The 57,671-nt window shown below is 70.4% G+C and carries 42 protein-coding genes (2 of these 42 only partly in view); 12 read left to right on the top strand and 30 right to left on the bottom strand.

Annotated elements, in window-relative coordinates:
- A protein-coding gene (locus tag KPL78_RS10500) for a hypothetical protein (RefSeq protein WP_219762891.1) crosses the window boundary here: on the bottom strand, positions 1 to 845 show its 5' portion. The gene continues 55 nt to the left of window position 1, outside the view; only the first 845 of its 900 coding nucleotides appear in the window; the start codon lies at positions 843 to 845; its stop codon lies off the left edge, out of view.
- Positions 845 to 2,935 carry a heparinase II/III domain-containing protein gene (locus tag KPL78_RS10495; protein WP_255568840.1) on the bottom strand — a complete coding sequence of 697 codons (2,091 nt, stop codon included), beginning with the start codon at positions 2,933 to 2,935 and terminating at the stop codon, positions 845 to 847. Before KPL78_RS10495 ends, KPL78_RS10500 begins: the two co-directional genes overlap by 1 nt.
- A 206-nt stretch (positions 2,936 to 3,141) precedes the next feature.
- On the opposite strand from KPL78_RS10495, the gene KPL78_RS10490 reads away from it, so the two are divergent.
- From KPL78_RS10490 to KPL78_RS10480, 3 genes are all read left to right on the top strand, one after another.
- On the top strand, positions 3,142 to 5,808 hold the full coding sequence (locus KPL78_RS10490) for an SLBB domain-containing protein (protein ID WP_369412728.1): 2,667 nt from the start codon (positions 3,142 to 3,144) through the stop codon (positions 5,806 to 5,808).
- Between the two features lie 196 nt (positions 5,809 to 6,004).
- Positions 6,005 to 8,152, top strand: a complete 2,148-nt coding sequence (locus tag KPL78_RS10485; RefSeq protein ID WP_219762889.1) for a YjbH domain-containing protein — start codon at positions 6,005 to 6,007, stop codon at positions 8,150 to 8,152.
- A 149-nt stretch (positions 8,153 to 8,301) separates the two neighbouring features.
- The gene (locus KPL78_RS10480) at positions 8,302 to 9,360 is read left to right on the top strand and encodes a glycosyltransferase family 4 protein (RefSeq protein WP_219762888.1); all 1,059 of its coding nucleotides are present in this window, start codon (positions 8,302 to 8,304) and stop codon (positions 9,358 to 9,360) included.
- On the opposite strand, the gene KPL78_RS10475 is transcribed toward KPL78_RS10480, so the two are convergent.
- On the bottom strand, positions 9,341 to 10,009 hold the full coding sequence (locus KPL78_RS10475) for a YjbF family lipoprotein (RefSeq protein ID WP_219762887.1): 669 nt from the start codon (positions 10,007 to 10,009) through the stop codon (positions 9,341 to 9,343). The genes KPL78_RS10480 and KPL78_RS10475 overlap by 20 nt on opposite strands.
- A gap of 168 nt (positions 10,010 to 10,177) precedes the next feature.
- Between KPL78_RS10475 and ahcY the strand changes: the two genes are divergently transcribed.
- A complete protein-coding gene (gene ahcY, locus KPL78_RS10470) occupies positions 10,178 to 11,581 on the top strand; it encodes an adenosylhomocysteinase (RefSeq protein ID WP_219762886.1) in 1,404 nt (467 codons plus the stop codon).
- A gap of 235 nt (positions 11,582 to 11,816) precedes the next feature.
- Here ahcY and KPL78_RS10465 read toward each other — a convergent pair whose 3' ends face one another.
- On the bottom strand, positions 11,817 to 13,019 hold the full coding sequence (locus KPL78_RS10465; RefSeq protein ID WP_219762885.1) for an acetyl-CoA C-acyltransferase: 1,203 nt from the start codon (positions 13,017 to 13,019) through the stop codon (positions 11,817 to 11,819).
- A 49-nt stretch (positions 13,020 to 13,068) separates the two neighbouring features.
- Positions 13,069 to 13,500, bottom strand: a complete 432-nt coding sequence (locus tag KPL78_RS10460) for a PaaI family thioesterase (protein WP_219762884.1) — start codon at positions 13,498 to 13,500, stop codon at positions 13,069 to 13,071.
- Between KPL78_RS10460 and KPL78_RS10455 the strand changes: the two genes are divergently transcribed.
- A complete protein-coding gene (locus KPL78_RS10455) occupies positions 13,499 to 14,188 on the top strand; it encodes a glutathione S-transferase family protein (RefSeq protein WP_219762883.1) in 690 nt (229 codons plus the stop codon). The two genes, KPL78_RS10460 and KPL78_RS10455, sit on opposite strands and share 2 nt — an antisense overlap.
- Positions 14,189 to 14,202: 14 nt before the next feature.
- Here the strand turns inward: KPL78_RS10455 and KPL78_RS10450 are convergent, their stop codons facing one another.
- On the bottom strand, positions 14,203 to 15,183 hold the full coding sequence (locus tag KPL78_RS10450) for a Bug family tripartite tricarboxylate transporter substrate binding protein (RefSeq protein WP_219762882.1): 981 nt from the start codon (positions 15,181 to 15,183) through the stop codon (positions 14,203 to 14,205).
- A gap of 164 nt (positions 15,184 to 15,347) precedes the next feature.
- Between KPL78_RS10450 and KPL78_RS10445 the strand changes: the two genes are divergently transcribed.
- Positions 15,348 to 16,691, top strand: a complete 1,344-nt coding sequence (locus tag KPL78_RS10445; protein ID WP_219762881.1) for an NAD(P)/FAD-dependent oxidoreductase — start codon at positions 15,348 to 15,350, stop codon at positions 16,689 to 16,691.
- Between the two features lie 13 nt (positions 16,692 to 16,704).
- Here KPL78_RS10445 and KPL78_RS10440 read toward each other — a convergent pair whose 3' ends face one another.
- The 9 genes from KPL78_RS10440 to KPL78_RS10400 form a co-directional block, all read right to left on the bottom strand.
- Positions 16,705 to 17,445 (bottom strand): GntR family transcriptional regulator, encoded by a 741-nt coding sequence (locus KPL78_RS10440; RefSeq protein WP_219762880.1) that lies wholly within the window; start codon positions 17,443 to 17,445, stop codon positions 16,705 to 16,707.
- A gap of 62 nt (positions 17,446 to 17,507) precedes the next feature.
- Positions 17,508 to 18,470, bottom strand: a complete 963-nt coding sequence (locus KPL78_RS10435) for a Bug family tripartite tricarboxylate transporter substrate binding protein (RefSeq protein WP_219762879.1) — start codon at positions 18,468 to 18,470, stop codon at positions 17,508 to 17,510.
- 82 nt (positions 18,471 to 18,552) lie between these two features.
- A complete protein-coding gene (locus tag KPL78_RS10430; RefSeq protein ID WP_219762878.1) occupies positions 18,553 to 19,524 on the bottom strand; it encodes a Bug family tripartite tricarboxylate transporter substrate binding protein in 972 nt (323 codons plus the stop codon).
- A 35-nt stretch (positions 19,525 to 19,559) separates the two neighbouring features.
- On the bottom strand, positions 19,560 to 20,153 hold the full coding sequence (locus tag KPL78_RS10425) for a carboxymuconolactone decarboxylase family protein (protein ID WP_219762877.1): 594 nt from the start codon (positions 20,151 to 20,153) through the stop codon (positions 19,560 to 19,562).
- On the bottom strand, positions 20,154 to 21,353 hold the full coding sequence (locus tag KPL78_RS10420; RefSeq protein WP_219762876.1) for a CaiB/BaiF CoA transferase family protein: 1,200 nt from the start codon (positions 21,351 to 21,353) through the stop codon (positions 20,154 to 20,156).
- A 2-nt stretch (positions 21,354 to 21,355) separates the two neighbouring features.
- The gene (locus tag KPL78_RS10415) at positions 21,356 to 21,967 is read right to left on the bottom strand and encodes a glutathione S-transferase family protein (protein WP_255568838.1); all 612 of its coding nucleotides are present in this window, start codon (positions 21,965 to 21,967) and stop codon (positions 21,356 to 21,358) included.
- 348 nt (positions 21,968 to 22,315) lie between these two features.
- On the bottom strand, positions 22,316 to 25,381 hold the full coding sequence (gene addB / locus KPL78_RS10410; protein ID WP_369412726.1) for a double-strand break repair protein AddB: 3,066 nt from the start codon (positions 25,379 to 25,381) through the stop codon (positions 22,316 to 22,318).
- Between the two features lie 64 nt (positions 25,382 to 25,445).
- Positions 25,446 to 27,653, bottom strand: a complete 2,208-nt coding sequence (locus KPL78_RS10405) for a DUF3141 domain-containing protein (protein ID WP_219762875.1) — start codon at positions 27,651 to 27,653, stop codon at positions 25,446 to 25,448.
- Between the two features lie 653 nt (positions 27,654 to 28,306).
- Entirely contained in the window at positions 28,307 to 29,284 is a 978-nt protein-coding gene (locus tag KPL78_RS10400; RefSeq protein ID WP_219762874.1) for a Bug family tripartite tricarboxylate transporter substrate binding protein, read from the bottom strand.
- Between the two features lie 190 nt (positions 29,285 to 29,474).
- On the opposite strand from KPL78_RS10400, the gene KPL78_RS10395 reads away from it, so the two are divergent.
- Entirely contained in the window at positions 29,475 to 30,173 is a 699-nt protein-coding gene (locus tag KPL78_RS10395) for a hypothetical protein (protein ID WP_219762873.1), read from the top strand.
- A gap of 10 nt (positions 30,174 to 30,183) precedes the next feature.
- Here KPL78_RS10395 and KPL78_RS10390 read toward each other — a convergent pair whose 3' ends face one another.
- On the bottom strand, positions 30,184 to 30,588 hold the full coding sequence (locus KPL78_RS10390; protein WP_219762872.1) for a VOC family protein: 405 nt from the start codon (positions 30,586 to 30,588) through the stop codon (positions 30,184 to 30,186).
- Positions 30,589 to 30,672: 84 nt separating this feature from the next.
- On the opposite strand from KPL78_RS10390, the gene mutS reads away from it, so the two are divergent.
- The 3 genes from mutS (at position 30,673) to KPL78_RS10375 (ending at position 37,636) form a co-directional block, all read left to right on the top strand.
- Positions 30,673 to 33,348 (top strand): DNA mismatch repair protein MutS, encoded by a 2,676-nt coding sequence (gene mutS, locus KPL78_RS10385; RefSeq protein ID WP_219762871.1) that lies wholly within the window; start codon positions 30,673 to 30,675, stop codon positions 33,346 to 33,348.
- A 15-nt stretch (positions 33,349 to 33,363) separates the two neighbouring features.
- Complete coding sequence (locus KPL78_RS10380; RefSeq protein WP_219762870.1) at positions 33,364 to 36,183, top strand: [protein-PII] uridylyltransferase; 2,820 nt, start codon at positions 33,364 to 33,366, stop codon at positions 36,181 to 36,183.
- A gap of 82 nt (positions 36,184 to 36,265) precedes the next feature.
- A complete protein-coding gene (locus tag KPL78_RS10375) occupies positions 36,266 to 37,636 on the top strand; it encodes a M20/M25/M40 family metallo-hydrolase (RefSeq protein ID WP_219762869.1) in 1,371 nt (456 codons plus the stop codon).
- An 18-nt stretch (positions 37,637 to 37,654) separates the two neighbouring features.
- Here the strand turns inward: KPL78_RS10375 and rdgB are convergent, their stop codons facing one another.
- On the bottom strand, positions 37,655 to 38,272 hold the full coding sequence (gene rdgB, locus KPL78_RS10370) for an RdgB/HAM1 family non-canonical purine NTP pyrophosphatase (protein ID WP_219762868.1): 618 nt from the start codon (positions 38,270 to 38,272) through the stop codon (positions 37,655 to 37,657).
- Between the two features lie 94 nt (positions 38,273 to 38,366).
- Entirely contained in the window at positions 38,367 to 39,083 is a 717-nt protein-coding gene (gene rph, locus KPL78_RS10365; RefSeq protein WP_219762867.1) for a ribonuclease PH, read from the bottom strand.
- 185 nt (positions 39,084 to 39,268) lie between these two features.
- On the opposite strand from rph, the gene hrcA reads away from it, so the two are divergent.
- Positions 39,269 to 40,342: a heat-inducible transcriptional repressor HrcA gene (hrcA, locus tag KPL78_RS10360; protein ID WP_219762866.1), complete on the top strand. Its 1,074-nt coding sequence runs from the start codon at positions 39,269 to 39,271 to the stop codon at positions 40,340 to 40,342.
- A 313-nt stretch (positions 40,343 to 40,655) separates the two neighbouring features.
- Here hrcA and KPL78_RS10355 read toward each other — a convergent pair whose 3' ends face one another.
- The 12 genes from KPL78_RS10355 to KPL78_RS10300 all read right to left on the bottom strand — a co-directional run bounded on the left by KPL78_RS10355 (position 40,656) and on the right by KPL78_RS10300 (position 57,043).
- Positions 40,656 to 42,110 carry a GntP family permease gene (locus KPL78_RS10355; protein WP_219762865.1) on the bottom strand — a complete coding sequence of 485 codons (1,455 nt, stop codon included), beginning with the start codon at positions 42,108 to 42,110 and terminating at the stop codon, positions 40,656 to 40,658.
- A gap of 4 nt (positions 42,111 to 42,114) precedes the next feature.
- Positions 42,115 to 43,131, bottom strand: a complete 1,017-nt coding sequence (locus KPL78_RS10350; RefSeq protein ID WP_369412725.1) for a patatin-like phospholipase family protein — start codon at positions 43,129 to 43,131, stop codon at positions 42,115 to 42,117.
- Between the two features lie 486 nt (positions 43,132 to 43,617).
- On the bottom strand, positions 43,618 to 44,574 hold the full coding sequence (locus tag KPL78_RS10345) for a tripartite tricarboxylate transporter substrate binding protein (protein WP_219762863.1): 957 nt from the start codon (positions 44,572 to 44,574) through the stop codon (positions 43,618 to 43,620).
- A 218-nt stretch (positions 44,575 to 44,792) separates the two neighbouring features.
- On the bottom strand, positions 44,793 to 45,758 hold the full coding sequence (locus KPL78_RS10340; RefSeq protein ID WP_219762862.1) for a 2-hydroxyacid dehydrogenase: 966 nt from the start codon (positions 45,756 to 45,758) through the stop codon (positions 44,793 to 44,795).
- A gap of 114 nt (positions 45,759 to 45,872) precedes the next feature.
- Positions 45,873 to 46,577 (bottom strand): GntR family transcriptional regulator, encoded by a 705-nt coding sequence (locus tag KPL78_RS10335; protein WP_219762861.1) that lies wholly within the window; start codon positions 46,575 to 46,577, stop codon positions 45,873 to 45,875.
- A gap of 106 nt (positions 46,578 to 46,683) precedes the next feature.
- Positions 46,684 to 48,207: an ABC transporter substrate-binding protein gene (locus KPL78_RS10330; RefSeq protein ID WP_219762860.1), complete on the bottom strand. Its 1,524-nt coding sequence runs from the start codon at positions 48,205 to 48,207 to the stop codon at positions 46,684 to 46,686.
- A complete protein-coding gene (locus tag KPL78_RS10325; RefSeq protein ID WP_219762859.1) occupies positions 48,204 to 49,538 on the bottom strand; it encodes an NAD(P)/FAD-dependent oxidoreductase in 1,335 nt (444 codons plus the stop codon). Before KPL78_RS10325 ends, KPL78_RS10330 begins: the two co-directional genes overlap by 4 nt.
- A complete protein-coding gene (locus tag KPL78_RS10320; protein ID WP_219762858.1) occupies positions 49,538 to 50,542 on the bottom strand; it encodes an ABC transporter ATP-binding protein in 1,005 nt (334 codons plus the stop codon). The genes KPL78_RS10325 and KPL78_RS10320 overlap by 1 nt, the downstream gene beginning before the upstream one ends.
- On the bottom strand, positions 50,539 to 52,389 hold the full coding sequence (locus KPL78_RS10315) for a dipeptide/oligopeptide/nickel ABC transporter permease/ATP-binding protein (RefSeq protein ID WP_219762857.1): 1,851 nt from the start codon (positions 52,387 to 52,389) through the stop codon (positions 50,539 to 50,541). Before KPL78_RS10315 ends, KPL78_RS10320 begins: the two co-directional genes overlap by 4 nt.
- Positions 52,386 to 53,333: an ABC transporter permease gene (locus KPL78_RS10310; protein WP_219762856.1), complete on the bottom strand. Its 948-nt coding sequence runs from the start codon at positions 53,331 to 53,333 to the stop codon at positions 52,386 to 52,388. Before KPL78_RS10310 ends, KPL78_RS10315 begins: the two co-directional genes overlap by 4 nt.
- Positions 53,334 to 53,339: 6 nt before the next feature.
- Positions 53,340 to 54,992: a hydantoinase B/oxoprolinase family protein gene (locus KPL78_RS10305; RefSeq protein WP_219762855.1), complete on the bottom strand. Its 1,653-nt coding sequence runs from the start codon at positions 54,990 to 54,992 to the stop codon at positions 53,340 to 53,342.
- Positions 54,989 to 57,043 carry a hydantoinase/oxoprolinase family protein gene (locus KPL78_RS10300; protein ID WP_219762854.1) on the bottom strand — a complete coding sequence of 685 codons (2,055 nt, stop codon included), beginning with the start codon at positions 57,041 to 57,043 and terminating at the stop codon, positions 54,989 to 54,991. Before KPL78_RS10300 ends, KPL78_RS10305 begins: the two co-directional genes overlap by 4 nt.
- Before the next feature lie 298 nt (positions 57,044 to 57,341).
- Between KPL78_RS10300 and KPL78_RS10295 the strand changes: the two genes are divergently transcribed.
- Positions 57,342 to 57,671, top strand: partial view of a metalloregulator ArsR/SmtB family transcription factor gene (locus KPL78_RS10295; RefSeq protein WP_219762853.1) — the 5' end (the start) only. It continues 531 nt past the right edge of the window; 330 of the gene's 861 nt are visible here — the first part of the coding sequence; the start codon lies at positions 57,342 to 57,344; the stop codon falls past the right edge of the window.

The following is a 57,671-nucleotide window of genomic DNA, read 5'->3' as shown; positions in this document are numbered from 1 at the left end:
GCGGTGGCCGCGGTCGGATCGAAGCGCAGCAGCAGAAGCGACGCGGCGCCGAGCAGCACGGCGATCGGCACCGCCACCGTCATCAGGGCGATCAGCAGGGGGCGATTGGGCAGGGAAGGCCGCGCCTCCACCATCGGCGCCGACACCAGGCGCGCGGCGACGACCTCGTCGGCTGCCACGACCAGTCCGGCGCGCTGCTGCTGGGCCAGCAATTCATACAGGCTGTTGCGCAGGAACAGGTCGTTCTCGCGCGCGATCCGGGCTTCGAGAGCGGCGACGCGGCGGCCCGCCTGCTCGGCGAGGTCGCCGCGCACCTTGGCCTCGGCGAAGGCGTGCAGGCGCCGCAGCATCGCAAGGGCGAGCGCCGGGTCGGCATGCGGCAGTTCCAGCGTCCAGGTCACCGAGGCGAGCGACTGGGTGACGGCGAGATTGCGCTCCAGCCAATCCTGTACGTCGTCGGCATCCACCGGGCGGTCCAGATCGAACAGCCCGCGGAACGCACCGCCGGCGCCAGTGCGGCGCCGTTCCGCGAGCGCTGCGCCGATGCCGGTGTCGCGGAGCAGGACGGCGGCGGCTTCCGGGCTACGCAGCGCGCCGAGATAGACGGCGAAATTGCCGTTCGGCCGCGTGTCGAGCAGGCCGGCGGGTGCGAACGGGGACGGCGAGAGCAGGGAGGAGACGGCGAAGGAAGTCGTCTCCGCCGGCGCGACCAGGGCCTGGGCGAGATAGGCGCGGGGCATGGCCAGCACCAGGGCGACGCCCGCGGTCCACAGCACCGCGGTCAGGCCCAGCAGTGGCCACCGCCGCCGCCACAGGCCGGAGAGCAGAAGCTGGACGGGCATCATCACGCCTCCACCCGCGTGACCAGGCGGGTGACGGGCGCGGCGGCGGTCATTTCGAGCACCGGCGCGGGTTCGACGCGGCCATAGGCCGGGCTGTGCCATCCCTGAGCGAGGCGGATGCCGTGGGGCACGTCGGCTGTCACGACAATGCGGGCGCGGGGTCCTGACACGCCTGTCGTGGTCAGGTCCCAAGCTCCCGGGGCGAGGCGCCACCGCAGCACCAAGCGGGCGAAGGGGCCGCCGACCTGCTCCTCGATGGTCACGGCGGTTGGCGACAGCCGAATGCGGCGCTGGTGGGCGCGGCCCCGGTGGTCGCGGAGGGCGCCGCCGTCCGGCAAGGCGCGGCAGGCCGGCCAGCGGGCGAACAGGAAACGCCCGATGCGCGGCATCTGCTCCTGGCTGTCGAACTCGATCGTGTTGTGCCCGGCAGTGCCGGCGAGGGCATCGGTCCACCAGGCGTCGTCCGGCGGCGGATTGTAGGCGCCGGTGCCGCCATCGATCAGCAGCGGCTGTCCATCCAGGGTGAGGTCGAGATGCAGCAGGTCGGCCTGGCTTGGCCGGAAACGCAACGGCGCGCCGGTGCGCAGGAGCAGGCGGAAGCGGGCGTTGTGCACGCCGAACCAGCCTTCGCTGTGCCAGGGGACGGGCTCCGCGGCGGCGAGGCCGTTCTGGGGCTTCTGCGGTGGAGTTGGAGGGGCTTGGCCCCTGCAAGCCTCCCCATCAGGGGAACCCATTGATGTTGCAGGCAACGTGGATGGGAGCCCATCGGCCACAGAGCCTTTGAAAGCCGAAATTTGGCGCGGTGCGCCGTAGCCAGGAAAGGCGCCGAAGCCTGCTCTTGCGCCCGTAGCCCACTTCAAGGGCAAGGGCGCGACCCCCGTGCCCGATACCAAGTAGCTGCGTTCCAAGTGCTCCAAGCACTTGGCGGGGTGGTTCGGAGGGGCAGAGCCCCTCCGATCTTCTTCGGCGGGCCTATCCCGGTCATCGGGAAGGCCTTGCCGGGGCGTTCCGGAGCGCGAAAGCCCCTCCAGTTCTTCCTCGCGGGCATGGGCTCCGGCCGAGATCAGTTCCGCGACCGACCCACCATCGTTCTGTTCCGCCGCGAACAGACTGATGGCGCGCCCGACGCTTCCCCGCGCGTCAGCGGCGCCATGGAGCGTCAGGTCGGCCAGGTGCGAATCATCCGTCGCGCCACAGCGCGGCAGGGCGCCGCTGCCCGGTTCCATCACGCGCGCGAGCCAAGCCGTCGCGGCGGCCGTGCGGGATGCGAACGGAGGATCGAAGGGCGGCGCGCCATGGCGGCGGCGGAACCACTCGGCGAGGGACAGCGTGTCCAGCAGCAGCCGGTGATAGCCGGGCGAGGCCTGGGCGAAGCTGCCATCGGGTGCGACCAGCCAGGCGACGGCGCGGACCAGGTCGCGCGCGGCATGCCGCGCCATCCGCCGGTCGTTCAGCACCAGGCCGAGGACGAAGAGGCCGGCGGGCTCGCTGATCGCGTGGTTGTTGTCCTGCGCGGCGGCGTAGGCGCGGGTGGCGGCGATGCGGCGGGCGTGCGCGGCGAGCAGGGCGCGCATCGCGGGGGGCGGAGCGCGGTCGACCTCCAGCAGCGCGAGCGCCAGGCAGAGATGCAGGGCGCGCAGCGCGGCTTCCTGCCCGCAGGCCCAGGCCGGGCCGCGGAAGGGCGGGTTCGCGGCGCGCCAATCGGCGAGCAGGACCTCGGCGCGTTCCAGATGGCCATCGGCGGGGGCGCAGCGCGCGGCAAGCGCCAGCAGCGGCAGGGCGAGAAGCCGATTCGCTTCCCAGACAGGCCGGATGTCGCCGGGGGTGAAGAGGTCGAGATCGGCGGCCAGCGTGTCGGCGGGAAACGGCCCATGCCAGCCGGTAGCGACTGCGGCTTCGGCAGCGGCGGCCAAGGCGGCGGCATCGCCGGCCAGGCGGTCGCCGGGCATGGCATCGGGCAGCAAGCGGCCGGATGGCAGCACGATATCGCCAAGGCTGCGCGCGATCACGCCCGCGCGCAGCCTCAGCCGGTGCCAGGCAAACAGGGCGCAGGCGCGGGGGCCGAGCCGCCAGGCCGCATCGGCGTGCAGCAAGGCCCGCGCCAGCCCGCCGCTTCCGCGCGGGGCGGGCGTTGCGGGCTCGGCGAGGAGGGCGCTCTCGGTCAGCGGGCTCTTTCCGGAGGTTAACAATCGCCTGTAGGTTGTATAACTTGTTTTCAAACTGTCGCTAGGCGTTTCTGATTCCCTTGCCACCGCGCCCGTTGCCAGGCCTGACCTCGACCCTCTGCCGGATCCTGCCGGTGGTGATCGCGACACTGCTTGGGCTGTCGGCGGCGGCGCTGGGGCAGACGGGGCCAGGCGGGTCGCCACTGCTGACGCCGCCGACCCTGCCATCCCTGGTCCCCAGCGGGACGCCGCTACCGAACCTGCCGCCCGGCGCGGCGCAGGAGGCATTGCAGCGCCTGCTGGATGGCGGGGCGACGCGCGGGCCGCCCGCCGGGATGCCGCGCGCGGCGTCGATCCTGCCCTTGCCGGCCATCGCCGCGCAGCCGCTGCCGGCGCCGGTGGTGCCGGATGATCCACTCTCCTCGGCCGAATCCTTCTTCGCCGCGCGGCTCGACGGTCCGCCGCTGCGGCAATTCGGCTACGAGACCTTCCGCGGCGGCGGCGGTGGCGCGGCACTTGGCTTCGGGGCGCTGCCGGAGGACTACATCCTCGGTCCGGATGACGAGGTGATCGTCGCCTTCCGCGGCCGCGCCCGGCAGACGCTGACTCTGCGAATCGGGCGCGACGGCAATCTGCTGCTGCCGGACCTCGCGCCCATTCCGGCCACCGGGCGCAGCCTGAAGGACCTGCGGGCGCATCTGGAAGGGCTGGCGACACGGGACCTCGGCGGGTCCGAGGTCTTCCTGTCGATCGGCCAGGTCCGGCAGATGAACATCTTCGTCGCCGGGGAGGTGGTGCGGCCCGGTTTCCAGGCGCTGAACGCTCTGTCCACCGTGCTGGACGCGCTGTCGGCGACGGGCGGCGTGCGCAAGACCGGGTCGCTGCGCGCCATCCGCATCGAGGGGCCACGCGGCCGCCGCGTCGTGGACCTCTACAGCGTCATCGCCGATGCGCCCGGCGATGCGGATCTGTCGCTGCGCGAGGGCGATCGCATCATCGTCCCGCCCGTCGGCGGCACGGTTGCCGTCGCCGGCGACGTGGCACGGCCGGCGATCTACGAACTGCCCTCCCGGCAGGCGAGCGCGCCGCTGGGCGACATGCTGGCGCTGGCCGGGGGCACCATCCGCCAGGGCGGCAACCGGCTGCTGGTGCAGCAGAGCGATGGCGCGGGCCGACGGTCCTTCGCGGAGCTGGCGCCGACATCCGCCGTCCGCCGCGGCGACGCGGTGCTGGTGCAGCCCGGGGCCGATGTGGTGGCGAACACCGTGCGGCTGGCGGGGCATGTCGCCGTGCCGGTGACGCGCGCGGCGGCCGGCGGGCGGCAATCCCAGACACTGCGCGGGCTGATCTCGGACCGGCGGCTGCTGCGCAACGATCCCTATGTTCGGCTCGGCGTGGTGTGGCGGGCGGACCGGCAGACCGGGCAGCGGAACTTCCGGGCCTTCGACCTCGGCCGCGTGCTGGAAGGCCGCGCCAACATGCCGCTGCAGGAAGGCGACGAGGTCATCGTCTTCGCCCGGTCGGACATCGCCTTCCTGACCTCGCCGGCCGTGCAGCGTGCGCTGCGGGGAGAGGCTCCCACGCCCGCGCCCAACGCACCGCCGGTGGCGGATTGCCCGGCGCTGACCAGCCTGGCGCTGGCGTCGCGTGCCTCGCCGCAACGCTACGCCCATGTGAAGGGGGCAGGTTTCCCGGAGATCGGGGCCGCGCCCTGCCCGCAGGTCTATCTGGATTATCCGGACCTGCCGGCCTTCATGCTCGATCAGTCGGTCGTGCTGACCGGGGAGGTCCGCACGCCGGGCCTGTTCCCCATCACCGACGATACGGGCCTCGACACCGTCATTGCTGCGGCGGGCGGGCTGTCGGATGCGGCCGACCTGCGCGTCGTGGAATTCGCGCGCGAACCGCCCGATGGCGGGGGCGCGATCCCGCTTGCCCGCACGCGGCTGGATCTGACGAGCCGCAACTTCGCGGCGGTGCGCCTGTCTGCGCGCGACACCATCCGCATCCCGCGCGGCTTCGGGGACCGCGATACCGGGCCGGTCATCCTGCTCGGCGAATTTCTGCGTCCCGGCACCTACGACATCCGCCGCGGGGAACGCCTGTCCGAGGTCATCGCCCGTGCCGGCGGGCTGACGCCCCAGGCCTATCCCTATGGCGCGGTCTTCACGCGACAATCGGTGCGCGAGCGCCAGCAGGAAGGCTTCGCCCGCACGGCGCGGGAATTGGAGACCAGCCTGATCCAGGTCGCCTCCGGCCAGGCCGTGGCCGGGTCGCGCGGCACGGGCGTCGATCTCGGTGCGGCGATCACGGCAGGGCGGGAACTCGCCAACTCCCTGCGCGAGGCCCGCGCCGCCGGGCGCATGGTGGTGGAGGCCAACCCGGTCATCCTCGCCGCACGGCCCGAGCTCGACGTCCTGCTGGAACCCGGCGACATCATCGCCATTCCCAAGCGGCCCAATGAAGTGACCGTTGTGGGGTCGGTGCTGAACCCGGGGTCGCTGCAATTCCGCTCCGGCTGGCGGGCGAGCGACTATGTCCGCGGCTCCGGCGGGACGCAGCGCTTCGCCGATCCGTCCCGCGCCTTCATCGTGCTGCCCAACGGGCAATCCACCGCGGCCGGTCTGTCCGCCTGGCAGCAGGGCGGGCCGCCGGTGCCGCCGGGCAGCCTGGTGGTCGTGCCGCAGGACCCGAGCCCCTATGAGACCTGGGGGTTCGTGCGGGACCTGACGCAGGTGCTGGGGCAGATCTCGGTGTCCGCGGCGGCGCTGGCGGTGATTGCGCGCGAGGCGGGGAATTAACACGGCTGGTGGACCAGAGAGGGGCTCTGCCCCTCTCCGGACCTCACCCCGCCAAAGGCCGAAGGGCCTTTGGAAACCGGTACTTGGCGCCCGGCGGCAAGGGCGGAAGGGTGCCGAGACCCGCCCTTGCGCACGAAACGCGTTGGGAGGGCTCGTCGCATCTGTCGGGCCGGGTGCCAAAAGATTGCGGTCCAGGATGCCCAGCATCCTGGTGGGGTGGGTCCGGGAGGGGCAAAGCCCCTCCCGCTACGCCCTGGCCCTGCTGGCGCTGCTCGCCCTCCCCGCGCAGGCCCAGGACGCGCCGGAGGGTTCGGGTTCCGACTGGGGCGGCGTCGGCCTGATCGAGATGCGCAATGCGCGCTTCCGGCCCGATGGCACGCTCGAGGCCGGGTTCGGCCTGCGGCATCAGCGGAATTTCTGGTTCCTCGGCTTCCAGGCCCTGCCCTGGCTGGAGACGACCTTCCGGCTCAGCGAACGCCTGAACGGCACGACCGGCGAGGGGATGGTCTCGGACCGGTCCTTCGACATCAAGATTCGGCTGTGGGAGGAAAATGACTGGCGGCCGGCGCTCGCGGTCGGGATCCAGGACGTTGTCGGGACCGGGATCTATGCGGGCGAATACCTGGTCGCGTCCAAGCGCCTCTGGGATTTCGACGTCAGCCTGGGGATGGGCTGGGGGCGGCTCGGGACCTATGGCGACGGCAACAATCCGCTGGCGGATATCTGGGGCGGGTTCAACGACCGCACGCGCGATGTGGGGCAGGGCGGCACGCCGCGCTGGGGGACCTATTTCCGGGGCGAGGACATTTCGATTTTCGGCGGCGTCGAATGGTCGGTGCCGCCGATCCCGACGCCCTGGGGCGTGCTCGAGGGGCTGCGCGCCAAGCTGGAGGTCAGCGGCGACCGGCTGCGGGACGAACGGGGCGGGTATCCGGCGCGGACGACCGAGCTGCTGGGCATCGCCGATTCACGGGTGAATGCCGGGCTGCAATGGCAGAACGACTGGCTCGATGTCGGGGTGCAGTATGTGAACGGCACGGATGTGCTGTTCCGCGCCTCGGTGAGGATGGATGCGGCGAACCCGCCGCGCGCGCCGCTGCGGCCGCCGCCGGCAATGGCGGAGCGCCCCGATGATGCCTCGCCCGAGGCGCGGCTGATCGCCCCGCGCATGTTCGCCGCGCTACGCGAGGCCGGGCTGAGCCCCCGCGCGCTGGCGATCGAGGGCGACGAGGCGCGGATCGCGGTCGGCGACGGGCGATACCGGACACTCGCCCAGGTGGTCGGGCGGGTGGTGCGGGCGGCGCAGCCTCTGCTGCCGCGCCAGGTGGAGCGGGTGGTGGTGTCCTGGTCCCTGGCGGGGGCGGAGGTCGCCCGCATCATGGTGTTGCGGTCCGCGATGGAGGCCGCGGCGCGCGGCTATGGCAGTGCGGAGGAGATCTTCGCCACCGCCACGCTCATGGCGGCGGGTGATCCCTTCGAGGACGCGGTGCGCGCCGAGGGACCCTTCTTCGACTGGCGAGTGGAGCCGGGGCTGCGGCTGATCCTGGGCGATCCGTCCCGCACGGCGCTGTGGCAGGCCGCGGTGGCGGCGGGGGCGCGGGTGGAGTTCGGGGCGGGGTTCTCGCTGGCGGGCGGGGTTGCGCAGGTGGTGGGGCAGAACCTGTCGAGCGCCGGCCCGTCCGATTCCCTACTGCCGCATGTCCGGTCCGACTACGCGTTCTATGCGGATGAGGGGCAGACGCTCGCGGTGACGTCGCTCTATGCCGAGCGGATCTGGTCGCCGGCGCCGGACGTCTTCGCGCGGGCGACGGTGGGGTATCTGGAGCCCATGTTCGCCGGGGTGTCGGGCGAGATCCTGTACCGGCCGCATGACCAGCCCTGGGGGATCGGGGTGGATGTGAACTATGTGGCGCAGCGGGACTACGACCAGCGCTTCGGCCTGCAGGACTACCGGGTGACGACGGGGCAGGTGTCGCTATACCTCGATCTGCCCTGGTGGAATCTGACGACGACGTTGCGCGGTGGGCGCTACCTGGCCGGGGACTGGGGCGGGACGGTCGAGGTTGCGCGGCGCTTTGATTCCGGCATCGAGGTCGGGGCCTTCGCGACGCTGACCAGCGCGTCCTACAGCGATTTCGGCGAGGGATCCTTCGACAAGGGCATTTTCATCCGGGTGCCGTTGGACCTGTTCGGGGTGCAGACGCGGTCGAATATGGGTGCGGTGATCCGCAGCGTGCAGCGCGACGGTGGCCAGCGTCTGGCCGTGGAGAACCCGCTGTGGGAGCTGACGCGCGAGGGCCGCGAGGAGGCCCTTCAGCGGGGCGTCGCCTGGTTCACCCGCTGAAGGATGGGCGGTCGTGTGGCGCCGGGTGGGACAGGCTGACAGATGGTCTCCAAAGGCCGTGGGCCTTTGGCGGGAGGGGTTCCGGGGAGGGCGGAGCCCTCCCCGGTGCTGGACGCCCTGCCCGTGCCGGTCCATAGCGCGCCCCGCCCATGCTGATCGACGCTGTCTTCAGGCATCTTGCCGTCGCGTTCTGCCTCGCCCTGCTGTCTGCCGGGGTGGTGCGGCTGATGATTGCCTATCCGATCCTCGACCATCCCAACGCGCGGTCGTCGCATGTCCGGCCGACGCCGCGCGGGGGTGGGCTCGGGGTGGTGGTCGCCTTCGTGGCGGGGATGGCTCTGCTGTATTTCGGCGCGGACTATGCGCGGCTGCCGCCGCCGCAATTCCTCGGCGTGATCGGGGCGGCGGTGGCGATCGCGGGCGTGTCTCTGTGGGACGACGTGTCCGACCTGCGCTTTTCGGTGAAGCTGGCGGCGCAGGCGGTGGCGGCGCTGGTGGCGATCGCCTCGGGGCTCGTGGTCGACCGGCTGGCGGTGCCCTGGGTGGGGCAGGTGCCGCTCGGGGTCATCGGGCTGCCGCTGACGCTGTTCTGGATCGTCGGCTGCACCAATGCGCTGAACTTCATGGACGGGCTGGACGGGCTGGTCGGCGGGTCGGTGTTCCTCGCCGCCGTGATCCTGTGCGTCGTGTCGGGGGAGGAGGGCGGCTGGTTCGTCTATGCCGCGTCACTGCTGCTGGCGGCCGGGCTGGCGGGGTTCGTTCCGTTCAACCTGAACCCGGCGCGCATCTTCATGGGGGATGTGGGCAGCCAGTTCCTCGGCTTCATGATGGCGGTGCTGGCGGTGGCGGCGGCGCGTTTCGATGCGGCGTCGGTGTCCTTCCTGATCGTGCCGCTGCTGCTGTTCGGGCTGCTGTTCGATGCGGCCTTCACGCTGGTGCGCCGTGCGCTGCGGGGCGAGCGCGTCGCGGCCGCGCACCGGACGCATCTGTACCAGATGGCGCAGCGGTCGGGGCTGTCGGTGCGGGCAGTGGCCGCGACGCATTGGGGCTTCGTGCTGTTCCATGGCGGGCTGGTCTGGCTGTTCCTCGCCATGACGCCGTCCGCCAAGCCGCTGATCGTGCTGCCGGCGCTGGCCGTGCAGATCGGTTGGGCGGTCTATGTCGCGCGGCGGGTGCGGCGCGCGGGGCTCACCTGGGCAGCGGGATGATCTCGGTCGGGTTGCGGGCGGAGACGACCTCGACCACCAGAGGCGGGAGGTCGTCCCCGACCCATTGTTCGGATCGGAACACGGCATAACTGCCGGCATCGGCCCAGAAGCGGCTGGTGGTGCGGGCGCCGCCGCGGCAACGTTCCTCGATCAGCAGGGTGTCGGCGATCTCGGCCTGGCCGATGGACAGCCGGCAGTCGAGCCGCACGCCGAAGCGCATGCGGGCGGGGTCGAAGGCTGATCGCATCAGGTCCACCACCCGCGTCGCGCGCCATTCGCCGGGGCCGAGCTCGGGCAGGCGCATCAGCAGGTCGGTGCCGTCGAAACGTGTCGCGGCGAGGACCTGGCGCAGCCCGGCGGTGGCGACGACGCGGGCCCCTTCGGTCTGCACGGCGACGCCGCCGGGGGTGCGCCAGAGCCGGCGCTCGCCTTCCTCCTGGATCAGCAGGGCGATGCCGCGACGGCTGCCGAGGGTGAGGGCGAGGGCCGGTTCGCCCTCGGGCGGGCCGGCAGGGCCGTCCTCCCATTCGGCCTCATGGGCGTCCTGGACCAGCAGGGCCTCGGCCCAGGCGGGCACGGTGAAGAGGTCGCTCGCCGGCGTGTCGCAGGCGGCGGTGAGCAGCAGGCACAGCAGGGCGACGCGGCGCATAACACGAGAATATCATGCCGTTTCGATAAACCCAGGCGCGAATAGCGGCGTCAGGCATTGCGATGATCACATAAAGATATCCTTATCAGTGATCATGCTCTCTGGCCTCCCCCGGCCCGCCATGCTACCCGCCCGGCGTCGCCCAGAAGCCTGAGGAAGAGAACGCGCATGTCCGCTGCCGCCGATTTCGTCGTGAAGGATCTGTCCCTCGCCGGCTGGGGCCGGAAGGAAATCTCCATGGCCGAGGACGAGATGCCCGGCCTGATGGCGACCCGCGCCGAATACGGCCCGTCGCAAGTGCTGAAGGGCGCGCGCATCGCCGGCTGCCTGCACATGACCATCCAGACCGCCGTGCTGATCGAGACGCTGAAGGCCCTCGGCGCGGATGTGCGCTGGTCTTCGTGCAACATCTTCTCGACCCAGGACCACGCGGCCGCCGCGATCGCCGCGACCGGCACGCCGGTCTTCGCCATCAAGGGCGAGACGCTCGAGGAATACTGGCAGTATGTGAAGCGCACGCTGGAATGGGCCGATGGCGGCACGCCCAACGTGCTGCTGGACGATGGCGGCGACATGACGCTGCTGGTCCATTACGGCCTGCGCGCCGAACAGGGTGACACCGCCTTCCTCGACAAGGCGACCAATGAAGAAGAGACCGTCTTCTTCGCCCTGATCAAGGACTGCCTGAAGACCAAGCCGGGCTGGTTCGCGCAGCTCGCCGGCGCCATCAAGGGCGTGTCCGAGGAAACCACGACGGGCGTGCACCGCCTGTACAACATGGCGAAGGAAGGCAAGCTGCTGTTCCCCGCCATCAACGTGAACGACAGCGTCACCAAGTCGAAGTTCGACAACCTCTATGGCTGCCGGGAATCCCTGGTGGATGCGGTCCGCCGCGGCACCGACGTGATGATGGCCGGCAAGGTCGCGATGGTCTGCGGCTTCGGCGACGTGGGCAAGGGCTCCGCCGCGTCCCTGCGCAACGCCGGCTGCCGCGTCATGGTCAGCGAAGTCGATCCGATCTGCGCGCTGCAGGCCGCGATGGAAGGCTATGAGGTCGTGACGATGGACCAGGCCGCCCCGCAGGCCGACATCTTCGTCACCGCGACCGGCAATGTCGACGTCATCACGGTCGACCACATGCGCGCGATGAAGCACCGCGCCATCGTGTGCAACATCGGCCACTTCGACAGCGAGATCCAGGTCGCCGGCCTGAAGAACTTCAAGTGGGACAACGTGAAGCCGCAGGTGGACGAGATCGAGTTCCCCGACGGCAAGCGCATCATCCTGCTGTCCGAAGGCCGCCTGGTGAACCTGGGCAACGCCACCGGCCACCCGTCCTTTGTGATGTCCGCGTCCTTCACCAATCAGACGCTGGCGCAGATCGAACTGTGGACCAACCCGGGCAAGTACGAGAAGAAGGTCTACGTGCTGCCGAAGCACCTGGACGAGAAGGTGGCGTCGCTGCACTTGGCGAAGGTTGGTGCGACGCTGACCAAGATGACGCAGCAGCAGGCGGACTACATCGGCGTGTCGCCGCAGGGGCCGTTCAAGGCCGAGGCGTACCGGTACTGAGACGGGGCCGGCCCTGGAGGGGCTTTGCCCCTCCCGGGCCCACCCCACCAAAGGTCACAAGGCCTTTGGAAACCGATACCTGGCGCTGTGCGCCGCAGGCAGGCACGGGCGCCTCTGGCGTATCAGGAACGCCGCAAAAATCGCGGAACCGCGGCGCCCGGCACCAAGTGCCGGTGGTCCGGGGTGCACGGCACCCTGGCGGGGTGGTTTGGAGGGGCAGAGCCCCTCCAGTTCTTCACGCGACCTCGAACAACCCGGCGGCTCCCTGGCCACCGCCGACGCACATCGTCACCACCACGAATTTCGCCCCGCGCTTCTTGCCCTCGATCAGCGCATGCCCGGCCATGCGCGCGCCGGACATGCCGTAGGGATGCCCGACCGAGATCGCTCCGCCATCGACGTTCAGCAACTCATCGGGAATGCCGAGCCGGTCGCGGCAATACAGCACCTGGCAGGCGAAGGCCTCGTTCAGTTCCCACAGCCCGATGTCGTCGATGCCGAGGCCATGCTGCCTCAGCAGCTTCGGCACGGCGAAGACGGGGCCGATGCCCATCTCCCCCGGATCGCAGCCGGCCACCACCATGCCGCGATAGATGCCGAGCGGATGCAGGCCGCGGCGTGATGCCTCGGCTTCCTCCATCAGCACGGCGGCTGAGGCACCATCCGACAACTGGCTCGCATTGCCCGCGGTGATGAAGCGGCCCTGCTTGACGACCATCCCGTCCTTGAACACGGGCTTGAGGGATTGCAGCCCCTCCAGCGTCGTGTCCGCGCGGTTGCCCTCGTCGCGCATCAGCGTGGTGGGCACGTCCTTGCTCTCGCCCGTCTCGCGGTTCACCAGCTTCATCACCGAGGCGAGCGGCACGATCTCCTCGTCGAAGGCGCCGCGCGCCTGGGCGGCGGCGGTGCGCTGCTGGCTGCGGAAGGCGTATGCATCCTGCGCGTCGCGGCTGACCTCGTAGCGGTCGGCGACGATCTCCGCCGTCTCCAGCATCGACATGTAGAGCGCGGGCACGCGCTCCATCAGCGACGGATCAGCGCGTCGGAACCAGTTCGCCTTGTCGTTCTGCACCAGGGAGATGGATTCCAGCCCGCCGCCGACCGCGACCTGCATGCCGTCATGCAGGATCTGCTTGGCCGCGGTGGCGATGGCCATCAGCCCGGAGGAACACTGCCGGTCCAGCGACATGCCCGGCACGCTGTCCGGCAACCCGGCCGCCAGCGCCACCTGCCGCCCGACATTCGACCCCTGGCAGCCCTGCTGCAGGGCCGCGCCCATGATGACGTCCTCGACCTCGGCCGGATCGAGCTTCGCGCGCTCCACGGCGGCACGCACGGCATGGCCGCCGAGCGTCTGCGCATTGGTGTCGTTGAAGGCACCGCGATAGGCCCGCCCGATCGGCGTCCGCGCGGTGGAGACGATGACGGCGCTGCGCATCGGCGCATCCTTCCCTGCCGGTTTCTTGCCCGGCAGCGTAGCGAAGCGGTCAGCGCGCGCCCAGCCGCTTCCACACTCCATCCGCGGTCGCGACGATCCGGTCGCCGATCGTGATCTGGCCGCGGACGAAGACGATGGACTTGGTCGCGCGGACCGCCTCGGCCCGGGCCTCCAGGAAGTCCCCGGCTCGCGCGGCGGACACGAAATGCGTGTTGAGCTGGATGGTCACCACCGGGTCGCGGCTTGCCGCCTCCCAGCAGGTCGCGCCCAGGATCTGGTCGAGGAAGGTCGCCAGCATGCCGCCATGGACGATGCCATGGGCGTTGGAGTGCTTGTCCTCGGCGACCAGGCCATAGGCCCAGCCTGCCTCCTCCTTCTTCGACCAGAAGGGGCCGACCAGCGTGGGGAAGCCGTCCTCATGCCAGCGGAAGGTCTTCCAGCCGGCGGCGGCAGGGTCGAAGGGGGCGGGAGCGTCGGTCATGCCTCCCGCTTCGCCCGGCGGGCTGGCGCCGTCAACCGGGGGTGATAGCCTGACCCTCATGCGCCTGTTCCATGCCCCCGGTTCGCCCTATGCCCGCATCGCCCGCATGGCGGTCATCGAACTCGGCATCGAGGACCGTGTCACGGTCGTGGAGGCCACGCTGCGCGATCCGGCCTCGGTGCTGCTGCCGCACAACCCGGTGGGGCGCGTGCCGGCGCTGGTGCTCGATGACGGTACCACCCTTACCGAGACGACGCCGGTGCTGATGATGCTGGACAGCCTGGTCGAACCCGCGCGCCGCCTGCTGCCGGGCCCGGAGGCGCCGCGCGCGCTGGCCGCCTATGGCCGGGTGCTCGGCATGATCGACGGCATCGCCGTGTGGAACCGAGAACTGCGGCGGCCGGAGCACGAACGCTCGCCCGGGGTGATCGCGCTGGAGACGCAGCGCACTGCGCGCGTCGCCGATGCGCTGGAACGCGATGTCGCGGCGGGCGGCTTCGCGGTGCGCGACGCGGGCTTCTTCGCGCTGGTCTCGGCGTTCGGCTATTGTGAGCGCCGGCACACGGCGTTCGTTTGGCGTCAGGGCCGGCCGGCCCTCACCGCGCTGTTCGACGCGGCGCAGGCGCTGGGCAGCGTCGCGCGGACAGTACCGCCGGCAGGCATGGGAAGCGCCGCGCCGGCGGCGTGACGTGACTCAGCCGATCACGTCGGCATGCGGATGTTGCGGACCCGGATGACGGTCGCCCACTTCTCGCTTTCCTGCGTCCAGTAGGTCGCGAATTCCGCCGGCGTGCTGCCGACCGGCGCCGCGCCCTGGGCAATGATCTGCTGGCGGAAGGCGGGATCGTTGACCGCCGCCTGCACGGCCTCCGTAAGGCGCGCGACGATCGGCGCAGGCAGGTTGGCGGGCGCCATCAGCGCCATGTCAGTCGAGGATTCGAAGCCCGCGACGCCCGCTTCCTGTAGCGTCGGTACATCCGGCGCGAGGGGCGTGCGCTCTGCCGTGCTGACCGCGAGCATCTTCAGCGTGCCGGCCTGGCGGTGCGGCAGCGCGGTCACGGCATCGACGAAGGACATGTTCGTCTCGCCCGCCAGCACGGCCTGCGCCGAGGGCGCGCCGCCGCGATAGGGCACATGCATCATGTCGAGCCCGGCCGCGGACATCAGCAACTCGGTCGCCAGGTGGCTGCTCGCGCCGATGCCGGCGGAGGAGAAGGTGATCTCGCCCGGCCGTGCCTTCACATAGGCGAGAAATTCCTGGATCGTCGTCACCGGCACGGAAGGATGCACGCAGACCGCCTGCGCCGTGCGGGCCAGCAGGCTGATGCCGGTGAAGGCGCCGCGCGTGTCGTAGGGCAGGGTGCCCATCAGATGCGGCGCGATGGCATAGGTGCTGTTGGTCGCGGACAGCAGCACATAGCCGTCGGGCCGCGACTGCGCGACATAGCTGTGTCCGATGGTGCCGGAGGCGCCGGCCCGGTTCTCCACCACGAAGTTCTGGCCGAATGCCTGACTGAAGCGCTGGGCGAAGATGCGGGTCATGGTGTCCGACGACCCACCGGCGGGCCAGGGATTCACCAGGGTCACAGGGCGCGTCGGCCAGGAACCCTGTGCCTGCGCGGACCGCAGCGCGGGCATCGCCAACGTGGCGGCAATCAGGGCACGACGATTCAATTCGGTCATAATCAACAGCCTCCAGAACTCACGGCGGAACGGACGGCGCTTCGCGATGCGTGCTCACTTGTCGCAAGTCATGTCGCAGGGTCGTGATGCTGGCCCCATCGATGCATCGACGCAAGTTGCCGTGCCCCTGGACAGGCTTTGTCGTGTGCGCGAAGCATCGGCACATGACACAACCCGCCAGCCGTCCGCTCGATTCGGTGGACAGTGACGCCATCCTGCCCGCCACGGCCGATGTCGTCGTCATCGGTGCCGGCATCATCGGTGTCGCGACGGCCTATGCGCTCGCCAAGGCCGGGCATGCGGTGGCGCTGCTGGACAAGGGCGTGGTCGCCGGCGAACAGTCGAGCCGCAACTGGGGCTGGTGCCGTCTGCTCAATCGCGATGAGCGCGAAATTCCCCTCATGCAGCACAGTCACGAGTTGTGGGATCGCCTCCCCGCCGAGATCGGCGCCGATATGGGGTTCCGCCGCAACGGCCTGGTCTACGTCACCAAGGATCCGCAACAGCTCGCGGCCTGGCAGGGCTGGGCCGACATGGCGCAGGCCTATCAGGTGCCTGTGCGCATCATCGATGGCGCCGAGGCGAAGCGCCTGACGCCGGGCAATGCGCAGGACTGGATCGGCGGCGTTGTCTCCCCGCGCGATGGCCGCGCCGAGCCGTCGATGGCCGCACCCGCGCTGGCGCGCGCCGCGCGTGCGCTCGGTGTGTCCCTGCATCAGAACTGCGCGGTGCGTGGCCTCGACATGACGGGCGGCCGCCTCTCCGGTGTCTTTACCGAGACAGGACGCATCGCCTGCCAGGCGGTCGTCGTCGCGGGCGGGGCCTGGGCGTCGATGTTCCTGCGCCGGCACGGCGCGGACATGCCGCAATCCTCGGTGATGTCGACTGTATTCACCACGACCCCGGCGAAGCAGGTGAGCCCCGGCGGGCTGTTCACGCCGGACTTCATCCTCACGCCGCGCCTCGACGGTGGATACATCGTCGCCGCCCGCGCACGCGGGCGGCTGGAGCTGACGCCGGCCGGCATCCGCTATGCGCGGCAGTTCCTGCCGGCGCTACGCAAGAACTGGTCGGTGGTGCAAATCCGCGTCGGGCGGTCCTTCTTCGAAGGCCCCGATGCATGGCACGGCAAGTGGTCCTTCGAGAAACCGACGGTCTTCGAGCGCGTGCGCGTGTTGGACCCGAAGCCGATGACCGGCATCGTCGAACCGGCGCTGCGCGAGATCGTCGCGGCCTATCCTGACCTCGCCGGCATCCAGGCGGCACGCATCTGGGCCGGGTGGATCGATTCGACACCCGATGCGGTGCCGGTGATATCGCCGGTGGAGGCCCTGCCCGGTGTCGTCGTCGCGGCGGGGTTCAGCGGGCACGGCTTCGGCATTGGGCCGGCGGCGGGGCGGTTGGCGGCGGATCTGGCGACCGGGGCGCCGCCCGTGGTCGATCCGGCGCCCTTCGCGCTGAAGCGCTTCTTCGACGGTAGTCCGATCCGGATGCCGACCGGGATCTGACACCAGTCTTCCTTCACCGCAGCTTGATGTCGATCCGCACCACGTCCCCGCGATAGATTCCATCCGCCACCAGCAGCAGCACGCCGCGCGCATCGACCGCGGCGCGCCGCACGAATGCGACGGGCGCGTTCAGCGGCACATGCAACGCGGCGGCCGTCTCCACATCCGCCGTGCCGATCGTCAGGGTCTGCCGCGCATCGGCGATGCGCACGCCGGGAATGCCGGCAACGAGCTTCAGCGCCGTGCGGCTGCGCAGTGCTTCCGGGGTGACCTTGGGCGAGAGACGTTCGTTCAGGAAGACATCCGCCAGCAGGAAAGGCTGCCCGTCGCGCCAGTGGCGCCGGCGGATGTGCCGATAGAACGGCGCCGGCCGGCCAATCTCGACCGGCGGCAGCTCGGCGCCGGCAATGGCGGGCACGTCGCCGAGGATCTCGATCTCCGCGCCCTCCCGGGACCGCAGCAGGCCGGACCAATCGGTCTCGACCTCGCACCACAGCCGGTTGGCCGCGGGCGTCTTGCGCACGAAGGTGCCCTTGGCCCGGAAGCGCGCGATCAGGCCGTCGCCTTCCAACTGATCCAGCGCCTGGCGGATCGTCGCCCGTGCGACACCGTATTCGGCGGCCAGTTCATCCACCGTGGGGATGCGTTGTTCCGGTCGCCAGGCACCCTGCTCGATCCTGCGGCGGAAGAGCGTCGCGAGCTGGATGTAGCGCGCGACGGCACTCCGGTTCAGGTCGATGGCGGGGGCGGGCATGGGCGCTCGCTACACGGCGCCAGCCGCCGCGTCCAGAACGGCGCGGCGGCGGACACGACCGGTCATTCGAGGCGGATTCCCGCGGCGTCGATCACCCGCTTCCAGCGCGCGGATTCCTCGGCAATCGTGGCGGCGAGTTGCTCCGGCGTCGAAGGCGTCGCTTCCTCGCCCAGCGCTTCCATCCGCGCGCGATAGGCCGGGTCGTTGAGGATGGCGACGATGACACCGTTCAGCCGCGCGATGACCGGCGCCGGGGTGCCGGCCGGCGCGGCGATGTAGTTGAAGGGGGAGGCATCGAAGCCCGGCAGTGTCTCGGCCAGGGCGGGGATGTCCGGCGCCTGGCGCGATCGCTGCGGCGTGGTGACCGCGAGCGCGCGCAGATTCCCCGCGCGCGACGGCGGCAACAGGATCGACATGGTATCGAGCGCCATGCTGACCGTGCCCGCAAGCAGATCCGTCGTTGCCGGGCCGGTGCCGCGATAGGGCACATGGGTGATGTCGATCTGTGCCATGAACTTCAGCATCTCGCCGGCGAGATGCGATGACGACCCGATGCCCGAGGAGGCGAAGCTGAGCTGCCCCGGCCGCGCCTTGGCGAGCGCTATCAGCTCCTGGACATTCTGCGCCGGCAGGGAGGGGTGGATGGCGAGGAGGTTCGGCGCGCGCTTGTAGCCGGACACCGGCGCGAAATCCTTGACCGGATCATAGGGCAGGCTGCGCATCAGATGCGGATTGACGATCTGAGGCCCCGGCGTGCCGTAGAGCAGGGTGAGCCCGTCCGGCGCCGCGCGCGCGACGGCCTGCGCGCCGATCGTCGCGCCGGCACCGGGTCGGTTGTCCACCACCACGGGCTGGCCAAGCGCCGCGCCCATAGGTTCGGCCAGCATGCGGGCGGAGGCATCGGCGGACCCGCCCGCCGCGAAAGGCACCACCAGCCGCAGCGGCCGATCGGGGAAGGTTTGCGCAAGCGCCGGCATGGCGAGCGCGGCCGGCGCGGCGAGCAGTGTGCGGCGGGTCAATGTCATGCCTTGAAGTTCCTCCTTGGCGTGGTGCGGTGCGCCAAGCGGCCGCGGCATTCTCCGCGATCGCCTGGCGACGAGAGCGATGTCATTCGAGCCGCATGCCGGTGGCGCGCACCACCTCGCCCCACTGGTCGTAGGCAACGCGGATGAAGCTCGCGAACTCATCGGGGTTGCTGCCGACGACGCGGCCGCCCTGGTCGAGCAGGACGCGGCGCGCGTCCGGATCATCCAGGGCGCCACGCACCGCGGCATGCAGGATGCGCACGCGGTCGGCGGGCAGGCCGGCAGGGCCGAGCACGCCGTACCAGGTTTCGCTGACCAGGCCCGGCACGCCGGCCTCCTCGGCGGTCGGCACCTCGGGGAGGATCGACAGGCGCTGTTGCGCGGTGATGGCAAGCGCCGGCAGCGTACCGGAGCGCACGTGCCCGATCAGCGCCGGCACGTCGGCGAGTACTACCTGGACCCGTCCAGCGAGCAGTTCCGTCACCGCCGGCGCCGCGCCGCGGAAGGGGACGTGCACCATGTCGATGCCGGCGCGCATCTTGAACAACTCACCCGCAAGATGCAGCGAGGAGCCGATTCCGGCCGAGCCATAGGCGAGCTGTCCCGGGCGCGCCTTGGCCATGGCGACGAGTTCGCCGAGGGTGCGCGGCCCGAGCCCCGGTGCGACGGAGACGATCTGCGGCACCGCGATCACCTGGCTGATCGGCGAAAGATCGGTGCGCGGATCGAAGGGCATGTTGGGCTGCAGATGCGGCAGCACGGCCATCGCCCCGCTGCTGGCGAGCACCAGCGTGTAGCCGTCCGGCCGCGACTTCGCGACATAGTCCACGCCGATCAGCCCGGCCGCACCGGCGCGCGCCTCGACCACCACGGGCTTGCCGAGCCTTTCACCCATCACGCGGCCGATGGTGCGCGCGATCAGGTCCGCCGGGCCGCCGGCGGCGAAGGGGATGACGAGACGCACCGGCTGGTCGGGGAAGGTTTCGGCCTGCGCGCGGCCGACCAGCGCGGGCAGCGCCAGGGCTGACAGGGCGGTCCTTCTGCGGATGATCATGTTTGTTTCCTCCCGATTGTCGTTGATTGATGCCGCTAGTCGGGCGGCGGCTGGGCGAAGAGTCCTTCCGGCGGCGCGGTGAGCGGCGGGGTGGCGCCGTCCGGCAAGGGGACGTCATGCGCATTCAGCGTCATGGCGACCATCGAGTAGTAGCCAATGAGCGCCGTCAGCTCGACCACGCCCGGCACGCCGAAGCGTTCGGTGACCTGCGCATGCAGGGCGGCGGGCACGGTGCCGTCGCGCAGCAGCAGGCGTGCGTAGTCGTAGATCAGTGCATCGTCGGGATGGGTGAAATCCGGGGGCGCGCCATCGCGGATCGCGGCAATGACCTCGGGTTCCAGCCCCGCATCGGCGGCGGCCTGCGCATGCACGAACCATTCGACCTGGGCCGACCATCGCCGCCCGGTGACGATGATGGCGAGTTCCGACAGCCGCTTGCCGAGCGAGGTGCCGAAGCGCAGCGATTCCCCCAGCGCCGACCAGGCGCGGGCGAGATCCGGCGCATGGATCGCCGCGCGCAGCGGGCCGATGACGCGGCCGCGCGGCCCGGCGACGACGCTGTCCCACACGGCGCGTTGGGCGTCGTCGGCGAGATCCTCGCGTGTCGCGGGAAGCGGGATGCGCGGCATTCAGATCACTCCGCCGGCGGCGAGGGCGGCGCGTTCCGCGGCGCCGATGCCGATCGATTCCAGTACCGCCTCGGTATCCGCGCCGAGCAACGGCGGCACGGCGTCGTCGCGCGTGCCCTCCATGCGGATGGGGGAGCGGACCATGGGCACTTCCCCCGCCGGATGCGGCAGGCGGCGCAGCAGGTCGCGATGCATCACCTGCGGATCGGCGAAGACATCGGGCACGGTGTTGATCGGCCCGCACGGCACGCCGGCGGCATCGAGCCGCCCTGTCAGCTCCGCGCGCGTGAAGTCGCGGAAGCGTTCGGCGAGCAGCGGCGTGAGATCCGCATTGTGCCGCACGCGGTCGGCGTTGCGGATGAAGCGCGGATCGACGGCCCATTCCGGGCGGTCGATGGCGTGGCATAGCTTGGCGAACTGCGCGTCATTGCCGACCGCGAGCACGATCTCCCCGTCCTTCGCGGGGAAGACGTCCTGCGGCTGGATGTTGGGATGCCGGTTGCCGGCGCGATGCGGGACGCGTCCGCCGACGAGATGGTTCATCGCCTGGTTGGACAGCACCGCGGTGCCGACATCGAGCATGGCGAGGTCGATGGTCGCACCCTCGCCGGTTTCGGCGCGGCGCGCGACGGCGGCGAGGATGGCGGTCACCGCATACATGCCCGTCATCAGGTCGATGATCGGCACGCCGACCTTCTGCGGCGCGCCATCGGCCTCGCCAGTGAGGCTCATCAATCCGCACATGGCCTGGATCATGAAGTCATAGGCGGCCTGTTCGGCGCGCGGCCCATCCTGGCCGAAGCCGGTGACCGAGCAGTAGATCAGCGAGGGCTTGAGCGCGCGCAGCGACGCGGCGTCGAGGCCGTAGCGCGCCAGCGCGCCGACCTTGAAGTTCTCGATGACGATGTCGCTGTCCTGGGCGAGGCGGCGCGCGATCGCCTGCCCCTCCGGCTTGGTGATGTCGAGCGTGACCGACCGTTTGCCGCGATTCATCGAGAGGAAATAGCCCGCATCCTTCGTCGGATTGCCGTCGCGATCCTTGAGGAAGGGCGGACCCCAGCCGCGCGTGTCGTCCCCGGCGCCGGGGCGTTCGATCTTGATCACCTCGGCGCCGAGATCGGCAAGAACCTGCGTGGCCCAGGGGGCCGCCATGATGCGGCCGAGATCGAGCACACGCAGATGCGACAGGGGTCCGGCCACGATCAGGCGTCGACCACCGGCGTGGCAACCATCGAAGGCCTCTCGCGGAACTTCGACTGCCAGGCGGAGAAGCGCGGCGCCCGTTCCCGCCAGCCAAGATCGGCGAAGCGGAAATCCATGTAGTCGCCGGCGATGGCCAGCGTGATCTGCGCCATGCCGACCGGCGTCTGCGCGATTTCGCCGATCTCGGCATCCAGCGCGGGCAGGATGGCGTCGAGCTTCGTCTGGTAGCTGTGCATCATCGAGGGCAGCGGCGTTTCGCGCGCGCGCTCGGTCCGCCAGTAGATCAGCACGTCGAGGAAGCCGTTCGCCAGCGCATGACGCCGCAGCTCGACGAAGCGCGCGGGACCCGAGGCCGGGATCAGCTTTCCGCCGCCGACGAGGCTGTCGAAATATTCCATGATGACGGCGCTGTCGTAGAGGATGGTCCCGTCTTCGGTGACCAGGGTCGGGATCTTGCTGAGCGGGTTCTCGCGCATCAGCTCGGGCACCGGCTTGTCCATGGCGACGACGGTGCGGACGGTCTGGATGCGGTCGGCGAGGCCGAGCTCATGCGCGGCGACCATCACCTTGCGCACATAGGGGGAGCGCGGGGACCAGTGCAGTTTCATCATGGACAAAGCGGGCTTGGCGCCCCTCCCTTCTTGTGTCGTTAGGTCAGTCATATGACTTTAAGGGGCTGGGCGCCGACGTCCAGCCCCCGCCACGTCAGAGCCTGTCCTGAAGGTTCGACGGCTGCCCGCACCCCGCCCTGCCACACAGTCCAACATGCTGCTGCCGGCCGGGGAGCGCGGACCATCGTCAATGTCAGAAGTCGTCGCCAGGCGATCCCTGGGACAGGCTCTGATACCGGCCAGCCCCTACGGCTGACTCGGTATCAGGGTGTCGGTTGAGCGCGCGGCCGCCCCATCAATGCCGCCGCGCCTTGCTGCCGAAAAGGTCACCGGCAAGGCTCGGCGGTATCAGCCATTGTCCGCGACGCCGGCCGACCACTCGTCGATGCGGGCGAGGTGATCGTAGTCGCCGCCCATCGCGCTGCGCCCCGGATGCGGGCGCGAGGGGAAGGGCGCCTCGCCGAGCAGCCACTTCTCGGCCAGTGCCATCAGCCGTTCGTGTGCCAGCGCGGCGAAGGGCGTGCCGTCCTCCGCTGTCGCACCGAGCCCCTTCACCTCGCCGGCCTGTTCCCCACCGGTCAGGCGCCAGTAGAGCAGGTCGGTCACAGCGCCCCCGCTGCCGGGATAGGCGCCCTGTTCCAGCAGCCAGGCCTCGATGGGCAGTTGCGGCGCGGAACCGGCGGCGAGCGCCTTGGCGGTCGGCACGGAACCGGTCTTGTAGTCCACCACGCGCCAGCCGCCGTTCGGCAGTTGGTCGAGACGGTCGGCACGGGCCTCGATCTCGATCTCGCCGCCAGGCAGGCGCAGAAGGGCCTGGCCCTTCACCTCCACCAGGCAGGCGCGCAGCGGGGCGATGCCGCGCAGCGCCGCCTCCTGCTCCAGCACGAAGCCGCCGATATTGGCGAGGCGCGGCGTCCAGAAGGCGAGGATGCCCGGCCGGTCGCGATAATCGTCCAGCGCCTTCTCGCTGGCGCGGTCCCAGGCGTCCTGGGCGGCGGCCTCGCCCGGCCAGCCGGTGCCGATGGCGCGCAGGAAGCCCGCCATGGCCGCGTGCACCAGCATGCCGTAGTCGAGCGCGCCGACCTCCTCCTCCAGCGCCTTCAGCGGGTCGAGGCGCAGCACGCGCTTCGCGTAGAAGGCGTAAGGGTCGGCGATCAGCAGCCCGGCATCGGACACCGTCAGGCGGCGCGGCCGCAGCGCGGCGGGCGGTGCCGGGGCGGGGCGTGGGATGGGCGTCACCGCATCCGGCGCATCCAGCGCCGCGGCCCAGGCGGCCGCGGGGGAGGCCCGCAACGCCAACCCGTCCTGCCCCGCGAGGAAGGTATCGAGCCGCACCAGCCAGCGCGCCGGCACGGTAGGCGACCCGCCGCGCCGCGCGGCGGAGGACAGCACCGCCTCCGGCGCTGCCGCGGCGGCAAACAGGAAGTCGGCGGCGACGCGGCCGATGCGCGCTTCGGGTTCCGGCAGGCCGAAGGCGGCGCGCATCGGACGCGACATCCATGGGCCAGGATCGGTCGCCTGCGGCCAGGCGGTTTCCTCCAGCGCGCCGAGCACCACGCGATCGAAGGATTGCAGCCGCGCTTCCAGCAGGCCGAGGATCGCGATGCGCGGATGCGCCGCATCGCCGCGCCCGCGCGTTGCGCGCAGGGATGGCGCGACGGGCCCGGCGAGGGCGGCCTCGAACAGGTCCGGCCAGTCGGCCGGCGCGATGGGCGGCAGGTTGGGAAGTGCCTCGGTCAGGTCATGCAGGTGGCGGGCGAGGGGTTCGCCCTCCTCGCCGGCATAGAGCCGCAGCCCGCCGGGCAGGTCGGGCGTGGCCGCCAACGCCTCGGCTGCCGCGAGATGCGCGCGCAGCAGGTCCGCCGGCGGCAGGGCGGGTGCGTCGGGCAGGGTGGTGAAGCCGTCCAGCGCGCCCTCCAGCGCATCGAGCAGCCGCGATACCTCGGCGAGCGCCCCGGCCTTCGAGGCGGCGACAGAGGCCCGCAGCCCCGCGAACCCCGGCGCCGGGCGCGGGCCGCGCAGGGCGTCGTGTTCCATCCGCCGCGCCGCCAGTACCCAATCCGTGCGATCCAGCCCGCCGGCGCAGAGCGGATGCTTGAGCACGGCGAGCAGCGGCACCGGCGCAAAGCCCTCCGCGACCATCCGCCCGATCAGGCGCAGGAAGGAGGCGGCGGGGGTTTCGGCCAGCGGTTCACCGGCGGAATCGTCAGCCGTGATGCCGTGACGGGCGAGTTCCGCCGAGACGCGGCGCGCGAGGTCGCGATCCGGCGTGACCAAGGCAGCGCGAGCGCCGGGCGTTTCAGCGCTTTCCCGCAGCAGCAGGGCGATGGCGGCGGCTTCCTGCTGTGCATCGGCGGCGACCAGGCGCGACAGGCCCGTCAGCGCGGCGGACCAGCGCGGCCTGTCGTGCTCGGTCCAGGCCGGCAGGCCTTCGGCGGGCGTGAGGGCGCGGCCCAGCAGCACGGCACGGTCCGGCGGGGTGCCCTCCGGCGCGTCGGCGTACCAGGGGCGCAGGGCATCCGGGCCAGCGCCCATCGCCTTAAGCAAGCGCGCTTGGCCGGCCAGGGGATGGGTGGGCGCTGCGCCGATCGCCTCCCACAGGGCAGGTGCGACCGGTTCCGGCAGGCCTTGCAGCACCACCGCACCCTGCGGCGCGGCAGCCAGCACGCGCAGCAATTCGGCCGCGGCCGGGATGGTGCCGCCGGCGCCGATGCCCGCCGCGACGGTGGGGTGTTCGAGCGGCGCATCCCTCCAGGCTGCCGCCTGCGCCGCCAGCGCCTTCACGCGCCGCACGCCGATATCGAGCAGCCCGCGTTCTGTCAGCCAGCGATTCCAGTCCAACGCCGCCGCGCGCAGCACCGTCGTGGTGATCTGCCAATGCGCCGCATGCCGGTCGGGCACCAAGCCATCCAGCCGCTCCAGCCAGGCCGCGGCGAAGTCCTCCGGCGGGGCGTGTTCCAGCATGGCGAGGTCGGGTTCCTCGAGCGCGATCTCGTCGAACAGCCGCGCCAGTTCCCCCGCCAACAGCCAGGCCTGTTCCGGCGTAGCGGGCCCACCATGGCGGCGGGGGATGCGCTGGGCCATCTCGGCCAGCACAGCCTGGCGTGTCAGCGGCGCGACGGCGGGCGGCAGGTCGAGCAGATCGGGCAGGGCCAGCTCGTCCGCTTCCTCGGTCGACAGGCCGGCCAGGGCGCGCATGCGCGGCAGCAGCAGAGCGCGGCCGCCGGCCGCGCGCAGGAAGGCCTCCCGTAGGCCCCGGGCGGCGCGGCGGGTCGGCAGCAACAGCGTTGCGCGGGCCAGGGTCGCGGGGTCATCGCCGGGCAGCCGGGCCAGCAGGCCGAGCGCCAGGGTTTCGAGGAAGGACGCGGAAGGGGGGATAGCGTAGAGGTTCATCGGCCGGCGCTGAAAGGGCACTGCCCCCCTTCATGCCACAGCGTCGTCATGTCGCGCAGCCGGGACCGTCGCTCCCCCTCACGGGTCAGGCGGCGTCCGGCTTCGCCGGCCGCAGCTTCCGCACCTTGCCGCTGCCAGCCGCCTCCGGCGTCGCTCCGCCGGAGAAGAGCCGCTCGACCTCCGCCATGCGGTCAGCGACGGCGGGCGGGATGTCGCCCGTGGCCTCCACGACCGAACGGATCGCTTTCAGCGCTTCCTCGCGCAGTGCGGTCTCCTCGGGCAAGAGAGCGGGCAGGGTCGCGATGGCCTCAGCCGGGTCGAGCAGAAGCATGAAGAATTGCTGGCGCACGATGCGCTTGAACTCCGCCAGCGGCAGCTTGTCCGGCCCGATCGCCGCCCGGATGCGGCGCACCACGCCGAAGGACCGTTCATCGGCATTCGAGACCGGCAGCCGCACCCACAACAGGGCGCGCACCACCGCTTCGCGCAGGCCACCCTCGGCCATGGTGGCGCGCAGCCGTTCGGCCGCGAGCGCCACGAAGGCGCGGTGATCGGGAGATTCGCTGGGGCGCCGCCGCGGCGGGGCGCTGCCGGCCGCGACGCCGGTCGCGGCCTGCACCACCGGCGCGGCATAGACCTCGCGGAAGATGCGTTCGGTCAGCGCGTCGCGCTGGCGGCCATAGGCTTCGAGCTGGCCCGTGATCGCCTCGGAGACCTGGCGCTCGGCGGCACGGCCGGGATTGTCGGCCGGCACAGGCTGGCGGTTGGCGCGGGTCAGATCGGCCGCCCAGCCCACCCAGGTCATGGCCGGATTGCGGTCGGAGAACAGCGTGTAGCCCATGCGGGTGGGATGCAGATGCTCCGTGACCATCGCGACGGGCGGCGTCGCCAGGGCGCGGACGGTGGGCTGCACATATTGGCGATACAGGGCGAGGTTGGTCTCGGACACCCGGCGCACGGCGGCGAAGCGGCGTTCATCCTCGGGGTCGGTGCCGCCATGGACGGCGAGATCGGGCAGGTCCCGCGCCTCGAAGGTCGCGACCCAGTTGCCGTGGCCGGTCAGCACGGCGTTCTGCTCCTCCGCCGCCGGATGCAGCACCGTCTCGTAGAGGCCCGGCGGCAGCACATCGATCATGTCGATGTTGGAGGCGAATTCCTGGTGTTCCTTCCGTGCGACCCCGCCCGAGACGAAGATGCCGAGATGGCCGATGCTGCCATGCACGGAATAGACGATGGTCTGGCCGTGGGTCTGCAGGTCCTGGAGATTGCTGTAGAGATCGGTGATCCAGGACAGCGCCTGCGCGGGCGGCGTGATCTCGTCGCCCTGCGAGCAGAAGACGATGATCGGCGACTGGATCGCTCGCAGATCGACGCGCGTGCCGTCGGAGAAGGTCAGCTCGCCCGTCGCCAGGCGGTTGCCGACGAAGAGCTCGTCGACGATGAACTGCATTTCCTCGGCGTTCATCATGACATGGCCGCCCCACCATTTCTCGAAGCCGAGATAGCGTGGGGCGGCATGGTCGACATCCGCCCAGACTTCGTACTGCTTGGTCCAGTAGGTGTTGGCCGGATTGCCGGATTCGAAGTTGGAGACCAGCCAGGCACCGTCGAAGACGCCGGCGCCGAGATCGCCGGTCAGCGCCGTCAGCCAGGATCCGCCGAGCATGCCGCCGAGGTAGCGCATCGGCGCGCGGCCCTTCACGCCGGCCCAGTAGGACAGCGGCGTGCCGGCGATGATCAGCGGGCCGAAGGCCTCGGGCCGGATGGCGGCGGCCATCATCAGGGCCCAGCCGGCCTGGCAGTTGCCGATAGCGACCAGCTTGCCGTCGGCCTTGGCATGGCGGCCGCCGGCTTCCTCGGCGAAGGCGACGATGGCGTGGACCACGTGTTCAATGGTCTGGCCGGGTTCGGGGCGCGGGCGGAAGCCGACGAAATAGCAGGGGTGGCCGGCGGCGAGCGCGACACCGATCTCGCTGTCCGCCTTGAAGCCGCCGATGCCCGGACCATGGCCGGCGCGCGGGTCGATGACCATGAAGGGCCGCGCCAGCGGGTCGGTCGGCGGTGCACCTTCCGGCGGAATGATGCGGGCCATCCAATAGTTGCAGGGGTTCGGCAGGTCCTTCCCGTCCATCACCACCTCGAACCCGAAGCTGAGGACATTGCGCATCGGGTCGTCCTCAGACGCCAGGAAGGCGTTGCCGCGCTGGCGCAGCACGTCGAGAAAGAGGATCGATCGCTGCCAGGCATCGACCGCGTAGGACGCCCAGGGCAACAGGGGCATGTCGTTGGGCATGGGCTGCCTCCGTGATGGCGCGGCGGTGCGCCGCGTAACGAATGGCCGGGCAGACATGCGCCACGCGACGCGTGCTCCATGCCAACGGCCTGAGGTGCTCCTACCATATGCGCCGCTGGACGGTTTGATATGAGACAACTCCGTGACCGGCTTGGTGCGCGGGGCCAGTCCGGCCTCGTTCCGCCGTGGAATTGGAGTGGCTCCGCGCCATAGGCACGGCGATGAGTGCGCGATGGGGAGGGTCTTTGCCCCTCCCGTGCGCCGCGAAGTAGTGCTTCGCGCCCACCAAAGGCCACAGGCCTTCGGAAACCGATACCTGGCGTGCGGGGAGCGCGTTTCGCATTGACGAGGCGCGCGCGGTGCGCAGGGCTCGGTCATGCTTCCTGGCGCAGAGCACGAGACGCGTGCCTGATGACGGCCGGACCGCTGCGCCCGGAGCCAAGTCAAGGTTTCCAAAGGCCCTGTGGCCTTTGGCGGGTGGGGGTTCCGGGGGAGGGCAGAGCCCTTCTCCGCTCCGCCATCACCAGAATCTTCGCGCCTGTCGGGCAGAGCCCACCCCGTTGCCCGCAGCGGCAGCACCCAGGAAGGCCTTTACGCGCGCGGGCCCCGCGGGATGTGGTCCGGCGCTCGGGCTGGACGGTCCGGGCAGGCTCTCAGCCGTCCAGCCGGATATTGAGTCGCCGGATCATGCCGCCCCACCGCGCGGTCTCCTCTGCCAGGAAGGCGGCGGCCTCGGCCGGGGTGGTGGCCATCACCTCGAAGCCCGCCCCCTCCAGGCGTTGGCGTGCGGCGGGATCGCGCAGGCCCTGCTGCGTTGCCGTGGCCAGTCGTGCGACGCGCTCCGGCGGCGTCGAGGCCGGCACCACCATGGTCTGCCAGCCATAGGATTCGGCGTTGGCCAGGCCCTGCTCCGCCAGCGTCAGCACGGTCGGCGTCGGCGCGAAGCGGGCGGCGGAGGTCACGGCGAGGGCGCGGATCTGCCCCGCCTGCACCTGCGGCAGCACGGCGGCGGTGGTGACCATCATCGCCTGGATGCGCCCGGCGACCAGGTCGAGCGTCGCGGCCGGGAAGCCGCGATAGGCGACGTGCAGCATCTCGGGCGAATTGGTCCGTGCCAGCAGGTCGAGCATGCCGAGATGCCCGCCGGACCCCGATCCCACAGAGCCGAAGGCGACCTTGCCGGGATTGGCCCGCAGATAGGCAAGGAAGCTCGTGAGGTCCGTCGCGGGCAGGTCGTTGTTCACCACCAGGAACTGTGGGCCGCGGGCCAGCAGCGACACCGGGATCAGGTCCTTCACCGGGTCATAGGGAAGGTCCGGGTAGAGCGCCGGGGCGGTGGTCAGCGGGCCGTTGATCGACAGTCCGATGGTGTGCCCGTCGGTGGCTTTGGCGATGGCGTCGGTGCCGATATTGCCGCCGGCGCCCGCACGATTGTCCACCACGACGGGATGGCCGAGCGCCTTGGCCAGGTGTTCCGCCGCCACCCGGCCGGTCAGGTCGGGGCTCGATCCCCCGGGAAAGGGGACGATGAAGCGCACCGGGCGATCCGGCCATCCATCCTGGGCGCGCGCGACGCCGGGCAGCAGCGACAAGGCGGGCAAGGCGACAAGCCCGCGGCGGGTGATGGTCATGGCGGTTCCTCCGGCAGTGCGGCGCAGTTCCTGTCCCGGTCCGTGCCCCGGGCGAAGCCGAGCCTTATCCCGTCATCCGCCCGAAGGAAATCTCCCGCCTCGGGCTCTTGGGCACGGCCTTGTGCTTCACTGCCGCCCAGATCCTCGGGTTACAATCCACGCGCACTATCTGAATCGTGGAGTACAACCCGTGACTGCATGCCTGCGATTGGTAATGCCGTTGACCGCCATGCTGTTCCTGTCCGGCTGCGCGACGGCGGCGCTCAACGCCGCGCTGCGTGCCGCCCATCCGGGGCCGCCGTGGAATGGAGAGGTCGCGGTGGCCACCGATCCGCCAGGCGCGCAATGTTCCGTCCACCGCGGCGATCGCGTCGTGGCGGAGGTTGCGGCCTCCCCTGGCACGGTGACGCTGCCGCGGTCCTACGCGGTTCTCGAGGTGCGCTGCCGCGCGGATGGCTACCTCGAAACCGCCGAGGTGATGCGACCCAGCGACGATCCGGCCGTGTTCCGCATGGCGCCGAACGGCATCATCGGGGCGACGGCAACCATCATCAGTGCTGCCTCGGCGCGGACCATGCGCTACCCCGGGGAAGTCACCATCGCCATGGTCCCGGCGACATTTCCCGACGAGGAGACCCGCACCCGGTTCTTCGAGACGCGGCGCCAGGCGATCATCGCGAGCCGCGCGGCGCAACTCGCCCTGGCCGATGAACGCTGCCGCGCGCAGCCGGACAGCACCTGCGACCCCGCCGGCCTGGTGATGCGACAGGAACAGGAGCAGGACCTCTCGCGGCTCGACCGGATGGCGGAACAGGCAAGGGTCGGCGCATCCGATCCCGTGGCCGCCGCTACTTCTGCTCCTGAGGTCGCGGCTGTGGCCGCCCGGTGACGGCTCGGCTTCAGGCGGTGTTTGTCGGATCGGTCATGTCGAAGGTCAGCTCCACCCGCAGCCCGAAGGGGTCGGTCAGGAAAAGCTGATGCAGCGGAAAGCCCGGGAGCGGCGCCTCGGCATAGGGTATGCCCTTCTCCGCGAGCGAGGTGCGGACCTCGGGCAGTCCGCGCATGCGGAAGGCGATGTGTTCGAAGGAGACGCTGGGGGAGGGGCCGGTCGGCGCCTCCACCGTGTCGCGGCAGGCCAGGTGGATGATCGGCCGCCCGCCGGCATAGAGCCAGGCGCCGGGAAAGGTGAAGTTGGGCCGTGGCCCTTCCTCGAGCCCCAGCAGGTCGCGGTAGAAGGCCAGCGCGGCAGGCAGGTCCTGCGGACGCAGCCGCACATTGGCGTGGTCGAGCCCTTCGGGTCGCATCGTTCCCTCCCATTCGGCGGTTCGCGAAGGCCATCGCCCGGCCGGGCGATTTCCCCTGGCCGGGAAGTGCACTAGACCCGGAGCATGACAGGCGCGCCGAGCCAGCACCACAAGCCCCTTCGTTCGGCGGAAGGGGCCACCCCCGCCATCGCCCAATGGTTCGTCGCCAAGGCGGCGCATCCCGATGCGCTGATCTTCTTCCGCATGGGCGACTTCTTCGAGATGCTGTTCGAGGATGCGGAGGTCGCATCCGCCGCGCTCGACATTGCGCTGTCCAGCCGGGGCGAGCATCAGGGCGAGAAGGTGAAGCTCTGCGGCGTGCCGGCGCAGGCGGTGGATGTCTATCTTGCCCGGCTGATCCGCCAGGGCTTCCGCGTCGCCATCTGTGACCAGACCGAGACGCCGGAGGAACAGAAGCGCCGCAAGGCGCCGACCATCCGGCGTGAGGTCACGCGCCTCGTCACGCCCGGCACGGTCACGGAGGAGGCGCTGCTTGAGGCCTCCCGCTCGGCCTGGCTTCTGGCGCTGGCGCCGGTCGACAACCGGCTGGGCGCGGCTTGGCTTGACGTGACCACCGGCGCCTTCGCCACGGAAAGCCTGGCGCCGGAGGATCTGCCCGCCCTGCTCGCCCGGCTGGAGCCGGCCGAGATCCTGGCCCCGGAGGATTTCGCCCGCACCAGTACGCTGCTGCCGCTTGCCGAGCGCACCGCCCATCTCGGCGTCCCGCGCGACGGCACCCGGCGCCTGGCCGAGGCCTTCGACGTCGCGACACTGGAAGGCTTCGGTAGCTTCTCGCCGGAGGAGATCGCCGCCGCCGCCATGGCGGTGGACTATGTGAAGCTGACCCAGGTCGGCGCCATGCCGCGCCTGTCGCCGCCGGTGCCGTCCGGCGGGCGCGGCGTGCTGCAGATGGACGGCGCGACCCGTCGCAGCCTGGAAATCCTGCGCAGCGAGCGCGGGGATCCGCGCCATGCGCTGTTGGGCGCGGTGGATCGCACCGTCACGCCCGCCGGGGCGCGGGAACTGGCGGCGCGGCTCGCCTCTCCCCTGGCGGACCAGGCGCCCATCGCCGCCCGCCATGACGCCGTCGCCTTCCTGCTGGCGGCGGAGACAGTCCGCCAGGGCCTGCGCGCCGCGCTGAAGGGTGCGCCCGACATGGCGCGCGCCCTGGCGCGGCTGTCTCTGGACCGCTTCGCCCCGCGCGACCTTGGCGCCATCCGCGAGGGCCTGGCGCGGGCCGAAGCCATGCAGGCCGCGCTGGACGCCGCCGCCGGCGTGCCGCCCGTTCCCGCCCTGGTCTCCGGAGCCCGGGCCGCGCTGCGCCCCGCCGACAGCCCGCGTGCCGAATTGCAGCGCGCCCTGGCCGACCCGCTGCCCGCCCGGCTGGACGATGGCGGGCTGGTCGCCGCCGGCTATGACGGCGAGCTCGACGCCCTGCGCCGCCTGCGCGACGGCGCGCGGGAGGCGATCGCCGCGCTGCAGATGGATCTCGCCCAGGCCTGGGGCGTGGCGAGCCTCAAGATCCGCCACCACCAGCAATTCGGCTTCCTCGCCGAGGTTCCCTCCGCCGCCGGGGAGAAACTGCTGCGCGAGGGCATGAAGGAGGGGCCCCAGGCCCCGGTCCATCGCCAGACCATGGCGAATGCCATGCGCTTCACCTGCACGGCGCTGGCCGATCTCGACCGCCGGGTCGCCGAGGCCGGTGAACAGGCCGGCAAGCGGGAGCGCGTGATCGCCCAGCATCTGCGCCGGCTGTGCCTGGCTGCGGCTGCGGGCATCGCCGCCGCGGCCTCGGCCATGGCGGAACTTGATGTGCATGCGGCGGCGGCGGAACTCGCCGCGGATGGCCGCTGGTGCCGGCCGGACATGACCGACCGCGGCGACTTCGCCGTCGCCGCGGCGCGGCATCCGGTGGTCGAGGCGGCGCTCGCCCGCGCGCGCGGCCCGGCCTTCGTGCCCAATGACTGCGACCTGTCGGCCGGGCGACGACTCTGCCTGCTGACCGGGCCGAACATGGCCGGCAAATCGACCTTCCTGCGGCAGAACGCGCTGCTGGTGATCCTGGCCCAGGCGGGGATGTTCGTGCCGGCGGACAGCGCGCGGATCGGGCTGACCGACCGGTTGTTCTCCCGCGTCGGCGCTGCCGACGACATCGCCGGCGGTCGGTCCACCTTCATGGTCGAAATGGCCGAGACCGCCGCCATCCTGAACCAGGCGACCGCCCGGTCGCTGGTGGTGCTGGACGAGGTCGGGCGCGGCACCGCCACCTGGGATGGCCTCGCCATCGCCTGGGCGGTGCTGGAGGCGCTGCACGACCGCATCCGCTGCCGCACCATCTTCGCCACGCACTTCCACGAGCTCACGGCGCTCGCCGGCAAGCTGCCGGAACTCGCTCCGTCTACCATGCAGGTGCGCGAATGGCGCGGCGAGGTGGTCTTCGAGCATCGCGTCGGTCCCGGCGCGGCCGAACGGTCCTGGGGCGTGCATGTCGCGCGCCTCGCCGGCGTGCCGAAACCCGTGCTGACCCGTGCGCAGGAGGTGCTGAAGGCGCTGGAAGCCCGCGCTCGCGGCCTCGATCCGCTGTCCGAGGAATTGCCGCTGTTTGCCCGTGCAGCCCCACCCCCGGCAGCGCCCCCGGAGCATCCGGCCCTGGCCGAACTGGCGGCGCTGGACGCGGATTCGCTCAGTCCGCGAGAAGCGCTTGACATTCTCTACCGCCTGAAATCGCTGCTGGGGCCTGTCGCGCCGCACAAGGACTAGCTAGTGTTCCGCGCGATGACATCCCTGGACGATGCCGGAACCGATGCCGGACCCGCCGAGGGCCCGGCCAGGCGGCCGGTTCCGGTGACGGGCGAACCCCCTGTCGTGTTGGCCGACCTGCTCGCGGATCTGATCCCGGGCGGGCAGCCCGTTCCGCGCGAGGAAGCGGTTGCCCTGCTGCGCCGGCACCTCGGCCGCGTCCAGAACCGCGTGCAGCAGGCCTTCGAGACGCACGACCTGTCGGGCCTGTCCGCGGCGCGTTGGCTCGCCGCGCTGACCGACACGGTGATGGTCGGCATCCGCGCCTATACCGATGCCATCCTGCCCGCCGCCGCCGGGGACAAGCCCTGGGCGCTGGTGGCGACCGGCGGCTATGGCCGCGGCGTCCTCGCGCCCTTTTCCGACATCGACCTGCTGTTCCTGACCGATGCGGGGATGAGCACGCGGGGCAAGCAGTCGGTGGAGTTCATGCTCTACCTGCTGTGGGATCTCGGGCTGAAGGTGGGTCACGCCACGCGGTCCCGGTCGGACTGCATCGTGGATGCCAAGGGCGATGCGACGGTGCTGACGGCGCTGCTCGATGCCCGCTTCATCGCCGGGGCGGAACCTGTCTTCACCCGCTTCGCCGAGGCCTTCCGCGCCGCGCGCGCCGAATGGGGGCTGAAGCCTTTCCTCAACGCCAAGCGCGCCGAGCGCCACCAGCGCCACGCCCGCTACGGCGAAAGCCCCTTCCTGGTCGAGCCGCATGTCAAGGAAGGGCGCGGCGGGCTGCGCGACCTGCAGACGCTCTACTGGCTCGCCCGCTATGCCTTCAATGTGCAGCGCATGCCGGAACTGGTCGGGCCGCACAGCCCGGGCGGCGGCCTGCTGACCGCCGTCGAGGCGCGCGCCATCAAGCGGGCCTGGGATTTCTTCTGGACCGTCCGCTTTCACCTGCACATCGTGACGGGACGCGCCGAGGAGCGCCTGACCTTCGACCTCCAGCCCGTGGTGGGGGCCCGCATGGGCTATACCCGCCACGGGTTGCAGGATGGGGTGGAGCGCTTCATGAAGCACTTCTTCCTCATGGTGCGGGACGTGGCGCGCTTCACCCGCATCCTGGAACCGGCGATCGAGCGCGCCTCGCTCGGCCCCCCCGCAGTGGTGCCCGCCTCCGACAAGGCGCTCACCGAAGCGGGCTTCGCCCTGGCGGACGGCAAGGTCATCGCCGCCCCGGGCCATGACTTCACCCTCGACCCCGTGCTGATGCTGCGCATCTTCCGCATGGCGCGGGACCGCGGGCTCGACATCCATCCGCTCGCCTTCCGCGCCATCGTCCGCCATGCCCGCCACGCCGCGCGGCTGCGCGGGGAGAGCGCGGCGAGCACGGAATTCATCGACCTGCTGACCGGGCGCGATCCCGAACGCTGGCTGCGCCTGCTGAACGAGGCGGGGCTGATCTCCCGCCTGCTGCCGGACTGGCAGCGCATCGTCGGGCTGATGCAGTTCGACACCTACCACGTCTTCACGGTGGACGAGCACACCATCGAGGCGGTCGGCGTGCTCGGCGCGCTGGAACGCGGCGAGCTGAACGAAGCCACGCCCGTCGCCTCGGAACTGATCGGCCAGTTGCAGTCGCGCCGCGCGCTCTATGTCGCCGTGCTGCTGCACGACATCGCCAAGGGCCGCGGCGGCGAGCATTCCGAGATCGGCGCCGAGTTGGCGCAGACCATCTGCCCGATGCTCGGCATGACGCCGGAGGAGACGGAGACCGTCTCCTGGCTCGTGCTGCATCACCTGCTGATCAGCCAGACCGCCTTCAAGCGCGACATCGAGGATCCCAAGACCATCCTCGACATCGCGGAGGTGGTGCAGTCGCCGGAACGCCTGCGCCTGCTGCTGGTGCTGACCGTCGCCGACATGCGCGCGGTCGGTCCCAAGGTGTGGAACGGCTGGAAGGCGACGCTGCTGCGCGAACTGTACTGGCGCGTCGCGGAAGTCCTCGCCGGCGGGCTGTCGGTGCCCGAGCGTGACGTGCGCGTCGCCCGCGCGAAGGAAGCCGCGTCGCTGCTGCTCGCCGACCGACCGAAGGCAGAGATCGCGGCCTTTCTCGAACTCGGCTATCCGGGTTATTGGCTGTCCTTCGATCCCGAGACGCATGCGCGCCACGCCGCCATGATCCAGGAGGCGCGGGAGGCCAAGGCGCCGCTGACCGTGCGCACCCGCGTGCTCGAAAGCCGCGCGGTGACCGAGGTGACGGTCTACTGCACCGACCATCCCGGGCTGTTCAGCCAGATCGCGGGCGCGCTCGCCGTCGCGGGTGCGACCATCGTCGATGCGCGCATCCACACCATGACTGACGGCATGGCGCTCGACACCTTCTGGGTGCAGGACGCGCAGGGCGGGGCCTTCGAGGCGCCGCACCGCCTCGCGCGGCTCGCCGTGCTGGTGGAACAGGCGCTGTCCGGCCGCCTGCGGCTGCGCGAGGAGATCCGCAAGCTGAAGCGCGAACCGGCGCGGCTGCGCGCCGTGACCGTGCCGCCGCGCGTGGTCATCGACAACCACGCCTCCAACACCCACACCGTCATCGAGGTGAATGGGCGCGACCGTCCCGGCCTGCTGCATGACGTGACGGCGGCGATCAGCGACCAGGGCCTGCAGATCGCCTCGGCGCACATCACCACCTATGGCGTGCGCGCGGTGGACGTCTTCTATGTGAAGGACGTTTTCGGGCTGAAGGTGGAGAACGAACGTAAGCTGGTCGGTCTGCGCCGGGCACTGGAGACGGCGCTCGAAGCCACCGAGGCCCCTGGGGGCGGGGGCATCGGCACGCGGGCGGCGGCTGCGAGGGCGTGAGGCACCGCGGCGCGATACGCGCCGCATCCGTCATCCCCCCGGCAGAGGCGCGATTCTTTCCCTTCTCGATGGATCACGATTTATGGCTGCATCCGACCTGACCGCCGTCTTCGACCATATCGACCGCAACCGCGACGCCTTCCTGGACCGCCTGATCGCCTATCTCCGTCATCCGAGCATCAGCGCGCAGAACATCGGCATCGCCGAAGTCGGCCAGTTGCTGGTGGGCATGCTGACCGACATCGGGCTCGAGACCAGCCTGATGCCGACCAAGGGCCACCCGATGGTGGTCGGGCGCTGGCAGAAGGCGCCGGGCAAGCCGACCGTCATCCTCTATGGCCATTACGACGTGCAGCCGCCCGAGCCGCTCGACAAATGGATCTCGCCGCCCTTCGAGCCGACCATCCGCGACGGGCGGCTGTATGCGCGCGGCGTCGGCGACAATAAGGGGCAGCATTTCGCGCAGATCCTGGCGATTGAATCGCATCTGAAGGTGCATGGCGCCCTGCCCTGCAACGTCATCCTGCTGCTGGAAGGCGAGGAAGAGATCGGCAGCCCGCATATCGCAGATTTCGTGCGCGCCAATCGGGACCTGTTGAAGGCGGATCTGTCCGTCACCGCCGATGGGCCGCGCCATGCGAGCGGCGCCGCCGCGCTGAAATTCGGCTCGCGCGGCGTCGTCTCCTTCGAACTGCGCTGCCGGCACGCCAGCCGGGACGTGCATTCGGGCAATTTCGGCGGCGTGGTGCCCAACCCGATCTGGACCCTGGTGCATCTGCTCGGCACCATGAAGAACGCGGCGGGCGAGATCACCATCGAGGGCTTCCATGACGGGGTGGAACCGCCGGCGCCGGAAGAAATGGCGGCGATCGAACGCCTGCCGCTCGATGTCGAAGCGGTAAAAGCGAGCCTCGGCCTCACGCGGCTCGATGCGCCGGAGGACCGGCCCTTCTACGACCGCCTGTGCTTCCAGCCGACGCTGACGATCAACGGCTTCCATGGCGGCTATGGCGGGCCTGGCACCAAGACCGTGCTGCCCAACGAAGCCTTCGTGAAATGCGACATCCGCCTGGTTCATGACCAGGACCCGCAGGACATCCTGCGCAAGGTCGCCGCGCATGTGGCGCGGCACGCGCCGGAGGTGGAATTCGTCGCCGCTGATATGGGCATGCAGCCGTCCAAGACGCCCATCGCCTCGCCCTTCACCGCGCCGTTGGTGCGCGCCTTCGTGGCCGCGCAGGGGGTGGAGCCGCTACTGGTGCCGGCGGGCTTCGGCAGCCTACCGAATTACGTGTTTACGAAGATCCTCGGCATCCCGGCCTTCGGCACGCCTTACGCCAATCCGGACGAGGCGAATCACGCGCCGAACGAGAATCTGATGCTCGACTGCTTCCACAGCGGCATCCGCACCGGGGCGGCGGTGCTGTATGAACTGGGCCGGCAGGACGGGTGAGGGCCGGCTCCGTCATCGTCACACGCCGGGCAGGCAGGCTTCCGCGAGAAGCGTGAAGGCCGCTGCCCGGTGGCTGATCCGGTGCTTCTCCTCCGGCGCCATCTCGCCGAAGGTTTCGACCCGGTCGTCCGGTTCGAACATCGGATCGTAGCCGAAGCCGCGGCTGCCGCGCGGCGGCCAGACCCAGTGCCCCAGGGCACGCCCCTCGAAGGTCTCGAGGTGTCCGTCCGGCCAGGCCAGCACCAGGGCGCAGGAGAACCAGGCGGTGCGGTCCTCGAAGTCCTGTGCTGCCTCCATCACCTTGTGCATCGCTTCTGCGTAGTCGCGTGACCCGTCGGGCTGCATGGCCCAGTCGGCCGTGCGCACCCCCGGCGCGCCGGCCAGCGCGGCGACCGAGAAGCCGGAATCGTCGGCCAGCGCCGGCAGCCTCGCCGCCTGCGCCGCTGCGCGCGCCTTGATCGTGGCATTGCCGATGAAGCTCTCCTCGGTCTCCTCGGGTTCCGGCAGGCCGAGTTCGCCGGCGCTGACCGTCTCGATGCCGAAGGGGGCCAGGAGTGCGGCGACCTCGCGCAGCTTCCCCTTGTTGTGCGTCGCGATGACGATGCGCTCGCCCCGCGCCAGACGCCGGTGATTCATCGCGCCGGGTGCTCCCCTTCGCCGTCAGTCCCTGAAAGCCGGAAAAAGGAGGGCGTGCGGGGGCGTTCGCTCCCCCGCTCTCCCGTCGTCCAAGTCACAGCCCGACGACCGCCCGCTGCTTGGCGAACAGGTCTGCCGTGCCCTGCCGTGCCAGTCCGAGCAGGGCGATCAGCTCGGCATCGGTGAAGGGCGCGCCTTCGGCAGTGCCCTGTACTTCCACGATGCCGCCGGCGCCGGTCAGCACGAAATTCGCATCCGCATCCGCCTTGCTGTCCTCGGCATAGTCGAGGTCGAGCACCGGCGTGCCCTGCCACACCCCGCAGGACACCGCCGCGACCTGGTCCTTCAACGGATTGGCGGTGAGGATGTTCATCCGCCGGCAATGCTCGAAGGCCAGGTGCAGGGCGACCCAGGCGCCGGTAATCGAGGCACAGCGCGTCCCGCCATCGGCGTTCAGCACGTCGCAGTCGATCGTCACCGACATCTCGCCCATCGCCTTCATGTCGGTCACGGCCCGCAGGGAGCGGCCGATCAGGCGCTGGATCTCCTGCGTGCGGCCGGACTGCTTGCCGCGGGCGGCCTCGCGGTCGCCGCGTGTGTGGGTTGCGCGGGGCAGCATGCCGTATTCGGCGGTGACCCAGCCTTGCCCCTGGCCGCGCAGGAAGGGTGGCACCTTGCCCTCGACGCTGGCGGTGCACAGCACTTCCGTCTGCCCCATGCGGATCAGGCAGGACCCCTCCGCATGGCGGGCGAAACCGGGTTCGAGGCTGACGGTACGAAGGGCGGCGGCGTCGCGGCCGGAGGGGCGCATGGGGCGGTATCCTGGGCTATGCTGGTGGCGGCGGCTTCTACAATGCCCTGGCCGGCAGGGGAAACCGGCCCCCATGCGGCGGGGTCGGTGGCACCCCATATGCATGGACGAGGGCGCGAATCGCGCTCACAAGCCGTTGACCGGGAGCAAGGCGAGTACCTAGGCTCTGATCTGGACCGATGAAGATGGGACCGACCACAAAGCCGCAGGCCGCCCCGACCGGGGCGACCCTCGCGGGTCTCGACAGCCGCAGCGCCATGATCCTGCGCGAGCTGGTGGAGACCTATGTCGAGACCGGCGAGCCCGTCGGCTCCCGCACCCTGTCGCGCCGCCTGCCGCTCGGACTATCCCCCGCCACCATCCGCAATGCCATGGCGGATCTCGAGGATGCCGGGCTGCTCTATGCGCCGCATACTTCGGCCGGGCGGCTGCCGACCGAGCGGGGCCTGCGCCTTTTCGTCGATGGTCTGCTGGAATTCGGGGCATTGGGTGAGGAGGAGCGCGGCGCCATCACCGCGCGCTGCGCCGCCTCCGGCCGATCCCTGCAGGAGACCCTGGGCGAGGCCGGGCAGATGCTCTCGGGCCTGGCCGGCGCCGCCGGGCTGGTCGTCGCGCCCACCGCCGAGGGCGCGGTGCGCCACATCGAATTCGTTGCCCTGGGCCCCGGCCGCGCGCTCGTGGTGCTGGTGCATGACGACGGCCAGGTCGAGAACCGTGTCATCGAGGTCCCGGCCGGGTTGCCGCCGTCGGCGCTGCAGCAGGCGTCGAACTACCTGAATGCGCGCCTCGCCGGCCGTACGCTGGAAGAGGCCCGCGGCGTCATCGCCGGCGAGGTCGCTGCCAACCGCACTGCCCTCGATGCGCTGACCCAGCAGGTGATCGAAGCTGGACTCGGCACCTGGACCGGGGGGCAGGGAGGGTCGCTGATTATCCGCGGCCAGGCCAGGCTGCTGGAGACCATCGACCAGGCCGCCCGGGTGTCGGAGATCAAGCGGCTCTTCGAACGGCTTGAGCAGCAGGAGACGATGCTGCGGCTGCTCGACCTCGCCCAGCGCGGCGAGGGCGTGCAGATCTTCATTGGTGCCGAGAGCGGCCTGTTCGACAGCGCCGGGCTCTCGATGGTCGTCGCACCCTTCCGCAACGGGCAGGAAAAGATCGTCGGCGCAATCGGGGTGATCGGGCCGACACGGATCAACTATGGGCGTGTGATTCCGGTGGTGGATTACACAGCGCGGGTGATCGGACGCTTGCTGGGCTGATCGATCTCTCGATTGGCAGCGGAGGGTTGGAGGGGCCTTGCCCCTCCAAGCCACCCCGTCAGGGCTTTGCCCTGGACCCGGAAAAGGCCGAAAGGCCTTTGCAGACCTCCATTTGGCAATGGGCGCCGTGGGCAGAATGGGCGCCGAAACCTGCCTTCGCGCATGAAACGCGCTGGAGGGGGGATGAGGGCTTCCCGGCTTGTCCGGCGCCAATAGCCTGCGGTCCAGGTGGCCCAGCCACCTGGCGGGGCGGTTCGGAGGGGCGGCGCCCCTCCGATAGCCGCCCGTGGCACACGAAGAGGACGCCCCGGCGTCAGAACGACCCCACCGCGCTCCCGATCACGATCACTGCGACCAGCCCGAGCAACGCGCTGACCACGCAGGCCATGACCAGGTCGAAATAGGACGTCTTGTGCGTGGTCCCGCACACGGCGAGCAGCGTCACCACCGCGCCATTGTGCGGCAGGCTGTCCAGCGCGCCCGCGCCGATCACCGCGACGCGGTGCATCAGCCCCGGATCGAGGCCCGTGGCCGCAGCGATTTCCATGAAGCGCGGCCCGAGCGCGTCCAGAGCGATGGTCAGCCCGCCCGAGGCTGAGCCGGTCAGTGCCGCGAGGATATTGGTTGCCGCCGCGAGCGAGACCAGTGGCCCGCCGCCGATGCCGAGAACCCAGTCGCGCACGGCTTCGAAGGCCGGCAAGGCGGCGACCACGGCGCCGAAGCCGACCAGGCTGGCGACGGAGAAGATCGGCAGCACGGAGGCGTTGGCACCGGCATCCATCGTCGCGCGCAGGTCCGGCAGCCGTGTGAAGGAGGTCGCGAGTAACACGATGATCGCGGCGAGCAGCGCGACCGCCACCGACCACACGCCGGCGACGGCGGACAGGGACGTGCCGCCCCAACGCGGCTCGGCCAGGAAGGAGGCGTCGATGTTGGGCAGCACCAGCATCGACATCACCAGGTTCACCACCACCACCACGACCAGCGGCAGGGCGGCGATGAAGACCGGCGGCTCGGTCGGGGCGTGCTGGCTGTGATGCACCTCGGCCGGGTCGAAGGCGGCGGCGGTGGTGGCGCGCTCGCGGACCAGCGGGTCGTCGGCGGCCGCGTCCACATCGGGGGGGGTCTCGTCGCCGAAACCCTCGCCGGTCGCGCGGGCGTGGGATTCCTGCCGGCGCAGCCACCACATGCCGAAGCCGAACATGATGGCGGTCGCGATCAGGCCGAGGCCGGGCGCGGCGAAGGCCGTGGTGCCGAAAACCGGCATGGGAATGGCGTTCTGGATCGCCGGCGTGCCCGGCATGGCCGACATGGTGAAGGTCATGGTGCCCAGGCCGATCGCCGCCGGCATCAGCCGGCGCGGGATGCCAGCCTCGCGGAACAGGGCCATCGCCATGGGCACCAGCACGAAGATCGCGACGAAGAGCGACACGCCGCCATAGGTCACGGCGGCGCCGGCCAGAACCACCGACAGCATCGCGCGCTGCGGGCCGAGCGTGACGGTCATCCAGCGCGCGATGGAGCCCACCGCGCCGCTGTCTTCCATCAGCTTGCCGAACAGCGCGCCGAGCAGGAAAAGCGGGAAGAACTGCGCGACGAAATGCGCCGCGCTGCCCATGAAGGTCTGCGTCCAGTGGGCGAGCAGCGGCTGTCCGGCGAAGGCCGCCGCGACGATCGCGGCGATGGGCGCCAGCAGCAGCACCGACCAGCCACGAAAGGCGAACCAGACGAGGAGCGCAAGGCCCGCCAGGATTCCGATCAGGCCCATGGTCTCAATCCGTCTTCAGCAGGTATTCGATGGGCAGGGTCGAACGCGTGCCGAGCGCCGCGCCGTTCTCCTCCAGGAAGGCTTCCGCCGCCCGGCGTCCCTCGTCGCGCAGCATGGTCAGGAACTCCCATTCCGCGTTCAGTTTCGACGACGCGCCGAGCGTCAGCAGCAGGTCGGACTTCACCAGATGCACGCGCATCTTGGCCCAGTGCGCGGTCTTCTCGTTGCCGGGGTCGGCGACCTCGCGCAGCAGCGCCATCATCTGCAGTTCCTTGAGCAGGACGGCGTTGAAGGCGACTTCGTTCAGCCGGTTGAGGATGTCGCGCGCGGATTTCGGAATGCCGGGCCGTTCCACCGGATTGATGCCGATGATGATGGTGTCGTCTGACACGCATTCGTTGATCAGCGGCGTCATCGTCGGATTGCCCGAATAGCCGCCATCCCAATAGGCCTGGCCGTCGATCTCGACCGCCTGGAACATGAAGGGCAGGCAGGCCGAGGCGAGCAGCGCCGCGGGCGACAGGTCCGCATTGCGGAACACGCGCGGCCGGCCGGTGTGGACGTTCGTCGCGGTGATGAACAGCTTGATGGGAGCGGCGGACAGCGCCTCGAAATCCACCGTCTCGGCAAGCACGGCGGCGAGTGGGTTGGGCATGCCGAAATCGAGGTCGTAGGGCGAGAAGACCCGCGTCGCGAGATCCATCGCGACATAGGCGGGAGAATTGTCGAGCGACCAGCGGCCGAGCAGCACATCGAGCGGCCCGCGCCGCAGCGGGCTGAAGGCCGCGGCCTTCGAGACGCGCTGCCAGAAGGTGGCCAGTGCCTCCTTGGCGCCCACGGCGCCGCCCTGCATGTGGCCATAGGCCATGACAGCGGCGTTCATCGCGCCGGCGGAGGTGCCGGAGGCGGCCTCGATGGTGAAGCCATCTTCCTCGAGCAGGCGATCGAGCACGCCCCAGGTGAAGGCGCCGTGGCTGCCGCCTCCTTGCAGGGCGAGGTCGATCAGCAGGGGTTCACGCACGGAAGCCCGGCGCGCGACGCGCGTCCGGGGCGGTCTGGATTCGGACACAGGCGGCTCCCGTCGGTTTGTGCGCCGCACAATAGGCGCGCCGGGCGGCATTGGCACCCTTCTTGTGTCAGGGGTCTGTGCCGGGCGTCCCAAAGCGTCGCCTGATAGCCCTTTGCTTGTGCTGTGGACCCGAGAGGGGCCTTGCCCCTCTCGGACTCTCTCCACCAAAGGCCGAAGGGCCTCTGTAAACCGCAACCTGGCGTCTCGCGCCATTGGCAGGATCAACGCCGCGACGCGCTCCCGCGCACGGAGGGCGCTTGGCGGACGCCTTCATCCTGTTGCGCTCGGTGCCAGAGGATTGCGGTCCAGGATGCCCAGCATCCAGGGGTACCCATTGATGTTGCCAGGCAACGTCAATGAGACCCCGATGATCGGGTGGTTTGGAAGGGCAGAGCCCCTCCGACGGCGACTGCGGACGACCTCAGGAAGGCTCGCGGCTTATCTCGGCGCAGGCCGGACGTTGGCGCGCAGCGCGTCGAGCACGGAATCCATCGCCGCCTGGAAGCCAGGCCCGTCCAGATAACCGTCCATCGCCCCAGTGCGGTCGAGGAAGGTCTTCCAGGCATTGCCCTGCATGCCCTGCCGGAAGCGGTCGTGCAGGGAGGCCGCGACGTCGTCGGGCAGGCCAGCGGGGGTGCTGAGGCCCTTCATGTTCTCGACCACCACGTCGTAGCCGAGTTCACGCAGCGTCGGCGCGTCCGGGTGGGTCGGGATGCGTTCGGCGGAGGCGACGGCAAGCGCCTTCACCTCGCCGGCCTGGGCGAGGCCCGCCATCTCCTCCGGCGCCAGCACGGCGAGTTCCACCGTGCCCGACATGAGCGCCTGGAGCGACGGCGCGCCCCCGGTGAAGGGCACATGCAGCAGCTCGATGCCGGCGGATTGCGACAGCAGCACGAAGACCGCGTGATAGATCGACCCGATGCCGGAGGAAGCATGCGGGATGGTGCCCGGTGCGCGCTTCGCGGCGTCGATCATCGCTGGCAGGTCGCCGAAGCGCCCACCCTTCTTCGCCACGATCAGCAGCGGCTGCCGCGTCAGACGGATGATGGCGCGGAAGGATGTCTTGGGGTCGTAGGGCAGTTCGCGGAAGGCGGGAAGCGAGGTGCTCTCGCTGCCGCCATTGACGATCAGGTTCAGCCCGTCCGGCGGCAGGCCCGCCACCTGCTGCGCAGCGATCGCTCCGCCGGCGCCGGGCCGGTTGAGGACGACGATGGGCGTGGGAAAGAAGCGCGAGGCAGAGTCCGCGATGGCGCGCGCCGCGAGGTCAGCCCCACCGCCCGGGGCGAAGCCGACGATGAGCTGGATGGGTCGCGATGGCTCCCAGGTCGCACGCGCAATGCGCGGCGCAGCGATCAAGCCGCCGGCAGCGGCCAGCAAGGCCCGGCGATGGGTCATGGACTTTCTCTCCCGATCTTGTGTTTGGCGGGAGGTTAGCCGCGGATGGCGCGGTTGTCGCGGGGGACGGCCGCCAAGCGGCATTGCCCCCCTTGTGTCGGCCGGGAGCCGCAAGTCTGCCGGCCGAACGCCGTCATGCGCCCGGGCGCAGCCCGGAACATGCGGCGTTCACGCGCATCATAGCGCGTGCGGATGATGCCATCCGCACGCGATCGGTCCTAGGCGACGCGGTCCTGCTCGGGGATCTGCTCGCCGCGTGCCACCCGCGCGATGTTGCCCAGCCAGTGCTGGATGCCTTTCCGGGAGTTCTCGAAGGCGGTGGAGGCGGAATGCGGCGTCACGATCACATTGTCCATGTGCAGCAGGGGGTGGTCCGGGGGTGGCGGCTCGGCGTCGAACACGTCCACCGCGGCACCCGCCAGCGTGCCGTTCCGCAGTGCCTCGATCAGATCGGCCTCCACCACGACGCCACCGCGCGCGACATTCACGAGCAGCGCCCCGCGCTTCATGAGCCCGAAGGCGCGGGCGTCGATCATGCCCCTTGTCTCCGGCGAGAGCGGGCAATGCAGCGTGACGATGTCGCTCTCCGCCAGCAGTGCGTCCAGGCTTCGGTATGCGACGCCGAGCGCCTGCTCCTCGGCGGGCGGCAGGCGATGGCGGTTGTGATACAGGATGTGGCCCTCGAAGCCGGCCAGGCGCTGCGCCACGCCCTTCCCGATGCTGCCCAGCCCGACGATGCCGACCGTCTTGCCGGACACCATGATGCTGCGCTTCCAGACCTCGTTCTTCTCCCAGCCGCCGGCAGCGGTCGAGATGTGCGCCTGCACGATGCGCCGGGCGAGGGCGATCATCACGCCGATGGTGAATTCCGCCACCGGGCCGGCATTGCTGCCGGTTGTGCGCGCCACCTGGATGCCGCGGGCGCGGCAGGCCTCGAGGTCGATATTGTCGATGCCGACGCCCCATTTGTGCAGCAGCTTCAGCCGAGGCCCGGCGGCCAGGATTTCCGCCGTTACGGGCACGTCCCACCACACCGCGTAGTCGGCGTCGCGCACCGCGGCCTTGAGATCCTCGACGCTGCGGCCCGTGACGGCCGTGACCGTGAAGCCCGGGGGCAGCACCTCGGCGATGATGGGTTCGAGCTCCGCCGCGATGGGCTGGAGCAGGGCGATGTGTCCGCTCATGCGCCGCGGTCCCCTTGCATCGTTGTCGCGGCGCGGCGTGCCGGGATCTTCAGGCCACGTTCCCGGCGGGCGATCGCCGCGCACGCTTCGGCCTGCGCCAGCGTGGGGCAGGCCTCATGGCGCATCGGCCGGGCCGCCGCGATAGTAGGAGACCACGTCCCGGATGGGCCGCAGATGGGCCTCCAGGACCGTATGGGCGGCCTCTTCGTCATGTCGTTCCAGGGCATCGACCAGGGCCTCGTGCTGTTCATGGATCAGGGCGGGCCGCCGCGGCTGGATCTTCAGCGAGATCAGCGCGACCCGCCTCTGCCGGGTCGAGAGTCCTGCATACATCTCCATCAGCACCTCGTTGCTCGACGCCGCCACGAGCGCCTGATGCAGGGCGGCATCGAGCACCATGTAGCGGGGCCCCGGCGTCGGCAACTCCCGGCGCATCTCCGCGAGCACGCTCCGCATCGCCGGCGGCGCTCCGGCCTTCGCGCGACACAGGCTGCCCGCGACGTGCCCCTCGATGATGCGGCGCGCCTCGTAGAACTCGAACATCTCGCGCAACGTCACGCCGCGCACCCTGGCGCCGCGCCGCGGCACCAGGTCGATCAGATGCTCGGCCTGCAGGCGGCTGAACGCCTCGCGCACCGGCGTGCGGGAGACGCCGATCAGGGTCGAGATGTGTTCCTCCTCGACGAAGGTATCGCTGGCGAGCTCCCCGTTGAGGATCCTGTCACGGATATAGACGTAGGCTCGCTGGCTCGCCGGCAGCTTGGCGGTGTCCGCTTCCACGGCGGCCTCCAGCGTCGGCGCTTCCCCGATATCCACCATTTCCCGTTCTGCCTCGATCCATCTGGCGATCCTGTAGCAGACCGGGCGCCGTCATACGTCGCCCGGCGGTCGGGGCACGTGTTGCGTCGCGTGCCCCGACCATCCATCAGGCGACCTGCACCTCTTCCAGGGTCACGCCTGAATAGAAGGTCAGCTGCTCCGGAAGATTGTGGAAGCCCTGCACGTTCTGGCGCATCGCATAGGCCTGGGTGCGCTTCACCAGGAAGCAGACCGGCACCTGCTCGATCAGGATGCGCTGCACCTGGTCGTAGATCGCCTTGCGCTTCGCCGTGTCGAACTCGGCCCGGCCCTCGGCGAAGAGCCGGGTCAGTTCGGGGATGTTCATGTTGGCACTGCGTCCCGAAGCTGGCGACAGGGAGCCGTCCATCACCGAGGCGAAACCGTCCACGTCCTGGCTGTCGCTCGTCGTGCCGTTGACGGCGATGTCGTATTGCCCGCGGGTCGCCCGTGTCACGAAGCCGGCCCAGTCCGGCAAGGCGAGCTGCGCGTCGATGCCGATGGCGGCGAGGTTCTGCTGGACCACCTCGGCGGTCGATTTGTGCATGCCGTTGGTGACGTTGGACAGCAGGTTGCAGGAGAAGCCGTTCGCATGCCCGGCTTCCGCGAGGAGCTGCTTTGCGCGCGCCGGATCGTAGGTCCAGCCATTCGCCATCTCCGCATTGTAGAAGGGGCTGCTTTCGGGCAGCGGCAGGCCGCCCACCACGCTGGCATGGCCGAAGAAGGCCGCCTTGCGGACATCGTCGCGCTGGATCGCGAAAGCCACGGCGCGGCGCACGCGCGGATCGGCGAAGGGGCTGCCGGCCCGCCCGTTGAAGATGATGTGCATGAAGGGGCCGAAGGTGCTGTCGAGCTTCACCGCGGGATTGGCCGCGAGGGAGTCGATCGACTGCCAGGGCACGTATTCGATGAGATCCACATCGCCGGTCTGCAACGCAGCGACGCGCGCATTCTCGTCGGCATAGACGGTCATGTTGAGCCGCTGCACCTTGGGCAGTCCCGGCCGATAGTAGCGGGCGGCAGGGACCAGGCGGACCGCCACGCCGCGCTCATTCTCCTCGATGCGGAAGGGGCCGCAGCCGACCGCGTCCGCGCCGGCGCCGGTGCCGCGGCAGACGATCGGCGCCTGCGGCAGGGCGAGCCAATTGGGCAGGGTCGCGATGGGCTGCCGCGTCACCAGCCGGACCGTCTTGTCGTCCGGCGTCTCGATGGCGGCGATCTGTTGCAGGTTGGCACGCAGATAGGCGGTCGAGCGTTCGCCCGCGATCTGTTCGATCGTGTATCTGACGTCGGCGGAGGTCAGCTTCTCGCCGTTGTGGAACCAGGCGTCGCGTAACCGGAACCGCCAGCCGGTGTCATCGGATTCCCAGGCTTCCGCGAGCTCGCCGCGAAGCTGCCCATCCGCAGAGTAGGACAGCAGGCCGCGGCGATGGCAGATGTTGACTGTGGCCGCGGCGGTGCCGGCATGCTGCCAGGGGTTGAAGGTCGGCGGATAGAGCTGCAGCCCATACCGCAGCACCGAAGTCTGGGCCTGCGCCGCGCGCGGTCCGATCGCGGTGATCAGCGGCGCGCCGGCGGCGCCGGCCATGAAGGAGCGACGTGTCAGGGTCATGCGCGTATCTCCATTGATCCGGTATGGGGGCGGGAGCGGGCGAAGCGGCCCAGGGCGAAGGGGGTCGGGTCGACGATCGGGCGATCTCCGGTGACGAGATCAGCCATCAGCCGGCCCGCGCCGGGACCGATGCCGAAGCCATGGCCGGAGAATCCCGTTGCGATGTGAAAGCCCGGGATCGTGGCGACGGAGGAGATCACCGGCACCGTATCGGGCGTGACGTCGATCAGCCCTGCCCAGCGTTCGCGAACTTCGACACCGCGGAAGGCGGGCATAGCCTGGGACAGATTTTCCAGCCCCTCCCGCAGCAGCGACTGCGTCGGTGCGGGGTCAAGGACGCGCACCTCCTCGAAGGGCGTCGTCTCATCGAGCTGCCAGCGGCGTTTCGCGCGCCATTCCTCGACGAAGCGGCGACCGATGCGCAGGCGCATCTCGCGGAAGGACTGGCGCATCGTCGGCAGGAAATCGGCGAAGAGCCGGAAGCTGTCGGGGACGATCTCCGCGATGCTGGCGTTGCGGCGGGAGACGGTGAACCCTCCATCCTGGCGCCGGCGGAAGGAGAAGTTGCTGGCGCCGACCGCGCAGTCGGGCGGGGCGGCGACCGGCGCGGTGCGCAGCACCGAGCTCAGCATCTTGAGCTGCGGCAGGTCGATGCCGAGATTGCCGCAGAAGAGGCGCGACCAGGCGCCGCCGGCGAGCACCACGGCGTCGCATGCGATGCTGCCGCGTTCGGTGACGACGCCGGCGGCGCGACCGGCGCGCAGCTCGAGGCCGCGCACTGCACAACGCCCATGGATCGTGGCGCCGCCGCGCCGCGCGGCGCGCGCCATGGCGGGCACGGCCTTCTCGGGCTCGGCGACGCCGTCGCTCGGCGTGTGCAGGGCCCCGGCGAAGCGGCGGACGGAACCCGTGATCACCGCCGCGGTGCCGGCCGTGTCGAGCAGCCGGGTGTCGATCTGCCAGGCGCGGGCATGTTCGAGCCAATGCGCGGCCTCGGCCAGCTCGGCCTCGGTATCGAAGGCCCAGACTGTGCCGGGCTGGCGGAAGCCGATATCCGCCTGCACCGTGGCTTCCATGGCGCGCCACAGCCTGAGGCTCTCCAGCCCGAGCGGAATCTCGTCCGGGTGACGCCCCATCACGCGGCACCAGCCCCAGTTCCGGCTGGACTGCTCGGCGCCGATGCGGCCCTTCTCGCAAACCGCGACGCTGACGCCCTTTGCCACCAGCGCGAGGGCCGTGCTGACGCCGGCGATGCCGCCGCCGATCACCACCACCTCGGCCCGTGTCGGCAGCGTCTCGTCGTAGTCGGCGTCCTGCAGGTTTGCGAGCATCACTGATGTCCGTCGGGCTGGGTGTCAGGAGCGAGTTCAGGATCGTCGACGCGGATGCAGGCCACGCGGTGGCCCGGCCCCGCGACATCCAGCGCCGGCACCGCGTCAGCGCAGGCCGCCACGGCCCAGGCGCAGCGCGTGCGGAAGACGCAGCCGCTCGGCGGATTGGCGGGGCTCGGCGGATCGCCGCGCAGCAGGATGCGCCGGCGGCGGCGCAGCGGATCGATGTTCGGCGCCGCCGAGAGCAGCGCGCGGGTATAGGGATGGCGCGGCCGCTCGAACACCGCGGCGGCGGGGCCTTCCTCCATGACGCGCCCGAGGTAGAGGACGACGACCCGGTCGCACAGGCTGCGCACCACCGGCAGGTCATGGCTGATGAACAGCATCGCCAGCCCCAGCCGTGCCCGCAGATCGGCCAGCAGCGCGAGCACCTGCGCTTGGACCGACACGTCAAGAGCCGAGACCGGCTCGTCGGCGACGAGGAAGTCCGGGCCTACGGCCAACGCCCGGGCGATGCCGATGCGCTGTCGCTGGCCGCCGGAGAATTCGTGCGGATAGCGGTCAGCGTGGGCCTTGGGCAGGCCGACCTGATCGAGCAGGGTCGCGACGCGTCCGGGAATCTCGGCCCGCGTGGCGAGGCCATGCGCCAGTAGCCCGTCGGCGATCTGGGCGCTGACGCGGCGGCGTGGATCGAGGCTCGAATAGGGATCCTGGAAGACAAGTTGCATCCGGCGGCGAAGGCCACGTGCCGCTTCGCCTTTCAGATTGGCGATCACGGTGCCGTCGAGGCGCACGCTGCCGCCGCTGGCCGGGGTGAGGCCGAGCAGGACGCGGCCCATCGTGCTCTTGCCCGAGCCGCTTTCGCCGACCAGGCCGACTGCCTCGCCGCGCGCGACGGACAGCGAGACCTCGCAGAGCGCGCGCACCGGCTTGCCGCCGAGGCCGAACAGGCCGCGGCCGCCGAACTGCTTGGACAGGTTCGTCGCCTCGATCAGTGCGGTCATGCCTCGGCCCCCTGGGTCACGGGGAGACGCTGCCATTCGCGCCAGCGGATGCAGCGCGTGTCGTGGCCGGGGGCAGCCTGTTCCAGCGGCGGCGGTGCCGCCTCGCAGGCGTCGCGCCGGGAGACGCAGCGGGGCGCGAAGGCACAGCCCGCCGGCAGGTGCTGCGGCAATGGCACCGTGCCCGGGATGGCCTGAGGCAGGGAGCCATCTTCGGGCGGTGCGCTGCGCAGCAGGGCGGCGGTATAGGGATGCAGCGGCCGGGTGAAGATCTCGGCGACCGGCCCGTGCTCGACCACTTCGCCGGCATACATCACCACGACACGGTCGGCGATTTCGGCCACCACCGGCAGGGCGTGGGTGATGAAGACCAGGCCCATGCCGTTCTCGGCCTTCAGCTCCGCCAGCAATTCAAGGACCTGGGCCTGGATGGTGACGTCCAGCGCGGTGGTCGGTTCATCGGCGATCAGCAGCGTCGGGCGATTGGCGATGGCCATCGCGATCATGGCGCGCTGGCGCATGCCGCCCGACAATTCGTGCGGGAAGCTGCGGGCGCGGCGCGCGGCGTCCGGGATGCCGACCCTGGCGAGAAGCGCCACTGCTTCCTGCCAGGCGCTGCGGCGCGACAGCGGGCGGTGGGCGCGGATCGCCTCGACGATCTGCGTGCCGATGCGATGCACCGGGTTCAGGCTCGACATCGGGTCCTGGAAGATCATCGCCAACTCGGCCCCGCGCAGGCGCCGCAATGCCGCTTCGTCCATCCGCAGCAATTCGCGCTCGCCGAACAGCACCGCCCCTTCCTCCGGTCGCGCGACGAGCGGCAGCAGGCCGAGCACCGCGAGGCCGGTGAGCGACTTGCCCGAGCCGCTTTCGCCGACGATGGCGAGCGTCTCCCCGGGCGCCACGGACCAGGAGACCGACCGAACCGGCCGCACGGCGCCCGCGGGCGTATCGATGGCGACCGTCAGGTCACGCACCGCGAGCGACGCCCCGGCGCGGAAGGGCAGGCCGGGCAGCAGCGCCGGCAGCAGCCAGCGGCGCTGCCGCGGCGGCACGCCATGCGGATCGACTGCCGCGCGCACCGCGTCGCAGAGCGCGTTCATCGACAGCACGGTCAGGGTGAGCGCGAGGCACGGCCAGAGCAGCGGCAGCGGCGTCTGCGCCATGGTCGACCGCGCCGCGCCGATCATCAATCCCCAGGACGGCGAAGGCGGCACCACGCCGAGGCCGAGGAAGCTCAGCCCGGATTCCAGCACCACGGCGGAGGCCATGGCGAGCGAGAACTGCACCAGCACCGGCCCGCCGATGTTCGGCAGCACGGTGCGCAGCATGATGCGCAGCTTGCCGACACCGAGCGCGCGCTGCGCCTCGACATATTCCTGGTGGCGGACGCTGAGCACCCCGGCATAGGCGACGCGGACGAAGCCCGGCAGATAGACGAGGGCGAGCACAGGAATGAGCGTCGCCGCCCCCGGTCCCAGCAGCGTCACCACCAGCAGGGCCAGCAGCAGCGGCGGGAAGCAGAGCACGATGTCGGCGGCCCGGATGGTGAGCAGGTCCACCACGCCACCGAGGAACCCGCCCATCACGCCGAGGGCGGTGCCAATCACGCAGGCGATGGTCGCGGACAGCAATGCGACGGTCAGCGAGGACCGCGCGCCCCACAGCAGCCGGGAAAGGATGTCGCGCCCGACCTCGTCCTGCCCGAGCAGGTGTTGCCAGGACGGCCCGGCCAGCCGGTTGGGGACGTCGATCCGCACCGGATCGGGCAGGCCGAGATAGGGCACGAGCAGCGCCAGCAGCGCGATGATCCCGACGGCGGCGAGCGGAATGGGATTGATGCGCCTCATGCCCGCCGCACCCGCGGGTCGAGGACGCCATAGACCAGGTCCATCGTCAGGTTCAGCGCCACGAAAAGCACCGAGATCACCAGGACCACGCCCTGCACCATCGGATAGTCGCGCGCATTCACCGCATCGACGAGCAGCCCCGACAGGCCCGGATAGTTGAAGACGTATTCGACCAGCACGGTGCCGCCGAGCAGCGTGCCCAGATGCAGGGCGAGCACCGTGACGACCGGGATCAGCGCGTTGCGCAGCACATGACGCAGCACGACGCCCGCTGGGGCGACGCCCTTGGCCCGGGCGGTGCGGACATGGTCGCGGGTGATCACGTCGATCACCGCCGCACGGGTCATGCCGAACAGCACCGGCGCGAGGCTGGAGGCGATGGTGATCGCCGGCATCAGCACCTGAGCCACGTGCCGCGTCGGATCGGTCCGGAAGGGCGTGAACCCGCCCGCCGGCAGCAGGGCCAGCCATTGCGCGAAGACCAGCACCAGCAGCGTGCCGACGACGAAGACCGGGACCGACAGTGACAGCCCCGCGAGACCCATGGCGAGGCGGTCGAACCAGCCGCCGCGGCGCAGCGCCGCAAGCAGGCCGAGCGGAATGCCGGTCAGCACGGAGACCAGCGCCGCGACGGCGATCAGTTCCAGCGTTCGCGGCAGACGGGCGAAGACCTGGCCGGAAACTGAGGCCTGATCGGTGAGGGAGACGCCGAGATCGCCGGAGAGCAGCCCCTGGAAGTTGGCCCGGTACTGGTCCCAGATCGACCGGTCGAGGCCGAGCTGGTCGCGCAGCTCGGCGACCACCGCGGCATCGGGCGAGACGCCGCCCTGGCTCAGCATGATCTCGGCCGGATCGCCGGGCACCAGGCGGATCGCGAGGAAGACCACGCTGGCCACGATCCAGACCAGGACCAGGGCGACGCCGATCCGCCGCAGCACCCACATCGCGGGTCAGCCGTCCAGCGCCGCTTGCGGATAGATCAGCCGCGCCGCATCGCGGGTCAGCCGGCCCTCGGCGATGTCGCGCGCGACCAGTGCCGGATCGCGCCGCTCAGGCGAGCCATAGCCGCCGCCCCCGGCGGTGACGATGGACAGCACATCGCCCGCCTTCATCAGCACGAGACCATGGTCATAGGGCAGGTCGCCGGCCTCGATGACGGCGCGCGCACCGTCGAGGCCGCCGGCCAGCCCCCAGGGCGAGGTCCGCATGCGCGAGCCGTCGAGGCGCAGGCGGCACGGAGCCTCGGCGCGGTAGACGCGGCGCAGCCCCATGCCGCCGCGATGGGCGCCGGCACCGCCCGAGCCGTCCACCAGCTCGTACCGCATCAGGGTCAGCGGATACTCGTTCTCCAGTGCCTCGACTGGCAGGTTCGAGGTGTTGGTCATGTGCACCTGAACGCCGTCGAGCCCGTCCTTGGTCGCACGAGCGCCGGAGCCGCCGCCGATGGTCTCGAGGTAGATCCAGGACGAGCCGTCCGGATTGGTGCCGGCGAAATGCGCCACCGTGTTGGCACCGTTCGTCGCGGCGATGACGCGATCCGGCACCGCCGGGGCGAGGGCGCCGAAGACGAGGTCCACCACGCGCTGGCAGGTGCTGCAGCGGCCATTGACCGCCGCGGGGTAGCTGCAATTGACGACGGTGCCCTCGGTGGCCGTCACGGTCAGGGGGCGCGCCAGCCCCGCATTGGGCAGCACGGTTGGGTCCACCAGGCATTTCACCGCGTAGTAGACGGTCGCCAGCAGCGCCGTATGCGTCATGTTGAGCCCGGCGCGGACCTGCGGCGGCGCATCGAAGTGCAGATGCATGGTGTCGCCGGCGACGGTGATCTCGCAGGAGAAGGCGAGCTCGTTGTCGATCTCCGGGTTCTCGTACACGTCATTGAAGCGATAGGTGCCGTCGGGGATCGCGTTGATGCCGGCGCGCATCTTGCGCTCGGCGTAGTCCTGCAAGGCATCGCCGGCGGCGAGGACCACGTCGCGGCCGTATTTGGCGCAGAGCGCCTGCATGCGCAGCACCCCGAGCCGGTTGGCCGCCATCTGCGCGCGCAGGTCGGACAGGCGCTCGCGCGGGACCTGGCAGTTCAGCAGGATCAGCTCCTGCACATCCTGCTGCAATTCTCCGGCGCGATAGAGCCGGATTGGCGGGATGCGCAGGCCTTCCTGGAAGATGTGGGCATGGCCGCGATCGGCGAAATCGGCGTGATGGGCCGTATTCACCGCCCAGGCGACGATCTGCCCGCCATCGAATATCGGTTCGGCCAGGACGAAATCCGGCAGATGGGTGCCGCCGCCCTCATAGGCATCGTTGCCGATGAAGACGTCGCCGGGGCGGATCTGGTCGACCGGATGGCGCTTGAGGATGTGCGGCAGCATGTCGATGAAGCTGCCGAGATGCATCGGGATGTGCTCGGCCTGGCAGAGCGTCGCGCCCGAGGGGTCGAACAGCGCGGTCGAGCAGTCCCGCCTTTCCTTGATGTTCGTCGAATGGCTGGCGCGCACCAGCGCCTCGCCCATCTCCTCGGTGATGGAGGACAGGGCGGAACCGATGACCTCGACCGTAATCGGATCCACCGCGACGTGGTCGAGCTTCAGCGCTGTGCTCATGCCGGGAACTCCAGGATGAGGTTGAGATAGGGCTCGACCAGGGCGGTCATGCCGGGCAGCAGGACGGTGGTCGCGTCCATCTGCTCGATGATCGCCGGGCCGGCGATGCGGTTTCCGGCGCGCAGCGCGGCACGGTCGTAGAGGGGGCAGGAGACCCAGCCGCCCGCCTCGGGCATCCACACATCGCGATGACCGATCAGGGCCGGGGCCGCATCCGGTCCCGCATCGGGCTGCGGTACGAAGTTGGCCTTCGCGACGAGGCCCGTCGCTTCGAGCCGGAAGGTGACGAGCTGCACCGTGCCTTCGGCATCGACGAAGCCGTATTGCCGGCGATGCGCCTCGGCGAAGCCGTCGGCCAGCGCCTGGAGGCTCGCCGCAGTGACCGGGCCTGGCGGCAGTTCGACCGGCAACTCGTAGTTCTGCCCGGCATAGCGCATGTCCACAGTGCGCAACGTGGCGCGGCGATCCTCGGGGATATGCTCCTCCGTGAACCATTGCTCGGCGCGCTGGGCGAGCTCGGCGAAGGCGTCCTCCACCGTCGGGGCCGCCGCATCATCCAGCACGGTGAGGCGGGTGGCGGCGAAATCCGCGCGCAGGTCGGTCAGCAGCAGACCCATGGCGCACAGGATGCCCGGGTTGCGCGGCACCAGGATGCGGCGGATCTCGAGTTCCCGTGCCAGGCGCGCCGCATGCAGCGGTCCGGCGCCGCCGAAGGCGACCAGCGTGTAGTCGCGCGGATCGTGGCCGCGCTGGACCGAGATCACCCGGATGGCGCGCGCCATGTTTGCCGTCACGACGGACAGGATGCCCTGCGCCGTCTCCATCAGGCCGAGGCCGAGTGTCTCGGCCAGCCGTCCGATCGCCTCCTTCGCCAGGTCCTGCCGGACCGCCATGCGGCCGCCGAGCAGGTGCGTCGGGTTCAGCGTCTGCAGCACGACGTTGGCGTCGGTGGTCGCCGGCTCGGTGTTGCCCTGGTCATAGCAGACGGGGCCCGGGAAGGCGCCGCAGCTGCGCGGGCCGACCTTCAGCAGGCCGCCGGAATCGACATGGGCGATGGATCCGCCGCCGGCGCCGACCGTGTGGATGTCGAGCATCGGTGCCTTGATCGGATAGCCATGGACGATGGCCTCGCCGGTCAGGCGGCACTGGCCGTCCTTCAGCAGCGCGACATCGGTGCTGGTGCCACCCATGTCGAAGGTGATGAGGTCGCCGATCCCCACCATGCGCCCGAGTTCCTGCGCCGCGACGACGCCGGTCGAGGGGCCGGAGAGTACGGTGCGGACAGGCAGGCGCGCGGCCTGGTCGAAGCCGATCACGCCGCCATTCGACTGCGTCAGATGGGGCGGCGTGGCGATGCCGAGATCCGCCAGCCGTCCCGCCAGGCGGCGGATGTAGCCCTGCATGACCGGGCCGAGATAGGCGTTCACCACGGCGGTCGAGACCCGTTCGAACTCGCGGAATTCCGGGGCGACCTCATGGCCGACACTGATGAAGGCGTCGGGCAGCTCCTCGGCGACGATGCGGCTCGCCAGGGCCTCGTGTTCCGGGCGCACGAAGCCGTAGAGGAAGCATATGGCCACCGCCTTCACCCCGGCATCCCGCAGCCGCCGCGCGGCGGCGCGCAGCGTCGCCTCGTCGAGCGTCGTCTCCACGCTGCCGTCGTGGCGGACGCGCTCCGGCACCTCGATGCGAAGATCGCGGGAGACCAGGACGAGCGGCTTGTCGACCTGCAGGTCGTAGAGATCGGGTCGCTTCTGGCGCCCGATCTCCAGCAGGTCGCGGAAGCCGTCCGTGGTGATCAGGCCGGTGCGCACCCCGCGATGCTGGATCAGCGCATTGGTGCCGACGGTCGTGCCATGGCCGAAATACCCGGCCGATCCCGGCGCAGCACCGACATTCGCGAGGCCTTCCTGCACGCCGGCGGCGATGCCGCGGGAAGGGTCGTCAGGTGTCGATGACACCTTCCAGACGGCGACCTCGCCGCTCTCTTCCTCGAACAGGCATATGTCGCAAAAGGTTCCGCCGGAATCGACGCCAATCCGCCAAGCCATCTGGACTCCTCACCCGATCGAAGGGGACCGCAGCAACACAGCAGGCGTGAGCAAGCGCACAAAATTCGATCAATTCGATCAAGTAGAGCGCGCTTACTCATCTGGCGTCGCACAAACGCCTATTCGCTGAGCGATTGTTATCTGTATGCGCCGCGTATGCAAGGGAGTCGCGCGGTGCCGTCATGCCGCTCCGGTGGTGCGCGTGCCGCAGTCTTCATGACCCATCGGGACAAATCGTCGGCGCCGTTGTCATCGAAACTTCTCGTGTCTGACCAAACGATTCGAGTATTGTCGAATTATGGAATCGTTGGAAGCCGCCCTCGCCTTCGGTGCCCTGGGCCAGGAGACACGTCTTGATCTGCTGCGCGCCCTGCTGGGGGCCGGGCCGAGCGGCCTCGCCGCGGGTGATGTCGCGGCACGACTCGGTGTCCCGCCGTCGACGCTGTCCTTCCATCTCCGCGCCCTGGAGCAGGCCGGGCTGATCGCCGCGACCCGCCAGGGGCGCAGCCTGATTTACGCGGCGCAGGTCGATCGCTTGCGCGCCCTTCTCGCCTTTCTCGCCGATGCCTGCTGCGACGGCGATCCGGCGCGCTGCGGCGACCTCCATCGCCTCTTCGAAACCCATGGG

It is taken from the genome of Roseomonas alba (assembly GCF_019430885.1).
In the GTDB taxonomy this organism is placed as follows: domain Bacteria; phylum Pseudomonadota; class Alphaproteobacteria; order Acetobacterales; family Acetobacteraceae; genus Neoroseomonas; species Neoroseomonas alba.
The sequence above is the reverse complement of the archived record's forward strand: the minus strand, read 5'-3'. Positions and strand labels throughout refer to the sequence as shown.

What these genes read in the sequence shown, in the direction of transcription:
- KPL78_RS10300 (WP_219762854.1), bottom strand. Translation starts at nt 57,043, where the DNA reads ATGGCTTGGCGGATTGGCGTCGATTCCGGCGGAACCTTTTGCGACATA.
- KPL78_RS10335 (WP_219762861.1), bottom strand. Translation starts at nt 46,577, where the DNA reads ATGGTGGATATCGGGGAAGCGCCGACGCTGGAGGCCGCCGTGGAAGCG.
- KPL78_RS10430 (WP_219762878.1), bottom strand. Translation starts at nt 19,524, where the DNA reads ATGATCATCCGCAGAAGGACCGCCCTGTCAGCCCTGGCGCTGCCCGCG.
- KPL78_RS10405 (WP_219762875.1), bottom strand. Translation starts at nt 27,653, where the DNA reads ATGCCCAACGACATGCCCCTGTTGCCCTGGGCGTCCTACGCGGTCGAT.
- KPL78_RS10400 (WP_219762874.1), bottom strand. Translation starts at nt 29,284, where the DNA reads ATGACCATCACCCGCCGCGGGCTTGTCGCCTTGCCCGCCTTGTCGCTG.
- ahcY (WP_219762886.1), top strand. Translation starts at nt 10,178, where the DNA reads ATGTCCGCTGCCGCCGATTTCGTCGTGAAGGATCTGTCCCTCGCCGGC.
- rdgB (WP_219762868.1), bottom strand. Translation starts at nt 38,272, where the DNA reads ATGAATCACCGGCGTCTGGCGCGGGGCGAGCGCATCGTCATCGCGACG.
- KPL78_RS10455 (WP_219762883.1), top strand. Translation starts at nt 13,499, where the DNA reads ATGCCTCCCGCTTCGCCCGGCGGGCTGGCGCCGTCAACCGGGGGTGAT.
- KPL78_RS10340 (WP_219762862.1), bottom strand. Translation starts at nt 45,758, where the DNA reads ATGAGCGGACACATCGCCCTGCTCCAGCCCATCGCGGCGGAGCTCGAA.
- hrcA (WP_219762866.1), top strand. Translation starts at nt 39,269, where the DNA reads ATGGGACCGACCACAAAGCCGCAGGCCGCCCCGACCGGGGCGACCCTC.
- KPL78_RS10425 (WP_219762877.1), bottom strand. Translation starts at nt 20,153, where the DNA reads ATGCCGCGCATCCCGCTTCCCGCGACACGCGAGGATCTCGCCGACGAC.
- KPL78_RS10440 (WP_219762880.1), bottom strand. Translation starts at nt 17,445, where the DNA reads ATGCCCGCCCCCGCCATCGACCTGAACCGGAGTGCCGTCGCGCGCTAC.
- KPL78_RS10315 (WP_219762857.1), bottom strand. Translation starts at nt 52,389, where the DNA reads ATGAGGCGCATCAATCCCATTCCGCTCGCCGCCGTCGGGATCATCGCG.
- KPL78_RS10375 (WP_219762869.1), top strand. Translation starts at nt 36,266, where the DNA reads ATGGCTGCATCCGACCTGACCGCCGTCTTCGACCATATCGACCGCAAC.
- KPL78_RS10445 (WP_219762881.1), top strand. Translation starts at nt 15,348, where the DNA reads ATGACACAACCCGCCAGCCGTCCGCTCGATTCGGTGGACAGTGACGCC.
- KPL78_RS10480 (WP_219762888.1), top strand. Translation starts at nt 8,302, where the DNA reads ATGCTGATCGACGCTGTCTTCAGGCATCTTGCCGTCGCGTTCTGCCTC.
- mutS (WP_219762871.1), top strand. Translation starts at nt 30,673, where the DNA reads ATGACAGGCGCGCCGAGCCAGCACCACAAGCCCCTTCGTTCGGCGGAA.
- KPL78_RS10435 (WP_219762879.1), bottom strand. Translation starts at nt 18,470, where the DNA reads ATGACATTGACCCGCCGCACACTGCTCGCCGCGCCGGCCGCGCTCGCC.
- KPL78_RS10485 (WP_219762889.1), top strand. Translation starts at nt 6,005, where the DNA reads ATGCCCAGCATCCTGGTGGGGTGGGTCCGGGAGGGGCAAAGCCCCTCC.
- KPL78_RS10465 (WP_219762885.1), bottom strand. Translation starts at nt 13,019, where the DNA reads ATGCGCAGCGCCGTCATCGTCTCCACCGCGCGGACGCCGATCGGGCGG.
- KPL78_RS10305 (WP_219762855.1), bottom strand. Translation starts at nt 54,992, where the DNA reads ATGAGCACAGCGCTGAAGCTCGACCACGTCGCGGTGGATCCGATTACG.
- rph (WP_219762867.1), bottom strand. Translation starts at nt 39,083, where the DNA reads ATGCGCCCCTCCGGCCGCGACGCCGCCGCCCTTCGTACCGTCAGCCTC.
- KPL78_RS10325 (WP_219762859.1), bottom strand. Translation starts at nt 49,538, where the DNA reads ATGCTCGCAAACCTGCAGGACGCCGACTACGACGAGACGCTGCCGACA.
- KPL78_RS10355 (WP_219762865.1), bottom strand. Translation starts at nt 42,110, where the DNA reads ATGGGCCTGATCGGAATCCTGGCGGGCCTTGCGCTCCTCGTCTGGTTC.
- KPL78_RS10310 (WP_219762856.1), bottom strand. Translation starts at nt 53,333, where the DNA reads ATGTGGGTGCTGCGGCGGATCGGCGTCGCCCTGGTCCTGGTCTGGATC.
- KPL78_RS10415 (WP_255568838.1), bottom strand. Translation starts at nt 21,967, where the DNA reads ATGATGAAACTGCACTGGTCCCCGCGCTCCCCCTATGTGCGCAAGGTG.
- KPL78_RS10330 (WP_219762860.1), bottom strand. Translation starts at nt 48,207, where the DNA reads ATGACCCTGACACGTCGCTCCTTCATGGCCGGCGCCGCCGGCGCGCCG.
- KPL78_RS10345 (WP_219762863.1), bottom strand. Translation starts at nt 44,574, where the DNA reads ATGACCCATCGCCGGGCCTTGCTGGCCGCTGCCGGCGGCTTGATCGCT.
- KPL78_RS10475 (WP_219762887.1), bottom strand. Translation starts at nt 10,009, where the DNA reads ATGCGCCGCGTCGCCCTGCTGTGCCTGCTGCTCACCGCCGCCTGCGAC.
- KPL78_RS10390 (WP_219762872.1), bottom strand. Translation starts at nt 30,588, where the DNA reads ATGCGACCCGAAGGGCTCGACCACGCCAATGTGCGGCTGCGTCCGCAG.
- KPL78_RS10460 (WP_219762884.1), bottom strand. Translation starts at nt 13,500, where the DNA reads ATGACCGACGCTCCCGCCCCCTTCGACCCTGCCGCCGCCGGCTGGAAG.
- KPL78_RS10380 (WP_219762870.1), top strand. Translation starts at nt 33,364, where the DNA reads ATGACATCCCTGGACGATGCCGGAACCGATGCCGGACCCGCCGAGGGC.
- KPL78_RS10450 (WP_219762882.1), bottom strand. Translation starts at nt 15,183, where the DNA reads ATGACCGAATTGAATCGTCGTGCCCTGATTGCCGCCACGTTGGCGATG.
- KPL78_RS10320 (WP_219762858.1), bottom strand. Translation starts at nt 50,542, where the DNA reads ATGACCGCACTGATCGAGGCGACGAACCTGTCCAAGCAGTTCGGCGGC.